Annotated in this window: 55 protein-coding genes, 1 other RNA gene and 2 pseudogenes (1 of these 58 cut by a window edge); 15 read left to right on the top strand and 43 right to left on the bottom strand. The window is 67.9% G+C overall.

The window, feature by feature from the left end; translation table 11 throughout:
- Both AC07R7_RS09165 and AC07R7_RS09160 read right to left on the bottom strand, forming a co-directional pair.
- On the bottom strand, positions 1-652 hold the 5' portion of the coding sequence (locus AC07R7_RS09165) for a DUF2793 domain-containing protein (RefSeq protein WP_494634932.1). 101 nt of this gene lie to the left of the window's left edge; 652 of the gene's 753 nt are visible here — the first part of the coding sequence; its start codon is at positions 650-652; the stop codon falls past the left edge of the window.
- Positions 653-746: 94 nt separating this feature from the next.
- Positions 747-1,754, bottom strand: coding sequence for an NAD(P)H-dependent flavin oxidoreductase (locus AC07R7_RS09160; protein ID WP_492837931.1), 1,008 nt, complete (start codon positions 1,752-1,754; stop codon positions 747-749).
- Positions 1,755-2,009: 255 nt separating this feature from the next.
- Between AC07R7_RS09160 and AC07R7_RS09155 the strand changes: the two genes are divergently transcribed.
- From AC07R7_RS09155 to AC07R7_RS09145, 3 genes are read left to right on the top strand one after another with little or no spacing between them, the layout of a single operon-like run.
- Positions 2,010-3,401 carry a methylmalonyl-CoA mutase family protein gene (locus AC07R7_RS09155; RefSeq protein WP_494635225.1) on the top strand — a complete coding sequence of 464 codons (1,392 nt, stop codon included), beginning with the start codon at positions 2,010-2,012 and terminating at the stop codon, positions 3,399-3,401.
- 3 nt (positions 3,402-3,404) lie between these two features.
- The gene (scpA, locus tag AC07R7_RS09150; RefSeq protein ID WP_494634931.1) at positions 3,405-5,555 is read left to right on the top strand and encodes a methylmalonyl-CoA mutase; all 2,151 of its coding nucleotides are present in this window, start codon (positions 3,405-3,407) and stop codon (positions 5,553-5,555) included.
- A 44-nt stretch (positions 5,556-5,599) separates the two neighbouring features.
- Positions 5,600-6,175, top strand: coding sequence for a Uma2 family endonuclease (locus AC07R7_RS09145; protein WP_494634930.1), 576 nt, complete (start codon positions 5,600-5,602; stop codon positions 6,173-6,175).
- Here the strand turns inward: AC07R7_RS09145 and AC07R7_RS09140 are convergent.
- Positions 6,172-6,633: a DUF4112 domain-containing protein gene (locus AC07R7_RS09140; protein ID WP_494634929.1), complete on the bottom strand. Its 462-nt coding sequence runs from the start codon at positions 6,631-6,633 to the stop codon at positions 6,172-6,174. The genes AC07R7_RS09145 and AC07R7_RS09140 overlap by 4 nt on opposite strands.
- A 43-nt stretch (positions 6,634-6,676) precedes the next feature.
- Positions 6,677-7,141 carry a DUF4112 domain-containing protein gene (locus AC07R7_RS09135; protein WP_492838075.1) on the bottom strand — a complete coding sequence of 155 codons (465 nt, stop codon included), beginning with the start codon at positions 7,139-7,141 and terminating at the stop codon, positions 6,677-6,679.
- 182 nt (positions 7,142-7,323) lie between these two features.
- Between AC07R7_RS09135 and AC07R7_RS09130 the strand changes: the two genes are divergently transcribed.
- On the top strand, positions 7,324-7,641 hold the full coding sequence (locus AC07R7_RS09130) for a heavy metal-binding domain-containing protein (RefSeq protein ID WP_492103672.1): 318 nt from the start codon (positions 7,324-7,326) through the stop codon (positions 7,639-7,641).
- 9 nt (positions 7,642-7,650) lie between these two features.
- Entirely contained in the window at positions 7,651-8,631 is a 981-nt protein-coding gene (gene meaB, locus AC07R7_RS09125) for a methylmalonyl Co-A mutase-associated GTPase MeaB (RefSeq protein WP_494634928.1), read from the top strand.
- On the opposite strand, the gene phaH is transcribed toward meaB, so the two are convergent.
- From phaH to AC07R7_RS09105, 4 genes are all read right to left on the bottom strand, one after another.
- Positions 8,628-9,335 (bottom strand): phasin PhaH, encoded by a 708-nt coding sequence (gene phaH, locus AC07R7_RS09120; RefSeq protein WP_494634927.1) that lies wholly within the window; start codon positions 9,333-9,335, stop codon positions 8,628-8,630. The two genes, meaB and phaH, sit on opposite strands and share 4 nt — an antisense overlap.
- A 91-nt stretch (positions 9,336-9,426) precedes the next feature.
- Positions 9,427-10,710 carry a chromate efflux transporter gene (gene chrA, locus AC07R7_RS09115; RefSeq protein ID WP_494634926.1) on the bottom strand — a complete coding sequence of 428 codons (1,284 nt, stop codon included), beginning with the start codon at positions 10,708-10,710 and terminating at the stop codon, positions 9,427-9,429.
- A complete protein-coding gene (gene rlmJ, locus AC07R7_RS09110) occupies positions 10,707-11,528 on the bottom strand; it encodes a 23S rRNA (adenine(2030)-N(6))-methyltransferase RlmJ (RefSeq protein ID WP_494634925.1) in 822 nt (273 codons plus the stop codon). The genes chrA and rlmJ overlap by 4 nt, the downstream gene beginning before the upstream one ends.
- Positions 11,529-11,538: 10 nt before the next feature.
- Positions 11,539-12,522, bottom strand: coding sequence for a helix-turn-helix transcriptional regulator (locus tag AC07R7_RS09105; RefSeq protein ID WP_492837923.1), 984 nt, complete (start codon positions 12,520-12,522; stop codon positions 11,539-11,541).
- An 84-nt stretch (positions 12,523-12,606) separates the two neighbouring features.
- On the opposite strand from AC07R7_RS09105, the gene AC07R7_RS09100 reads away from it, so the two are divergent.
- Positions 12,607-12,957, top strand: a complete 351-nt coding sequence (locus AC07R7_RS09100) for a hypothetical protein (RefSeq protein WP_494634924.1) — start codon at positions 12,607-12,609, stop codon at positions 12,955-12,957.
- Positions 12,958-13,310: 353 nt separating this feature from the next.
- Complete coding sequence (locus AC07R7_RS09095; protein ID WP_494634923.1) at positions 13,311-15,779, top strand: TonB-dependent receptor plug domain-containing protein; 2,469 nt, start codon at positions 13,311-13,313, stop codon at positions 15,777-15,779.
- Positions 15,780-15,857: 78 nt separating this feature from the next.
- Here AC07R7_RS09095 and AC07R7_RS09090 read toward each other — a convergent pair whose 3' ends face one another.
- Positions 15,858-16,403, bottom strand: a complete 546-nt coding sequence (locus AC07R7_RS09090) for a GNAT family N-acetyltransferase (protein WP_494634922.1) — start codon at positions 16,401-16,403, stop codon at positions 15,858-15,860.
- A 272-nt stretch (positions 16,404-16,675) separates the two neighbouring features.
- On the opposite strand from AC07R7_RS09090, the gene AC07R7_RS09085 reads away from it, so the two are divergent.
- From AC07R7_RS09085 to AC07R7_RS09075, 3 genes are all read left to right on the top strand, one after another.
- A complete protein-coding gene (locus AC07R7_RS09085; RefSeq protein WP_492837919.1) occupies positions 16,676-18,277 on the top strand; it encodes a flavin monoamine oxidase family protein in 1,602 nt (533 codons plus the stop codon).
- Positions 18,278-18,291: 14 nt separating this feature from the next.
- A complete protein-coding gene (locus AC07R7_RS09080; protein WP_494634921.1) occupies positions 18,292-18,687 on the top strand; it encodes a c-type cytochrome in 396 nt (131 codons plus the stop codon).
- A gap of 81 nt (positions 18,688-18,768) precedes the next feature.
- A complete protein-coding gene (locus AC07R7_RS09075) occupies positions 18,769-19,251 on the top strand; it encodes a RidA family protein (RefSeq protein WP_125159424.1) in 483 nt (160 codons plus the stop codon).
- Between the two features lie 171 nt (positions 19,252-19,422).
- Here AC07R7_RS09075 and AC07R7_RS09070 read toward each other — a convergent pair whose 3' ends face one another.
- From AC07R7_RS09070 to murC, 18 genes and pseudogenes are all read right to left on the bottom strand, one after another.
- A complete protein-coding gene (locus AC07R7_RS09070; protein WP_494634920.1) occupies positions 19,423-19,617 on the bottom strand; it encodes a hypothetical protein in 195 nt (64 codons plus the stop codon).
- A 74-nt stretch (positions 19,618-19,691) separates the two neighbouring features.
- A complete protein-coding gene (locus AC07R7_RS09065; protein WP_494634919.1) occupies positions 19,692-20,072 on the bottom strand; it encodes a Rieske (2Fe-2S) protein in 381 nt (126 codons plus the stop codon).
- On the bottom strand, positions 20,069-21,076 hold the full coding sequence (locus AC07R7_RS09060) for a fumarylacetoacetate hydrolase family protein (RefSeq protein ID WP_494634918.1): 1,008 nt from the start codon (positions 21,074-21,076) through the stop codon (positions 20,069-20,071). Before AC07R7_RS09060 ends, AC07R7_RS09065 begins: the two co-directional genes overlap by 4 nt.
- 41 nt (positions 21,077-21,117) lie before the next feature.
- Positions 21,118-22,395 (bottom strand): homogentisate 1,2-dioxygenase, encoded by a 1,278-nt coding sequence (gene hmgA / locus AC07R7_RS09055; RefSeq protein WP_494635224.1) that lies wholly within the window; start codon positions 22,393-22,395, stop codon positions 21,118-21,120.
- 24 nt (positions 22,396-22,419) lie between these two features.
- Positions 22,420-22,551 (bottom strand): annotated as a pseudogene (locus AC07R7_RS09050) (hypothetical protein); the annotation flags it as partial.
- Positions 22,548-23,612 (bottom strand): 4-hydroxyphenylpyruvate dioxygenase, encoded by a 1,065-nt coding sequence (gene hppD, locus AC07R7_RS09045; protein ID WP_494634917.1) that lies wholly within the window; start codon positions 23,610-23,612, stop codon positions 22,548-22,550. The gene hppD and the pseudogene AC07R7_RS09050, both read right to left, overlap by 4 nt.
- Positions 23,609-24,796, bottom strand: coding sequence for an amino acid aminotransferase (locus AC07R7_RS09040; RefSeq protein WP_494634916.1), 1,188 nt, complete (start codon positions 24,794-24,796; stop codon positions 23,609-23,611). Before AC07R7_RS09040 ends, hppD begins: the two co-directional genes overlap by 4 nt.
- Before the next feature lie 130 nt (positions 24,797-24,926).
- Positions 24,927-25,394, bottom strand: a complete 468-nt coding sequence (locus AC07R7_RS09035) for an Lrp/AsnC family transcriptional regulator (RefSeq protein WP_492837907.1) — start codon at positions 25,392-25,394, stop codon at positions 24,927-24,929.
- Between the two features lie 76 nt (positions 25,395-25,470).
- The gene (locus AC07R7_RS09030) at positions 25,471-26,067 is read right to left on the bottom strand and encodes a hypothetical protein (protein ID WP_492887707.1); all 597 of its coding nucleotides are present in this window, start codon (positions 26,065-26,067) and stop codon (positions 25,471-25,473) included.
- Positions 26,068-26,187: 120 nt separating this feature from the next.
- Complete coding sequence (ftsZ, locus tag AC07R7_RS09025) at positions 26,188-27,726, bottom strand: cell division protein FtsZ (RefSeq protein WP_492887706.1); 1,539 nt, start codon at positions 27,724-27,726, stop codon at positions 26,188-26,190.
- A gap of 35 nt (positions 27,727-27,761) precedes the next feature.
- A pseudogene (locus tag AC07R7_RS09020) lies at positions 27,762-27,828 on the bottom strand (hypothetical protein).
- A 275-nt stretch (positions 27,829-28,103) separates the two neighbouring features.
- Entirely contained in the window at positions 28,104-29,429 is a 1,326-nt protein-coding gene (gene ftsA / locus AC07R7_RS09015) for a cell division protein FtsA (protein WP_492837903.1), read from the bottom strand.
- A gap of 27 nt (positions 29,430-29,456) precedes the next feature.
- On the bottom strand, positions 29,457-30,365 hold the full coding sequence (gene ftsQ / locus AC07R7_RS09010) for a cell division protein FtsQ (RefSeq protein WP_492837901.1): 909 nt from the start codon (positions 30,363-30,365) through the stop codon (positions 29,457-29,459).
- Positions 30,334-31,290, bottom strand: a complete 957-nt coding sequence (locus AC07R7_RS09005; protein WP_492887705.1) for a D-alanine--D-alanine ligase — start codon at positions 31,288-31,290, stop codon at positions 30,334-30,336. Before AC07R7_RS09005 ends, ftsQ begins: the two co-directional genes overlap by 32 nt.
- A gap of 194 nt (positions 31,291-31,484) precedes the next feature.
- Entirely contained in the window at positions 31,485-32,933 is a 1,449-nt protein-coding gene (locus AC07R7_RS09000; protein WP_494634914.1) for a M28 family peptidase, read from the bottom strand.
- A 92-nt stretch (positions 32,934-33,025) separates the two neighbouring features.
- Positions 33,026-33,931 (bottom strand): UDP-N-acetylmuramate dehydrogenase, encoded by a 906-nt coding sequence (gene murB, locus AC07R7_RS08995; protein WP_494634913.1) that lies wholly within the window; start codon positions 33,929-33,931, stop codon positions 33,026-33,028.
- 9 nt (positions 33,932-33,940) lie between these two features.
- Positions 33,941-34,216, bottom strand: a complete 276-nt coding sequence (locus AC07R7_RS08990; protein WP_492887701.1) for a hypothetical protein — start codon at positions 34,214-34,216, stop codon at positions 33,941-33,943.
- Entirely contained in the window at positions 34,213-35,631 is a 1,419-nt protein-coding gene (gene murC / locus AC07R7_RS08985; RefSeq protein WP_492887700.1) for a UDP-N-acetylmuramate--L-alanine ligase, read from the bottom strand. The genes AC07R7_RS08990 and murC overlap by 4 nt, the downstream gene beginning before the upstream one ends.
- Here murC and AC07R7_RS08980 point away from each other — a divergent pair.
- A complete protein-coding gene (locus tag AC07R7_RS08980; protein ID WP_494634912.1) occupies positions 35,630-36,139 on the top strand; it encodes a hypothetical protein in 510 nt (169 codons plus the stop codon). The genes murC and AC07R7_RS08980 overlap by 2 nt on opposite strands.
- Before the next feature lie 13 nt (positions 36,140-36,152).
- Here AC07R7_RS08980 and AC07R7_RS08975 read toward each other — a convergent pair whose 3' ends face one another.
- The 4 genes from AC07R7_RS08975 to AC07R7_RS08960 form a co-directional block, all read right to left on the bottom strand.
- Positions 36,153-36,596: a pseudoazurin gene (locus AC07R7_RS08975; RefSeq protein ID WP_492837894.1), complete on the bottom strand. Its 444-nt coding sequence runs from the start codon at positions 36,594-36,596 to the stop codon at positions 36,153-36,155.
- An 87-nt stretch (positions 36,597-36,683) separates the two neighbouring features.
- Complete coding sequence (gene murG / locus AC07R7_RS08970) at positions 36,684-37,772, bottom strand: undecaprenyldiphospho-muramoylpentapeptide beta-N-acetylglucosaminyltransferase (RefSeq protein WP_492837893.1); 1,089 nt, start codon at positions 37,770-37,772, stop codon at positions 36,684-36,686.
- Between the two features lies 1 nt (position 37,773).
- Positions 37,774-38,946: a putative lipid II flippase FtsW gene (gene ftsW, locus AC07R7_RS08965; RefSeq protein ID WP_494634911.1), complete on the bottom strand. Its 1,173-nt coding sequence runs from the start codon at positions 38,944-38,946 to the stop codon at positions 37,774-37,776.
- A 97-nt stretch (positions 38,947-39,043) separates the two neighbouring features.
- Entirely contained in the window at positions 39,044-39,319 is a 276-nt protein-coding gene (locus AC07R7_RS08960) for a hypothetical protein (protein ID WP_494634910.1), read from the bottom strand.
- Positions 39,320-39,577: 258 nt separating this feature from the next.
- Between AC07R7_RS08960 and AC07R7_RS08955 the strand changes: the two genes are divergently transcribed.
- From AC07R7_RS08955 to AC07R7_RS08945, 3 genes are all read left to right on the top strand, one after another.
- Positions 39,578-39,787 (top strand): cold-shock protein, encoded by a 210-nt coding sequence (locus tag AC07R7_RS08955; protein WP_125159448.1) that lies wholly within the window; start codon positions 39,578-39,580, stop codon positions 39,785-39,787.
- A 92-nt stretch (positions 39,788-39,879) separates the two neighbouring features.
- The gene (locus AC07R7_RS08950; protein ID WP_492837890.1) at positions 39,880-40,236 is read left to right on the top strand and encodes a DUF6481 family protein; all 357 of its coding nucleotides are present in this window, start codon (positions 39,880-39,882) and stop codon (positions 40,234-40,236) included.
- 5 nt (positions 40,237-40,241) lie between these two features.
- Entirely contained in the window at positions 40,242-40,370 is a 129-nt protein-coding gene (locus AC07R7_RS08945) for a hypothetical protein (RefSeq protein WP_492837889.1), read from the top strand.
- On the opposite strand, the gene AC07R7_RS08940 is transcribed toward AC07R7_RS08945, so the two are convergent.
- On the bottom strand, positions 40,367-40,798 hold the full coding sequence (locus tag AC07R7_RS08940; protein WP_492887695.1) for a thioredoxin domain-containing protein: 432 nt from the start codon (positions 40,796-40,798) through the stop codon (positions 40,367-40,369). The two genes, AC07R7_RS08945 and AC07R7_RS08940, sit on opposite strands and share 4 nt — an antisense overlap.
- Before the next feature lie 192 nt (positions 40,799-40,990).
- Between AC07R7_RS08940 and AC07R7_RS08935 the strand changes: the two genes are divergently transcribed.
- Positions 40,991-42,007 (top strand): sensor histidine kinase, encoded by a 1,017-nt coding sequence (locus AC07R7_RS08935; RefSeq protein ID WP_492887694.1) that lies wholly within the window; start codon positions 40,991-40,993, stop codon positions 42,005-42,007.
- Positions 42,008-42,020: 13 nt separating this feature from the next.
- Here AC07R7_RS08935 and AC07R7_RS08930 read toward each other — a convergent pair whose 3' ends face one another.
- The 11 genes from AC07R7_RS08930 to rnpB form a co-directional block, all read right to left on the bottom strand.
- Positions 42,021-44,060, bottom strand: coding sequence for a hybrid sensor histidine kinase/response regulator (locus tag AC07R7_RS08930; protein ID WP_492887693.1), 2,040 nt, complete (start codon positions 44,058-44,060; stop codon positions 42,021-42,023).
- A complete protein-coding gene (locus AC07R7_RS08925; protein WP_492887692.1) occupies positions 44,053-45,564 on the bottom strand; it encodes an ATPase domain-containing protein in 1,512 nt (503 codons plus the stop codon). The genes AC07R7_RS08930 and AC07R7_RS08925 overlap by 8 nt, the downstream gene beginning before the upstream one ends.
- Before the next feature lie 196 nt (positions 45,565-45,760).
- Entirely contained in the window at positions 45,761-47,176 is a 1,416-nt protein-coding gene (gene murD, locus AC07R7_RS08920) for a UDP-N-acetylmuramoyl-L-alanine--D-glutamate ligase (protein WP_492887691.1), read from the bottom strand.
- A gap of 11 nt (positions 47,177-47,187) precedes the next feature.
- Entirely contained in the window at positions 47,188-48,300 is a 1,113-nt protein-coding gene (mraY, locus tag AC07R7_RS08915; RefSeq protein WP_494634909.1) for a phospho-N-acetylmuramoyl-pentapeptide-transferase, read from the bottom strand.
- A complete protein-coding gene (locus AC07R7_RS08910) occupies positions 48,300-49,760 on the bottom strand; it encodes a UDP-N-acetylmuramoyl-tripeptide--D-alanyl-D-alanine ligase (RefSeq protein ID WP_494634908.1) in 1,461 nt (486 codons plus the stop codon). The genes mraY and AC07R7_RS08910 overlap by 1 nt, the downstream gene beginning before the upstream one ends.
- Positions 49,753-51,213, bottom strand: a complete 1,461-nt coding sequence (locus tag AC07R7_RS08905; RefSeq protein ID WP_494634907.1) for a UDP-N-acetylmuramoyl-L-alanyl-D-glutamate--2,6-diaminopimelate ligase — start codon at positions 51,211-51,213, stop codon at positions 49,753-49,755. Before AC07R7_RS08905 ends, AC07R7_RS08910 begins: the two co-directional genes overlap by 8 nt.
- Positions 51,210-52,979, bottom strand: coding sequence for a peptidoglycan D,D-transpeptidase FtsI family protein (locus AC07R7_RS08900; RefSeq protein WP_492887686.1), 1,770 nt, complete (start codon positions 52,977-52,979; stop codon positions 51,210-51,212). Before AC07R7_RS08900 ends, AC07R7_RS08905 begins: the two co-directional genes overlap by 4 nt.
- Complete coding sequence (gene ftsL / locus AC07R7_RS08895) at positions 52,976-53,416, bottom strand: cell division protein FtsL (protein ID WP_492837880.1); 441 nt, start codon at positions 53,414-53,416, stop codon at positions 52,976-52,978. Before ftsL ends, AC07R7_RS08900 begins: the two co-directional genes overlap by 4 nt.
- Positions 53,413-54,348 (bottom strand): 16S rRNA (cytosine(1402)-N(4))-methyltransferase RsmH, encoded by a 936-nt coding sequence (gene rsmH, locus AC07R7_RS08890; RefSeq protein ID WP_492887683.1) that lies wholly within the window; start codon positions 54,346-54,348, stop codon positions 53,413-53,415. Before rsmH ends, ftsL begins: the two co-directional genes overlap by 4 nt.
- Positions 54,345-54,812 carry a division/cell wall cluster transcriptional repressor MraZ gene (locus tag AC07R7_RS08885; RefSeq protein WP_492887682.1) on the bottom strand — a complete coding sequence of 156 codons (468 nt, stop codon included), beginning with the start codon at positions 54,810-54,812 and terminating at the stop codon, positions 54,345-54,347. The genes rsmH and AC07R7_RS08885 overlap by 4 nt, the downstream gene beginning before the upstream one ends.
- 330 nt (positions 54,813-55,142) lie before the next feature.
- Positions 55,143-55,525, bottom strand: an RNA gene (rnpB, locus tag AC07R7_RS08880) — RNase P RNA component class A.
- Positions 55,526-55,544 lie beyond the last annotated feature (19 nt).

Here is a 55,544-nt window from a genome sequence, read left to right as displayed (position 1 = left end):
TGTCGGCGTAGTAGGCGGTCGGCCCGACCACGCCGATGTTGCTGGAATTCTTGGCCACGCCCAGCGAGCCGCCGAACTTGCTCGCATCGCCCGAGACGCCGCAGTTGTACGAGGCCGCCCCAGTCACCGCGACCGTGGTGCGGGTCGATACAGCCAGCACGATGGCGCGGTTGGGGATGGCGATGCCCGTCGCGGTCGAAGCGCCCGACAAGGTCACTTCCTGCTCCAGGATCTCCAGGCGGGTGTTGGCGAGGTTAGGCGTCTGGGCGGCGGTCGTGCCGCGGAACGTCGCCGACAGCGGCGTCCAGGCCGCGCCGTCGAAGGCGACCATCTGGTTCTCGTCCTTGACCCAGGCCAGTACGCCCTCGGCGGGCGCGAGGGGTTCCCAGGCACCGGCCTCGAAGCGCATCAGAACGCCGGAGGGCTGGCTCGCCCAGGCCGCGCCCGTGGCGCTGGCCGGCAGGATCCAGACGCCGCCAGCGACCGGACTGGCTGGCTCGGCCGAAACCGATCGGCTCTCGACGGCCAACTGCACAAGGCCATCCAGCCGGGCCAGGCTCTCATTGATCGGGATGTGTTTCTGAGCCTGGGCGGCCACCACATAGGGCAGGCCCAGGCGAGGCGTGACGTCGCTGAAAACAGGATCGGGCATGAGGCGGCTCCGAGAGCGAGTTGAAGTCGCTCCCAGCATCACCTCGCCGCGAAGGCCGGGGACAGAAGCGGCTCCGTCCCCGTGCCTCGCCCGCCTATTCGGCGGCGAAAGCCAAGTGAATTCCGGACGTCAGCGCCGTCTTGGCCGCCAGTTCGGCCTTGGCCTGCTCGTACTCTTCGGCGAAGCGCGCGATGAGTTCGGCGGCCGGCAGCACCTTGTCGATCGCGCCGATGCCCTGGCCCGAGCCCCAGATGTCGCGCCAGGCCTTGGCTTCCTGGTTGCCGCCCGAGCCGAAGCTCATCTTGGACGGATCGCTGACCGGCAGGTTGTCGGGATCCAGGCCCGCGGCGACGATCGACGCCCGCAGGTAGTTGCCATGCACGCCGGTGAACAGGTTCGAATAGACGATGCCGTCGGCGCGGCCCTCGACGATGCCCTGCTTGTAGCCTTCGATGGCGTTGGCCTCTTCGGTCGCGATGAAGGCCGAGCCGATATAGGCCAGGTCCGCGCCCATGGCCTGAGCAGCCAGGATCGAGCGACCGCAGGCGATGGAGCCCGACAGCGCCACCGGCCCGTCGAACCACTGGCGGATTTCTTGGATCAGGGCGAAGGGCGACAGCGTGCCGGCATGGCCGCCCGCGCCGGCCGCGACCGGGATCAGACCGTCGGCGCCCTTTTCGATGGCCTTGCGGGCGAAGCGATCGGTGATGACGTCGTGCAGAGTGATACCGCCGTACGAGTGGATCGCCGCGTTGAGATCCTCCCGCGCGCCCAGCGAGGTGATGACCACCGGGACCTTGTGCTTCACGCACAGCTCGATGTCCTCCTCGAGCCGGTTGTTGGTCTTGTGAACGATCTGGTTCACCGCGAACGGCGCGCTGGGCGCTTCAGGATGGGCCTTGTCGTGGGCGGCCAGCTCCTCGGTGATGCGGTGCAGCCACTCGTCCAGCTGCGAGATCGGACGGGCGTTCAGCGACGGAAACGAGCCCACGATGCCGGCCTTGCACTGGGCGATCACCAGGTCCGGATTGCTGATGATGAACAGCGGCGAGGCGATGACCGGCAGGCGCAGACGGTCACGCAGGATAGGCGGCAAGGCCATGAAAGGCTCCCCTTTGGAGTTCGGCTTGAGACGCCGAATATGTGATCACCGATCAGATTAAACGCGCGTTTGGCTCGGATGCAAGGCGAAGAGAAGACTTGGCGCATGGCTTGACGGCCCTAAGGGCAGGAGCGCATCACCGTTCAAAAGACAAGAAATGCTGCACCGCAGGAGACAGACGCTTTGACCGTCGCGACGACGCCCCTGGCCGAGGAATTTGGCGCCCAAGGCGACGCGGCGACCCGCGCTCGCTGGATGGCCCTGGTCGAAAAGACCTTGAAAGGTCAGAGTTTCGACGACGCCCTGACCGTCAAGACGCCCGACGGCCTGACGATCCAGCCGCTGTACACCGCCGAGGACGGCGTCGCCGTGGCCCGCGACCTGCGCGCGCGTGATCCCGAGCGCCCCTGGGACCTGCGCACCCGCGCCGCTCACCCCGACCCGGCCCGCGCGGCCAAGGACATCATGGTCGACCTCGAGGGCGGCGCGGCCTCGGTGCTGCTGCGGCTCGATCCCGCGGGCGTGGACGGCGTCGCCGTCGGCTCGGCGGACGACCTGGCCAGGGCGCTGTCGGGCGTGCTGCTGGACCTGGCCCCCGTCGCCCTGGACGCCGGCTTCCTGGGCCCGAAAGCGGCCGACTGGCTGGGCGCTCTGGCCAAGGCGGCGCCCAACGCGCCGCTGGCCTTTCACCTGGATCCCCTGACCGCCTTCGCGGTCGCCGGCGTCAGCCCCGGCCCGATCGAGAGCCACGTCTTCAACGCCGCCACGGTCGCCTCGCGCCTGGCCGGGACCTACGCCAAGGCCAGCCTGTTCCTGGCCACCGGCCGCGCCGCGCATGAGGCTGGCGGCTCGAACACCGAGGAACTGGCCGTGATGATCGCCGCGGCCCTGGCCTACGCCAAGGCCCTGGTGCGCTCGGGTCTGACCCTGGAGGACGCCTTCGGTCGCATCGTGCTGGGCGTCAGCCTCGACGGGGAATATTTCACCGGCGTCGCCAAGGTCCGCGCCGCCAAGGCGATGTGGGCGCGCCTGACCCAGGCCTGCGGCGTCAGCGTCGCGCCAAGGATCGAGGCCCGCTCCTCGCGCCGGATGCTGGCCAAGGCCGACGCCTGGACCAACCTGCTGCGCCTGACCTCGGCCGGTTTCGCGGGAGCCGTCGGCGGGGCCGACGCGATCCTGCTGGACGCCTTCACCGACGCCATTGGCCTGCCGACCGCCTTCGCCCGCCGCCAGGCCCGCAACACCCAGCTGGTGCTGATGGAAGAGAGCAATCTGGGCCGCGTCGCCGATCCGGCCGGCGGAGCGTGGTACCTGGACAGCCTGACCGACCAGTTGGCCCGCGCCGCCTGGGATTATTTCCAGGCCATCGAAGGCGCTGGCGGAGTCATCAAGGCGCTGGAAAACGGCCTCGTCGCCGACGCGGTGGCCAAGACCCGCGCGGCGCAGCAAGCCGCCTTCGCCGACAAGTCCCGCAAGATCCTCGGCGTCACGGTCTTCCCCAACGCCGACGACAAGGTCCCGGAGGTCGAGACGCCCGATCCGGCCGCCTTCGCCGTCGCCGGCCCCGACGTCCGCCTGCCCGGCCCTGACAGCCACTGCCCGGCCCTGACGCCGGTGCGCTTCGCCGCCGCGTTCGAGGGAGCGTAAGTCATGAGCAAGTTCCCGGACTTCACCACGATCGACTTCACCGAGGTCGCTTCGGCGCCCGCACCGGAAGGCGCGGCCTGGAACACGCCCGAGGGCGTCGCGGTCGCCCCGGCGTTCGACGCCGACGACGTGGCGGGCCTCGACTTCCTGGGCGGCTATCCGGGCGTCGCGCCCTATGTGCGCGGCCCCTACCCGACCATGTACGTGACCAACCCCTGGACGGTGCGACAGTACGCGGGCTTCTCGACCGCCGAGGACAGCAACGCCTTCTACCGCCGCAATCTGGCGGCCGGTCAGATGGGCCTGTCGGTGGCTTTCGACCTGGCCACCCACCGCGGCTATGACAGCGACCACGAGCGGGTGAAGGGCGATGTCGGCATGGCCGGGGTGGCCATCGACTCGATCCTGGACATGCGCACGCTGTTTTCCGGCATCCCGCTCGACAAGATGAGCGTGTCGATGACCATGAACGGCGCGGTGCTGCCGATCCTGGCGCTCTACATCGTCGCGGCCGAGGAGCAGGGCGTCACGCCCGACAAGCTGTCGGGGACGATCCAGAACGACATCCTCAAAGAGTTCATGGTGCGGAACACCTACATCTATCCGCCCGCGCCCTCGATGCGGATCATCTCGGACATCTTCGCCTACACCTCGGCGAACATGCCCAAGTTCAACTCGATCTCGATCAGCGGCTATCACATGCAGGAGGCCGGCGCGACGGCCGACCTGGAGTTGGCCTACACCCTGGCCGACGGCGTCGAATACGCCCGGGCCGGCGTCGCCGCGGGCATGAGCATCGACACCTTCGCGCCGCGCCTGTCGTTCTTCTGGGCCATCGGCATGAACTACTTCATGGAGGTCGCCAAGATGCGGGCCGCGCGCCTGCTCTGGGCCCGCCTGATGAAGCGCGAGTTCGAGCCGAAGGACGACCGCTCGCTCAGCTTGCGCACCCACAGCCAGACCTCCGGCTGGTCGCTGGCGGCGCAGGACGTGTTCAACAACGTCTCGCGCACCTGCGTCGAGGCCATGGCCGCCGTGAACGGCCAGACCCAGAGCCTGCACACCAACGCCCTGGACGAGGCCCTGGCCCTGCCGACCGACTTCTCGGCCCGCATCGCCCGCAACACCCAGCTCTTTTTGCAGATGGAAAGCGGCACGACCCGCGTCGCCGACCCGTGGGGCGGCAGCTATTACGTCGAACGCCTGACCTACGAACTGGCCCAGAAGGCCCTGGCCCATATCGAGGAGGTCGAGGCGGCCGGCGGCATGGCCAAGGCCATCGAGCAAGGCATTCCCAAGCTGCGCATCGAGGAAGCCGCCGCCAAGACTCAGGCCCGCATCGACGCCAATCGCCAGAGCGTGGTCGGCGTCAACCGCTACAAGCCCGAGGTCGCCGACGACATCCCGATGCTGAAGGTCGACAACGGCTCGGTTCGCGCCCAGCAGCTGGAGAAGCTGGCCCGCCTGAAGGCCGAGCGCGATCCGGCCGAGACCGAACGGGCCCTGAAGGCGCTGGAGGACGGCGCGCGCGGGACCGGCAACCTGCTGGCGCTGGCCGTCGACGCCGCGCGCGCCAAGGCCACGGTCGGCGAGATCAGCCTGGCGATGGAGAAGGTGTTCGGCCGCCATCGCGCCGAGATCAAGTCGATCCAGGGAGTCTATATGAAGGAGGCCGGAAACGATCCGACGACGGCCCGCGCCAAGGCCATGGTCGAGGCGTTCGAGCAGGCCGATGGCCGCCGCCCGCGCATCCTGATCGCCAAGATGGGCCAGGATGGCCACGACCGCGGCCAGAAGGTCATCGCCACCGCCTTCGCCGATCTCGGCTTCGACGTCGACATCGGCCCGCTGTTCCAGACCCCCGCCGAGGCCGCCCGCCAAGCGGTGGAGAACGACGTCCACGTCGTGGGCGCCAGCTCCCTCGCCGCAGGTCACCTGACCCTCGCGCCAGAGCTGAAGGCGGAGCTGGCCAAGCAGGGCCGCGACGACATCCTGATGGTCGTGGGCGGCGTCATCCCGCCCCAGGACTTCCAGGCCCTCCGCGACGCGGGGGCGGCGGCGATCTTCCCGCCCGGCACCGTCATCGCCGAGGCGGCGATCGAGCTGCTGGACAAGTTGAACCGGCAGCTGGGGTACACGCAGGAAGCGGCTTAGCGAAGTGCTGTGCGGGTAGTCGCCCGCATGGTACGCTAACTCTCATGAACGCCCTCGTCCGAGCGTTGGAGACCTCGCAACAGCACCGCTTCACGCTGGACGATGTGCTGCGCATGCAGGAGGCCGGCATCCTCGATGAGAGCGCTCGCGTCGAGTTGATCGATGGAGCTCTGGTCGAGATGGCTTCTGAAGGTGACCTGCATTCACGCGTAAAAATGCAGATCGCCAGGCGCTTCATTCTGTCGGCCGGAGAGGCCGTGCAGGTGATGGTGGAATCAACGCTGCGGCTTTCGCCAACCAATGCACCGGATCCCGACCTTTATCTCTACGACGCTGATCTTCCGCTACGGGCCGTGGATGGAACGAATGTCGGCCTCGTCATCGAGGTTGCTCAGTCGTCGATCCGAAGCGATCTCGCGTTCAAGGCCGAACTCTATGCTGAACACGGTGTGCGGGACTATTGGGTCGTGGACGTGAACACCGACACGATCACCATCCATCGCGATCCGATCGACGGCGCCTATCGTGACGTCGCGCGTCATGTCGCCGAGGATACGGTGACCTCCCTGGTCCTGCCCAGCGTCTCTCTGCGCCTGGCCGACCTGCCGCCTATCCGCTAGCCCTTCTTGCGGCCGAACAATCCGCGCCGCTTCTGCGAGCGCTCGAAGGCGATCTCCTCGGGCAGGCCGTGGCGGCCCTCGATGTCTTTCTGGAGCGCCTTGGCGGCCATCAGGTGGCCGGGAAACAGGGTGTCGATCGCCCAGCCCAGACCCGGCACGGTGTCCGAGACGTTGTCGATCGCCAGATAGGCGCCCATGCGTAGCAAGGTCCCCGCCGACGCGCCGCCCTGGACGGCGTGGAACATCAACAGGCCGCCCGCCCCCAGGCCGTAGACCAGGCCCGCGCCCGGCACCCAGGCCAACACGCCGTCCAGGCCCAGGCCGATGGGGCCGATGCCGATCAGCCGGTCGGAGATGCGCTTGATGCTCTCCGCCGATCGCCAGGCGCGATGGGCCTTGGCGCGGCGGCCCGCGTGGCTGTCCGCATAGGCGGACGAGACGGAGATGTCGTCGGTCATGCTTCCCTGAACGCTCCGTCCCGCCAATGGTTGTGTTGAGTTTCTAACCCAGGAAAACGACCCGGCGCTTTTCCTTGCCCGCCTGGATGCGGGCCAGCAGGTCCCGGTACTCCTGAGTGCCCTGCACGTCCTTGCGCGAGCCCTCGAAATAGATCGTGTCGTCCATATGTTTGGTCAGCATGTCGGCCGACCACTTGTGGCCGGTGAACAGCACGTCGATCGCCTTGCCCGCCACCGGGATCGAGCCGGCGACCGTGTCGATCAGGATGATGGCGCAGATCTGGATGACGATCATCGGCGCGGCGCGAGCCCGCACGGCGTCGAAGACGATCAGGCCGCCGGCGCCCAGGCTGTACAGCTCGCCCGCCCCCGGGATCCAGGTCAGCAGGCCGTCCAGGCCGATCCCCAGGGGTCCGACGCCCACGACGTTGTCGGACAGCTTCCTCACCCGCTCCACGTTGTTGCGGATGTTGTGCAGTTCGACATGCGATTTCGCGAAGATCACCAGGCGGCTCCGGACGCGGTAAACGCGGGCAATCTGCCCGAAGCCCGGCCGCACAGGAAGGGCTGACCCGCCAGATTCCCCCACCGGGCGAACAGCGTGATGGAAAGCACCGCTTTTCGGGGGAGCCCCTCGCGAACGGCGGCGTTTGCGCCTAAGTTAACCCTACGATGCGCCAGGATTCCCGGATGCTGATCACGACCACGCCGTTCATCGAGGGCCACCCTGTCCAGGAGTACAAGGGCGCGATCTACGCCCAGTCGATCCTGGGCGCGAACGTCGTGCTCGACCTGATGGCGGCCATCCGCGACTTCATCGGCGGCCACTCCAAGTCGTACGAACGCGTGCTCGCCCGCGCCCGCGAGGACGCCATGAAGGCCCTCGTCAAGGAAGCCGAAAAGGTGGGCGCCAACGCCATCCTGGCGGTGGACCTCGACTACAATACCGTCGGCCCCAACGCCCAGATGATGATGGTTTCGGTTTCCGGGACGGCCGTCGTCCTCTAATTCGGGGACGTGACCTCCAAGCTCGACATCGACACGCTGGAACAGCGCCTGGTCGCCGGTGACCGCGCCGCCCTGGCGCGCGCCATCACACTGATGGAGAGCCGCCGGACCGACCACCAGACCGCCGCGCGCGCCCTGCTCTCGCGCCTGATGCCCCTGACCGGCCGCGCCCAGCGGATCGGCGTCACGGGCGTGCCGGGCGCGGGCAAGTCGACGACCATCGAGCGCTTCGGCTGCGACCTCGTCGAGGCCGGACATAAGGTGGCGGTGCTGGCGGTCGATCCGTCGTCCGGGCGCCATGGCGGCTCGATCCTCGGCGACAAGACCCGGATGGAACGGCTCAGCGTCCAGCCCAACGCCTATATCCGCCCCTCACCGTCCGGCGGCGCCCTGGGCGGCGTGGCGCGCAAGACCCGCGAGGCGATGCTGCTGTGCGAGGCGGCCGGCTTCGATATCGTCATTGTCGAGACCGTCGGCGTCGGACAATCCGAGACGGTGGTGGCCGACATGGTCGACATCTTCCTGGCCGTGCTGATCCCCGGCGGCGGCGACGAACTGCAGGGCATCAAGAAGGGCCTGATCGAGTTGGCCGACCTGCTGCTGATCAACAAGGCCGACACCGATCCGGAACGGGCCGAGCGCTCGGCGCGCGACTATCGCAACGCCCTGCACATTCTTACGCCCGCCCACCAGGACTGGACGCCGCCCGTGCTGACGGCCTCCGGCCTGACGGGCCTGGGGCTCGACGTGCTCTGGCGGCAGATCCAGCGTCATCGCGACATCATGACCGCGAACGGCGCGCGGGCCGCTCGCCGGGCCGACCAGGACGCCCGCTGGATGTGGGCCATGGTCCGCGACCGGCTGGAAGACGCCTTCAAGACCGACCCGGCCGTCGCGGCCCTGGCCCCCGAACTCGAGGCAGCCGTACGCGCCGGCGAGGTTCCGGCCTCGGCCGCGGCGGACCGGCTGCTGGCCGCGTTCGGGCTCTAGGCGTCCGTCGAGAAGCGCTTGGCCTGGGCGATCCAGGCCTCGCGCTCGGCGCGGCCCTTCAGGTTCAGCAGTTGGTCGTACGAGGCCAGTTCGTCCGGCGTCCAGGCCGCGATCTGGCTGAACTTGGTCACCCCCAGGTCGGCCAGGGAGGCCGCCAGCTTGGGCCCTACACCGACAAGCTTGGTCAGGTCGTCGAGAGGGGCCACGACGGCGTCGGGCGCCGCCTCCACGGCTTCGGCGACGGCGTCCGCGGCTTTGGCCACGAGCGGTTCGACCGCGGCGACCGGCTCAGATACCGCCTCGGCGGTGTCCTCGTTGGCGGCGACCGTGGCCTCGACGATCGGCTCGACGGCGGCCTCGACGATTTCCTGTGTGGCGTCGAGGGCGGTCTCGACGGTCTCGGCGACCAGGGCGACGGCCTCGATGACGGGTTCGGCGATAGCTTCCAGCACCGGTTCAGGCGGCGCGTCAGGCGCGGCCTCAAGCGGCAGGGCGACGGGCTCGGGCGCCAGGGCCATCAGCGACTCGAGATTGACCGCCTCGCGCCAGCGATTGGCCCACCACCAATAGGTGGCGCCGGCCGCGGCCGCGCCGCCGAACATCAGCCAGAGCGGCGAGGCCGCGCCGACCATCAGGCGAGGCGCTGTCTCGGGCGCGGCCTTGTCGGTCGTGTAGTCGGGAAGGAAATTGAAGATCGAAACCATGGCGCGCTCCGCTGGGCTGGCAATCACGATCTATTGCAATGCAGCATAACACGGAAAATTCGTTCGCAAGCGCAAAAATGCTAACCTTAGGTCAACTTGCTCCAACCATCTTCAAGAGCACGCCCGCCGCGATCATGACCGCGATCATGGCCAGCATCGGCAGGCGCGTGACGAAGGTCAGCGCCAGGGCCAGGACGGTCAGACCCACGGCCGCGACGTTCAAGCTCCCAAGATCAGGCAGCATCACGCTGAGCAGGCCCGCGACCTCCATGGTCTGGCCGCCGCGGAACAGCAGATGGATGGCGAACCACAGGGCCAGCTGGCCGATCACGCCGACGGCGGCGGCCGAGATCATGGCGAGCGCGCGGGCGGGCCTGGGCCGCCGGCCCCAGCGCTCGAACAGGGGCCCGCCGGCGAAGATCCAAAGGAACGACGGCGCGAAGGTGGTCCAGGCGGCCATCAGTCCGCCCAGCACGGCCAGGACCCAGGCCCACTCGACCGGCGCGGTCTGGAAGGCGCCGACGAAGCCGACGAATACGAAGACCAGGATCAGCGGTCCCGGCGTGGTCTCGGCCAGGCCCAGGCCGTCCAGCATCTGCGGCGCCGACAGCCAGCCCAGCGCCGAGGCCGTCTGACCAATATAGGCCAAGGCCGCATAGGCGCCGCCGAAGCTGATCGCCGCCAGGCCGCCAAAGGTCAGCCCCATCCAGGCCAGCACGGAGCCCGGCGCGATCAACCAAGCCAGGGCGATCGGGGCCAGCCATAGCGCCAGGCACGCCAGCGCCGTCCTCGCCGGGCCCTTCGGCGGCGCGGCGGGCGGCGGAACCGCCCCCTCCCCGTCCTTGGCCGTCAGCCAGCCCAGGGCGCCGGCGCAGATGATCACCAGCGGAAACGGCAGGGTCGTGAAGGCCATCATCGCGAAGGCCGCGACGGCGACGGCGGCGACGGCGCGGTCCTTGATCGTGCGCCGGCCGATCTTCAGCAGGGCCTGCAGAACGAGGGCGACCACCGCCGCCTTCAGGCCCAGCAGCACCGGCCCGGCCCAGTCCGAGCGGCCATGGACGACATAGAGCGCCGAAAGACCCAGCATGACCGCCAGGCCGGGCAGCACGAACAGCAGGCCCGCCGCCACGCCGCCGCGAACGCCGTGAATTCGCCAGCCCAGCCATGTGGCCAGTTGCTGGGCCTCGGGGCCGGGCAGCAGCATGCAGAAGCTCAAGGCGCGCGCGAACTCGTCATCGTCGATCCAGTCGCGGGTTTCGACGACTTCCCGATGCAGCAGAGCGATCTGGCCGGCGGGACCGCCGAAGCCCAGCAGCCCGACCTTCAGCCAGACACGGACGGCCTCGGCGAAGCTGGGTTGGCTACGCGTCACGTCCGCCAGACGCGCGAACGGCCGCCGGCCTCGCCCAGCCGCACGGCGATCCAGTCGCCGGCCTCGCCGGCCGCGCCCTCGACACTGACTGGCGCGCCGACCATCACCATCGCGCAGCCGTTCATCTTCATGGGATCCGTCAGCGGCCGTAGGCGGAGTTCCGCCACTAGCAGATCGTTGGTGACAGTTTCCATCCCGCGCAGGAAAGCGTCAAAAGTCTCCAAATCCTTGATCGGCAGCCAGATGGCCAGGGCCGCGTCGGGGGCGCGAGCCAGGACGTCGCGAGTCGTCGCCACGATCCGCTGGTAATCGTCCGGCCGCTCGAACGGCGGATCGATGACCACGAAGGCGCGCCCGCCCCTGCCGGTCTGGTTCACGGCGGCGGCGTAGCCATCGGCCTCCAGGGCCTGGGCGTTGGCATAGGGCGCCAAGCTCTCGCGCAGTAGCGCCACGTCGTCGGGCCGCAGCTCGCAGCCGACATAGCGGTCGGCCTTGCGCAGGGCGCGGGCCATCAGCAGCGGCGAGCCGGGATAGAGATCGCCATCGCCTCCGCCGTTCATGTGCGCGACCGCTTTCAGCAGGGAGCCGAACACCGCCGGGGCGTCGCTCGCCGCCTTCAGCCGGAAGATCCCCGCCTGGGCCTCGCCCGAGCGGCGCGCCATCTCGCCGCCGAGGTCGTAGCCCCCCGCCCCGGCGTGGGTGTCGATCACCGTCAGCGCCTCGCTCTGGTCCTGCAGGGCCGAGAGCATGGCCAGCAGGATCGCGTGCTTGTGCAGGTCGGCGAAGTTGCCGGCGTGGAAGGCGTGGCGGTAGTTCATGGCCCCGTCCCTACCACGCCCCGTGGGCGCGACCAGCCTCGCGAAGCTCTTCGAGCATCTTATCCTTCAGCACCTGCGGCGCGACGATCTCCACGGTGTCGCCCCAGGTAAAGAGGTGCCAGGCCAGCTCGCGCATGCCGCCGGCGCGGAAGGTGACCGTCACCGAGCCGTCCGCTTCCTGGCTCACCTTCTGCGTTGGGTGAAAGCGCCAGCGCAGGGCGTCCTCGGCGCCCTTTGGCGTGATGCGCAGGACCACGTCCTGGATCTCGTCGTGATAGATGCCGAAGCTCTCGTCGGCGAAGGCCTGCAGGGAGAAGCCCTCGGGCGGCGGGGCGGGCTTGTCCAGCGCCTTCAGGTCGCTCATCCGGTCCAGACGCCACGAGCGCGGCTTGCCGCCCTTGCCCTCAAGCGCCACCAAGTAGTTGCTGCGACCGAACAGGACGCCCAGCGGCGTCACCTCCCGGGTCCGCCCCGGCGTGCTGCCGCCCTCGTAGCGGAACGACAGGGCCGACAGACCCTTGATCGCCGTGCGGATGGTCGCCAGCACCGACCCTTCCTCGAAAGGACGCGGGCCGGCGTGGACCGCGATCATCTCGGCCTGGACCAGAGCCTCGACATCGGGGGCCACCCGCCGACGGGCCGAGCCGCGCAGGGCCGACAGCAGCTTGGCCTCCAAGGCGTAGAGCGAGGCCGCGCGGCTGTCGGCGCCCGAGGCGCGCAACGAGTCCGCCGCCGTGCGCAGAGCCGCCAACTCCTCGGCGGTCGGCGTCTGGAACAGACTGTCCAGGCCCGAGGGGATGCGAAAACGCTTGGTCGGCGGATCGTCGATCGCCTCCATCTGCGGGAAGGCGGCCCAGACGGCGTCGCGCATCCGCTCGGCGGTTCGGCGCCCGACATCCAGCGCCTGGGCCATCTCATCCAGGGTCAGGCCTTCGGCCGAGCCCGCCAACATGCGGGCCAAGTCCAGCAGGCGCGTCGCTTTTTCGTGTCTCATGCGTTCCTCGAACAGACGCACAGCTTACGACCGTTTCTGTCGCAACGCCCGCACATTCTGCGGATGTCGAGACTGGAGAAGCTAATGTCGCGCTTTACTTGCTCCCCTTGGACCGTCGCGCCCGTGAGCCAGGCCATGATCTCGGCCGTGCTCGACTTCGCCGACATCCATCGCGACCTGGGCGGCGGCCGCACCCTGCGCCGGATCAGCCATGAGCGCGCGGCGCGGGCCGACATCTTCCTGCTGCTGGGCCGCGACGCCGAGCGGGTCACTGACATCGCCCTGGTGTGGAACGATCGCGAGGATCAGATCGTCCGTATTACCGACGACGCGGAGCTGCGCGATTCTCGGATGTCCGCCTGGGAAGAGGCTTTCGACCTGTTCGAGACCGAAGAGACCGACGAAATGGCCGAGCCGATGCGCCTCGTCGCCTGAACCAGACCGCGCCGTCCGCCCCCTCCACCGCCTCCGCGTGCGGAAAAGCGGCGCCTATCTGCTCAAAATCCGTGATCCGCCGCCGCGCAAAACGGCGCCCACAGGGCGCCGGCCTTCGTGTTGCCGATTTATTTCGGCGCGCCATTGCCGAAATCGTCAACTTGGATCCCCATGAATAGATCGGATAGTACCCGATATATTTTTAGTACCCGCGTCAAAAATCATAAAAACGGGGAGAAAAACGTCGTGGAGAAGGGATTCATCACGCGTCCATAAAGACAAAGAGGGGGCTATTAATGACTCGGCGTTTCAAACCTGCCTTGTTGGCGGGTATTTCTGCGCTATCGGTTACTTTGGGATACTCTTTAACGGCATATGCCGCTGACGCCGCCGACAAGGCGCCGGACCAGACTGAAGTCGACACCATCATCGTCACCGGCACGCGCCAGACGGGCCTGCGCGTCATCGACAGTCCCGCCCCCGTCCAGGTGGTCGACACCAGCACGCTGGAGCGCACCGGCGCGGTCGACCTGCGCCTTGGCCTCGCCAATCTGGTTCCGTCGTTCAACGCCCAGGCGTTCGGCGGCGACACCGCCAACCTGACCCTCTCGGCCCGTCTGCGTGGCCTTTCGCCTAACCAGGCCCTGGTGCTGGTCAACGGCAAGCGCCGCCACACCACCGGCAACCTCGCCGTTCTGTCGGGCGTCTATCAAGGCGCCGCCGCGGCGGACCTGGGCTTCATCCCAATGGCCGGCATCGGCCGCATCGAGGTGCTGACGGACGGCGCCGCCGCCCAGTACGGCACCGACGCCATCGCCGGCGTCGTCAACATCATCCTGAAGAAGAACCCGTCGGGCGGCTCGATCTCGGCCACGGGCGGCGAATACTTCGACGGCGGCGGCAAGACTGCCGGCGGCTCGATCAATATCGGCATGGCGCCGACCGAAAACAGCTATCTGAACCTGACGGTCGAGAGCAAATACCACGGCTTCTCCAACCGCGGCCTGCCCGATCAGCGCGCCTTCAACCCGGCCAGCCCCAGCTATTCGGCCGCCAACAACGCCGTCGAAAGCAAGATCCCGGGCTATCCGAACCTGAACCTGATCTCGGGCGACGCCGAGTACCGCCTGAACAACCTGGTCTTCAACGCCGGCGTCGAACTGCCGGCCGACTTCGAGGTCTATTCGTTCGGCACCTTGGGCCACAAGGACGCCTCGGCCTACGAGAACTATCGCCGCTACAACCGCATCCAGGGCAAGATGGGCGCGGCCGACCGGCCCTTCCCGCTGGGCTTCAGCCCACGCGAGCGCATCATCGAAGACGACTACGCCATGACCCTGGGCGTCTCGGGCAAACTGGTGGGCTGGGATCTCGACATCTCGTCGACCTACGGCAAGGACGACATCGAGGTTCGCGTCGAGGACTCGGCCAACGCCAGCCTCTATGCCGACACCTCGACCCTGACGACCAAGGGTTTCACCCCGACCTCGTTCCACGCCGGCAGCTGGCGCACCACCCAGTGGACCAACAATATCGACCTGCGCCGCGGCTTCGATGTCGGCTTCTCGGCCCCACTGGACGTCGCCGTCGGCTACGAGCAGCGCCGCGACACCTACCGCATCGGCCAAGGCGACGCCGCCTCGACCTACAAGGAAGGCTCGCAGTCCTATCCGGGCTTCCAGAGCACCGACGCCGGCGGCCACGCCCGCACCAGTTGGGCGCTGTACGGCGACGTCGCCGCCACGCCGGTTCCGGAGTGGAAGATTGACGCGGCCGTCCGCTACGAGAAGTTCAGCGACTTCGGCGACACCACCGTCGTCAAGCTGACCAGCCGCTATGACTTCAACGAAATGTTCGCCCTGCGCGGCACGGCCTCGACCGGTTTCCGCGCCCCGACCCTGGCGGAATCCTACTACTCGGCCACCAACGTCTCGCCGACCAGCGCCTTCGTGCAACTGGCGCCGAACTCGGCGGCCGCGCGCCTGCTGGGTATCGACGCGCTGAAGCCCGAGAAGTCGAAGAACTACAGCCTCGGCATCGTGGCCCATCCGATCCCGAAGATGACGGCGACGATCGACGCCTACCAGATCAACCTGAAGAACCGCATCTTCGGTTCCAGCTCGGTCTACGGCCTGCGCAACGGCGTCGTGGTCAACGCCAACGTCAACGCCGCGATCGCCGCCAACGGCAACGTGCTGGACAGCACGGTGGCCAGCACCGGCATCAACATCTTCTCGAACGGTCTGGACACCCGCACCCGGGGCCTGGACTTCGTGGTCGCCTATCCGACCGACCTGGGCGGCATGGGCCGCATCGACTGGACGCTGTCGGGCAACTTCAACAAGACCAAGATCACCAAGGTCAAGGCCGCGCCGACCGCCCTGGCGACCCCCAGCACCGCCTTCCCGTCGGGTCAGGTCCTGTTCGCCGGCAACGCCGCCTCGCTGCTCGAAAAGGCCGCGCCGAAGTACAAGATCGGCCTCAACGGCCTCTACACCTTCGGCAAGCTGTCGCTGTCGCTGACCGAGACCTTCTATGGCAAGGCCTCGGCCCTGTCCGACCCGGGCACCGGTCCGCTGCTGAACACCGTGGCCAGCAGCGCGGCGATCACCGACGCCGAGCTCTCGTACAAGTTCCCGGTCGGCGTCACCGCCGCGATCGGGGCCAACAACCTGTTCAACAAGTATCCGGACAAGCTCACGGCCGCGTTCCAGACCGCCTGCGTCGCCTCGGGCGGCGGCTGCGTGACCCAGTACCCCGGCTTCTCGCCGTACGGCATCAACGGCGGCTACTACTACGGCCGACTGACCTACGCCTTCTAAGGCTGGGGCTGAGACTGAAACGTGAGGGGGCGGGCCGAAAGGTCCGCCCCTTTTGCTTGCGGCGAGCCTAGCGCCGCCTCACAGCGCCTTGCCCATCCGGATCAGCGGCACGCGATAGCCCGTCGAGGTCACGGCCTCGAATGGCTCGATGTCGTGGTAGCCGCAGGCGCGATACAGCGGCGCGCCGCCCAGAGTCGCGGCCATCTCGACGCGCGAGAAGCCTGCGGCGCGGGCGGCGGCCTCGCAGGCGTCAAGGATCAGGCGACCGACGCCTTTGCGCGTATGGTCAGGGTGGGTGTACATCGCCCGCACCCGCGCCGCGTCGGTCTTCGGATCTAGAAAGGCCGCGTCGCGCCCCGCCGAGTGGTCGCCGCCGAACAGGGTGGAGCGCCGGCTCCAGCCGCCGCAACCGGCGATCGCGTCGCCATCCTCCACGACAAAATATGTGCCGTCGGCGATCAGCTGGGTGTCCAGGCCCATGATCTCGAACGAGGCTTTCACACCCTCTGGCGGCAGGAACGCCCCTAACAGTTCGCCGATCGCGCGGTCCATCAGGGCGGACATCACCGGCATGTCCTCGGGACGCGCCAGACGCAGGCGAAGGCTAGGTTTGGACGAATTCATCACGTCTCCATCACGGCGCGGCCGGGGTCTCGGAAAACAGGGATTCGGCATGACGTCGGACAATGTTGTTCCCTCGCCCACCGATCGCTCATCGACCGCCTCAGGCGCCCAATGGCGAGGCGACTAACATGTCAGTCTCCGTCTCGACTGAAAACGGATTGCGCCAGCGAGGCCGTAATTTCGAGATGGCGGCGTTCCGGCGCGGCAAGGCCCGCCGGCCTCGAGTTCGACGCCCCAGGGCGCCGACCGACAACGAACGGGCGGGGTTGGTTATGAGTGGATTGGACGCGTCTTCGTCGGGTGGCGTGCTTACACGTCGTCGGTTCTTCGAAAGCCTGGCCGCGGTCGGCGGCATGTCGCTGGTTTTATCGGGCATGGAGGCGCTGGGCTACGGCATGGCCTCGGCCACCGAGCTGCCGCCCGAACTGACCGGCGGGGCCAAGAACACCAAGATCGTCATCCTGGGCGCGGGCCTGGCGGGCATGACCGCCGCCTACGAACTGAGCAAGGCCGGCTACCAGGTGCAGGTGCTTGAGGCCCGCTCCTTCGCCGGCGGCCGCTGCCAGACCGCCCGTAAGGGCTTCAAGCACACCGACCTGATCGGCCATGAGCAGACCTGCGAGTTCGACGAGGGCCAGTACATCAACCACGGCCCGTGGCGGATCCCGTACCACCACCGCTCGACCCTGCACTACACTAAGAAGTTCGGCGTGCCGCTGGAAAGCTTCGTCAACGACAACGACGCCTCCTATGTCTATTTCGAGAAGGCGTCGGGGCCTCTGGCCGGCAAGCCGGTGCGCAAGGGTGAGATCGCCGCCGACATCCGCGGCTACACCGCCGAACTGGTCGCCAAGGCCGCAAGCCAGGGCCAGCTCGACGCGCCGCTGACCGGCATCGATCGCGAGAAGTTCGTCTCCTACCTCGTCACCGAAGGCCGGCTGTCCAAGGACCTCGCCTACAAGGGCACCGAAGGGCGCGGCTTCTCCGTCCATCCCGGCGCCGGCGTCGATCCCGGCCCCGGCAAGGAATTGCCGCCCTTCGCCTTCAAGGATGTGCTCGACAGCAACGCCTGGCGGGTGCTGAGCTCGGTCACCGGCTACGAGCAGCAGCGCACCATGCTGCAGCCGATCGGCGGCATGGACCAGATCGCCAAGGCCTTCGAAAAGCAGGTCGGGTCGATGATCCGATACGGGGCGGTGGTCGAGAAGATCAAGCAGTCACCCACCGGCGTCACGGTCTCGTACAAGGGCGCCGACGGCAAGAAGGCCGAGGTCACCGCCGACTACTGCCTCTGCACCATCCCGCTCAGCGTGCTGAAGCAGATCGACCTGGACGCCTCGGCCCCGTTCAAGGCGGCGATGGAGGGCGTGGCCTATGCGCCGGTCAACAAGATCGGCCTGCAGATGAAGAGCCGCTTCTGGGAGGACAACCACCACATCTACGGCGGTCACATCTACAACGACATCGCCGGGATCAACTCGATCACCCTGCCCTCCTACGGCTGGCAGGGGCAGAAGGGCGTGCTGCTGGGCTACTACGCGTTCGGCGGCGAGGCGGCGAGGATCAGCGCCAAGACGCCGGCCGAGCGCGCCGCCTTCGCCGTGGCGGCCGGCCAGAAGATCTTCCCGGAATACGCCGAGAACTTCGACAACGCCTTCTCCTTCAGCTGGCACCTGGCCGAGTACAATCTGGGTGGCTGGGCCGAATGGGGCGAAGGCGGCCGCAAGAACAGCTATCCGACGCTGTGCGAGCCGGACGGACGCCTGTACCTGGCCGGCGAGCACCTCAGCTATCTGGGCGGCTGGCAGGCCGGGGCCATCGAATCCGCCTGGCAGCAGATCGGCAAGATCCACGCCCGCGTGTCGCAAGCCTGAGACCAGAAAAGATGATGATCAAAGCTCTCCGTTTCGCCGCCCCGGCGCTGGTCGCGGCGATCGCCGCGCCGGCGCTCGCCTCGGCCGCCACGCCGCAATCGCAGTTCATGGACAACTGCTCGGCCTGTCACCAGGCCACCGGCAAGGGCGTCAAGGGCGCCTTTCCGCCCCTGGCCGGCTCGCCGCTTGTCCAGGGCGATCCGAAGATCGTCATGACCACGGTGCTAAATGGCCGCGCGGGCATGCCGGCCTTCAAGGACGACCTGACCGACGCCGACCTGGCGGCTATCCTGACCTATGTCCGCTCGTCGTGGGGCAACAAGGCCTCGGCCATCAAGCCCGTCGACGTCGCGGCCGCCCGCAACGCCGCCAAGGCCGCCGCCAAGGCGCGCGGCCTGCAGGCTCACTAACCGAAGCGTGACAGCCGAAAGTGGATACCGGTTTCGGCGCCCGTCACGCGCCAATGTTTCAATTCCACAGGGAGAGACCTCATGAAACGCCTCATCGCCCTCGCCGCCGGCATCGCCGCGCTCGCCGGAGCCGCCCACGCCCAGGAGATCGTCCGTGGCGGCGATCCCAAATCGGCCATCGCCAGCGTCGTCACCGTTCCGGCCGGCTATGACACCATCTATGTCAGCGGCATGACCCCGCCGGTCATCGACGAGAAGGCCACGGGCGTGGCCAAGTTCGGCGACACCAAGACCCAGACCCTGGGCGTGCTGGGCCGCATCGAGGCCGCCCTGAAGACGCAGGGCGCGACCATGGCCGACGTCGTGATGATGCGGGTCCTGCTGGTCGGCGATCCGGCCAAGGGCGGCAAGATGGACTTCGCCGGCATGATGGAGGGCTACAAGACTTACTTCGGCACCGCGACCCAGCCCAACAAGCCCTCGCGCATCACCAGCCAGATCACCTCGCTGGTCGCCGACGGCATGCTCGTCGAGATCGAGGTTCAGGCGGCCAAGAAGAAGTAGGGCGAGCCCGGGCGCTTCAATTTCATCGTTACGCGAAATTAATTTCGTGACAACGTTGTCAAGCGCAATTCAAACAGCTATATGGAAATCAGCCCTTTCGGGCGTTTCCTCCCAATGACTCGGCCGCCTTCTTCTCCTGGAGGGCGGCCGTTCTTTTGTCTGGAGCTCGGTTCAGGCCGAGATACTGACCAGCACGCCCGTCAGTTCGCCGGTGGCCTGGCTGAGAGCCGCGCCGGCCGCGGCGGTCGCCTTGGCGTTGGTCTGGGCCACCGCCAGCTGGGTCAGGTCGACGATCGCCGCGGCGGCTTCGCTCGAAGCCGCCGGACGTGGCGTATATTGGGCGGCGTTGGCGGCGGAAACCTGCACGTCGAGTTCCTCTCGGGATCGAAGGCAATCTGGTCGGCAAGCCTTAAGCGGACCTGACCAAACAGGGTTAACCCTCAGGCCGTGACGATCCGTCCCTCGCGCGCTTCGACCGGCCAGGGCGATAGCTTGGCCCCCACGCAGGGACCGCCGACGCAAGCCCCCTCCTCCACCGTGAACATCGCCCCGTGCCAGGAGCACATAATCAGGTCTCCGCCGGGCGTCAGGTAGCGGTCCAACGCCTGAGCCAACGGCAGGCCGGCGTGCGGGCAGCGGTCGACATAGCCGAACACCGCCTCGCCCCGGCGCACCACGAAGCCGTGGAAGCGCTTGTCGCCAATTTGCAGCACATAGTTTCGCGCCGCCCCATCGGCGATCAGGTCCAGCGGACCGAGATTGATCCCGGCCCGCGTTTCCCAGATGCGGCCTACGGGCGCGGCGGCCGTCTCTTCGTTCAAACCCGCTCGACCGTCTGCTCGATGGCGCCGAAGATCGAGTGGCCCTTGGCGTCCTTCATCTCGATGCGGATGGTGTCGTCGCCCAGCAGGAATGGCGTCTTGGCCGCGCCGGTCAGGATGGTCTCGACCGTGCGCAGTTCGGCGAGACACGAATAGCCCAGGCCGCCCTCGCTGATCGGCTTGCCGGGACCGCCGTCCTCGCCACGGTTCGACACGGTGCCCGAGCCGACGATAGTGCCGGCGCTCAACGACCGGGTCTTGGCGGCGTGGGCGACCAGGGTCCCGAAGTCGAAGGTCATGTCGACGCCGGCGTCGGCGCGGCCAAAGTCCTTGCCGTCCAACTCGACCAGCAGGGCGCCATGCAGCTTGCCGTCCTTCCAGGCCTCGCCCAGCGCGTCAGGCGACACCGCCACCGGCGAGAAGGCGCTGGCGGGCTTGGACTGGACGAAGCCGAAACCCTTGGCCAGTTCGGCCGGGATCAGGTTGCGCAGCGAGACGTCGTTGCAGAGCATGACCAGGCGGATGGCGGCCAGGGCCTCCTCGCGGGTCGCGCCCAGCGGCACGTCATCGACGATCACCGCGATCTCGCCTTCCAGGTCGCAGCCCCAGCTGGCGTCGGCCAGGGGGATAGTGTCGCGCGGGGCCAGGAAACCGTCCGACGCGCCCTGGTACATCAGCGGATCGGTCCAGAAGCTCTCGGGCATCTCCGCGCCGCGCGCCTGCCGCACCAGCTGCACGTGGTTCACATAGGCCGAGCCGTCGACCCACTGGAACGCGCGCGGCAGCGGGCTCAGGGCGTCGTGCTCGTGGAAGCGCTCCTTCGGCACCGAACCGTGCTCGAGGCTGTCGGCCAGCCCTTGCAGCATCGGCCCGCAACGCGCCCAGTCGTCCAGCGCGGCCTGCAGCGTCGGCGCGATGGTCCCGGCGTCAGTGAACCAGGCCAGGTCGTTGGAGACCACCACAAGCCGGCCGTCACGGCCGCCCTTGAGAGACGCGAGCTTCATGGGCGCTTCCTTGTTTCTTCTAGTTACGACAGGCATCGTTCCTAAGGCAGCTTGGCCTTGGGGAAGCCCGTCCAGCAGGCGTCATAGTCACCCTGAAGCGCGGAAGTCTCCAGAGCGAACTTCGTCGGCCGGATCACCCAGCGGCTTTCGAACATGAAGGCCATGGTTCCGTCGATCTTGTGGGGCCCCAGCTCGGCCTCGGTCGCCTTGCTGTGGCTGGCGACGTCGGGCCCGTGATCGCTCATGCAGTTGTGCAGGCTCGACCCGCCCGGCGAGAAGCCGCCCTCCTTGGCGTCATAGGCGCCGTGGACCAGGCCCATGAACTCGCTCATCACGTTGCGGTGGAACCAGGGCGGGCGGAACGTGTGCTCGGCCACCATCCAGCGCGGCGGGAAGATCACGAAGTCGCAATTGGCCGTCCCCGCCGTGTCGCTGGGCGAGGTGAGGACCGTGAAGATCGACGGATCGGGATGGTCGAAGCTGACGGTGTTGATCGTGTTGAAGCGCGACAGGTCGTAGCGGTACGGCGCGAGATTGCCGTGCCAGGCCACGACGTCCAGCGGGCTGTGGCCCCACTCGGCGGCCCACAGCGATCCCTGGAACTTCTGGATCACCAAAGTCGGTTCGTCGACGTCCTCGAACGCCGCCACGGGCGTCTCGAAGTCGCGTGGATTGGCCAGGCCGTTGGAGCCGATCGGCCCCAGGTCCGGCAGCTTGAAGGCCGCGCCGTAGTTCTCGCAGACATAGCCGCGCGAGGGGCCGTCGACCTCGACACGGAACCGCACGCCGCGCGGGATCACCGCGATCTGGCCGGGACCTGCCGTCAGCACGCCCATCTCGGTGACCAGGGTCAGCACGCCCTGCTGCGGCACGATCAAGAGCTCAGCGTCGGCGTCGTAGAACACGCGGTTCTTCATCGACGTATTGACCAGATAGAGGTGCACGCCGATGCCGTTCAGCGTCGCCGCGTCGGCGTTGCCGGCCAGGGTGACCAGGCCATCGACGAAGTCGGTCGGCGCGGCTGGGATCTCCAACGGACTCCAGCGCAGGCGGTTCGGCGTCACCGGGCCATGGAAGGCCGAGACCAGCTTTTCCTGAGCGTAGGGCGCGTACGAGCCATGCCCGGCGCTGGGCCGCAGGCGGTAGAGCCAGCTACGGAGGTTCTGGTGACGCGGCGCGGTGAAGGCCGTGCCGGACAGCTGCTCGGCATAGAGACCGAACGGCACGCGCTGCGGCGAGTTCTGGCCCACCGGCAGAGCGCCGGCCACGGCCTCGGTCGCGAAGTGGGCGCCGAAGCCGGTTTGGTAGCGGAGGTCCATGTGCGTTCCGAACCCAATTTTCTTGTCATCCCGGACGCCCTGAAAGGGCGATCCGGGACCCAGGGGCCGGCGCACCGCGGTCGCCCCTGGGTCCCGGCTCTACGCTACGCTTCGGCCGGGATGACAACGAAGGGTAATTTCGAGCCCTAGGCTCAAGCGTCGACCGTGATCACCCCACGACGGATCTGGTCCAGCTCGATGCTCTCGAACAGGGCCTGGAAGTTGCCGTTGCCGAAGCCCTGGTTGCCCTTGCGCTGGATGATCTCGAAGAAGATCGGGCCAAACAGGTTCTCGGTGAAGATCTGCAGCAGCAGGCCTTCCTCGCCGACATTGCCGTCCAGCAGAATGCGGTTCTTCTTCAGGCGCTCCAGATCCTCGCCGTGGCCGGGCACGCGCTTGTCGACCAGTTCGTAATAGGTCTCGATGGTGTCCTGCAGCTTCACGCCCCGGGCGCGCAGCTTCTCGACGGTGTCGTAGATATTGTCCGTGGTCAGGGCCAGGTGCTGGATGCCCTCGCCGTTGTACTGGCGAATGAACTCCTCGATCTGGCTCTTGTCGTCCTGGCTTTCGTTCAGCGGGATGCGGATGGCCTTGTCGGGCGCGATCATCGCCTGGCTGAACAGGCCCGTGGCCTGGCCCTTGATGTCGAAATACTTCTGCTCCTCGAAGCCGAAGACGTCGCGATAGAAGGTCGACCAGGTGCGCATCTGGCCGCGCTTGACGTTGTGGGTCAGGTGGTCGAGCAGATCCAGGCCGACATTGTTGGCCGCTTCGGCCTCCGCCGCGCCAGCCACCGGGGTCCAGTCGGCGAACACCGCGTCCGCGCCTTCAACCAGATAGAGCATCGAGCCGCCGATGCCTTCCAGCACCCGCGCGCCCTCGCCCAGCACCGTGGCCGAGGCGTCGGCCGCCACGGCGCCGCGCTTCAGGGCCTCGGCATAGGCCTGCTCCACGTCGGCGACGCCGAACGCCATGCCGTTGGCCGACGGGCCGTGGGCGGCGCGGAACGCGGCCACCTGGCCGGTCGCCTCGTCATTGACCAGCAGGTTGACGCGGCCCTGCTTGTAGCGGGTCACGGCCTTGGTCGGGTGGGTCGAGGCGGCGACGAAGCCCATCTGCTCGAACAGCGCCTTCATGGCGGCCGGTTCGGGGCTGGTGAACTCGACGAAGACGAAGCCGTCGAGGCCGAGGGGGTTCTCTTGAGTGACTTGAGTCATGCGGGCTCTCCCTGCAGGCAGGCGTTCAGCGCCCGCGCGAATGTGTCGATGGTCTCAACGGTCAGGCCGGCCAGATTGATGCGGCCGGATCCCGCCATGTAGATCGCGTGATCTTCACGCAGCTTCGCCACCTGGACCGGCGACAGCGGCAGCAGGGCGAACAGGCCGTGCTGTCCGGCCAGCGGCGCCAGCAGCGGAACCGCCGTCGCCAGACGCTGGCGCAGGTCGGCCACGCGGGCGCGCATGGCGTCCAGTTCGGACCTCCACAGCGTGGTCAAGGCTTCGGATTCCAGGATGATACGCACCGTGGCGGCGCCATGATCCGGCGGCATCGACCAGTTGGTGCGCGCCAGGGCCCGGATGTTGCTGGCGGCCAGGTCCAAGGTCGCCGCATCGCGGGTGAGCGTGTAGAGCGCGCCGACCCGCTCGCGATAGAGGCCGAAATTCTTGTCGCAGGAATAGGCCAGAAGGCCATCCTCGGCCGCCGCCAGCACGAGGCGCATGCCCGCCGCGTCCTCTTCGAGGCCGAGGCCCAGGCCCTGATAGGCCAGGTCGATCAGCGGCACGATCCCCTTGCGCGCCACCAGCGCGGCGATCGCCGCCCACTGCTCCAGGCTGTAGTCGGCGCCCGACGGGTTGTGACAGCAGGCGTGCAGCAGCACCGCGTCGCCGGCCCTCGCCGTCTCCAGCGCCGCCATCATGTCGTCGAAGCCGATGCGCTGGGCGCGCTGGTCGTAGTGGCGGAAGGTGACGGTCTCGATGCCCAACTGGTCCAGAATCTGGGTGTGGTTGGGCCAGGTCGCCGCGCCGATGAACATGCGGATGTCCGGCTTGGCGGCCTTCAGCAGCTCGCAGGCCAGGCGCACCGCGCCGGTGCCGCCGGGCGTCTGCACGCCGAACACCTCGTGGTCGACCGCATCACCGAAGATGATCGGCTTCAGCAGGTCCAGGAAACCGATGTCGCCCTCCGGACCAAGGTAGGACTTGGTGGTTTGCGTGTTCAGCAGGATCCGCTCGGCGGCCTTCACCGCCTCCAGCACCGGCGTCGCGCCGTGGTCGTCGCGGAATACGCCGACGCCCAGATCGATCTTCCCGGGGCGCGGGTCGCGGCGATACAGGCCGATCAGCGACAGCAGGGAGTCCGGGGCCTGGGGCGTCAGGCCGGTGAATACGGAGGAGGTCATGGCGCTTTCCGGATGGACGACGGAAAGCAGCTTATCGCGGGGCAGAAGTCAGAACGTGGCGATGATGACCTTGATGAACATCAATTCGGTCACATCATGCCAACCAATCGCCCTACTGGGCCCGATGTGATCAGCCCAGATAGTCCAGCGGCAGGGCCGTGGAATCCTTGACCGTGTCCAGAACGAACGCCGAGCGCACGTCCTTCACCGCCGGCATCTTCAGCAGGCGTTGCATCATGAGATCGCCATAGGCGTCGAGGTTCGGCGCCACCACCCGCAGCAGGTAGTCGTAGCTACCGGTCATCACGTAGCAGCCGACGACCTCGGGCTCGCGCAACACCGCCTGCTTGAACGCTTCGGCCGCGCCTTCGGTGTGGTCGACCTGCACCTCGACATAGGCCAGCACGCCCAGCTGGGCCTTGCGCCGGTCCAGCAGCGCGACATAGCCGCTGATCAGGCCCGAGGCTTCCAGCTGCTTGACCCGCCGCAGGCATGGGCTGGGCGACAGCCCCACCCGTTCAGCCAGATCGACGTTCGAGATCTTGCCGTCTTCCTGCAGAATCTGCAGGATCTTCCGATCGGCGCGGGTGAGCTTCATCGTGACCTGATCGAGCTTCAGACTGGCAGATGGCGCCAATATAGCTGAATTTCACGGCGCGGAGCAGCCCTCGACGCTAGGTGGTCGGAGGGTCCGAGCGCAGTCGCGCGCGGAATTCGTCCAGTCGAGCGCGATAGCCTTCGGCGTCGCCGAATTCCAGGAACTCGTAGTAGCGCCGGTGCGGGTCGGAGACCTTCACGGCGTGTTTGATCGGGCACCAGTATTGCTCGGTTCTGCTGGAGACCTCGCGCACATAGGCGACCAGCCCGTTGGCGTAGCCGCAAAAGGCGCAGTTGAGACGTTCGATGACATTGAGATAGCCCAGCCGACCGCGGTCGAACGCGATGTAGTCGCGACGCTGGACCCGCGGAATGCCGTAAGCCCGGAAGCAGATCGCCTGATAGGCGCTCACCCAGGCGTCGACGATCACCAGCGGGATGATCAGCGAATAGATCACCGGCGCGGTCAGGATGACAGCCGGCGACGTGCGACCGAAGAACTTGACCAGGTTCAATCGCAGCCGACGATGCTCGGCCGCAACGCCCATTTCAAACTCGCCGATCTTACTGGTGAGCGTCCAGCCCAGCGCCTTGCGACGTCGCTCGATCTCCCGGTCGAGTTCCGCCTGGAGGCCGACGATCTGATCGGCGATTTCCTTCATACGCTGGGTCATTGACGGCCTTCTGGAATGGCGTGCGGGCGCTGTGGGCCAATATTCCTAAAGCAAAACGCCCCGGGGGCGACCCGGGGCGTCTCTTGATCACGTCTTGCGTCCCCCTGTTGGGGCCGTCTTTCAGTTCGCCAGTCGGCGCAGGAAGGACGGGATTTCCAGGTCCTCGCCGTCGTCAACCTGCGGCGCCTCGATCGGCTGCAGCTGCGGGCGGGCGCTCTGGGCCGAACGGGCCTGCGGCTGCGGAGCCGACGAAGCCTGCTGCTCATAGCGCTGACGGCCACCGCCGAACATCGAGAAGAACCCGCCGCCCTGCTTCTGGGGGCGACGCTCTTCGTAGTAGTTGTTCTCCGGGAACAGCGGCTCCTCGGCGGCGACGTCATCGACCATGGGGTCGACGATGCGGGTCACCGTCCGGGCCGCGGGCGCGGCGATACGCGGTTCTTCAGCTACACGGGGTTCGTCATAGTAGAGCTCGGCTTCCGGCTCCTGAGGCGAGGACATCACGACCTCAGGCTCCTGAGCGGGCTCGGGCGCGAAGGCCGACGACGGACGCTCGACCGGGCGGGCGGCTTCGTAGCGGGCGGTCGGACGAGCCGGTTCCGGTTGCGGCGCCGGGGCGCGCGCGGTGTCGGCGATCAGCGGCTGGGTCGTGGTGTTGCGCGAGACCGGCTTGGGCTCGATCTGGGCGATCGAGGCGCCGTCCATGCCGGTGGCGACCACCGACACGCGGATCACGCCTTCCAGCGACGGGTCGAAGGCCGCGCCGAAGATGATATTGGCTTCAGGATCGACCTGGTCCGAGATCGCGTTGGCGGCCTCGTCGACTTCCAGCAGGGTCATGTCCATGCCGCCGGTCACGTTGACCAGAACGGCCTTGGCGCCCTTCAGCGAGACTTCGTCCAGCAGCGGGTTGGCGATGGCGTTCTGAGCGGCCATCAGGGCGCGGTCTTCGCCGGCGCCTTCGCCGGTGCCCATCATCGCCTTGCCCATCTCGGTCATGACCGTGCGGACGTCGGCGAAGTCGAGGTTGATCAGGCCCGGCAGAACCATCAGGTCGGTGATCGAGCGCACGCCCGAATGCAGCACCTGGTCGGCCATGCCGAAGGCTTCGGCGAAGGTCGTGCGTTCGTTGGCGACGCGGAACAGGTTCTGGTTCGGAATGACGATCAGGGTGTCGACGTAGCGTTGCAGCTCCTGGATGCCGCTGTCGGCCAGGCGCATGCGGTGACGACCTTCGAAGTGGAAGGGCTTGGTCACGACGCCGACGGTCAGAATGCCGCGCTCACGGGCGCACTTGGCGATGATCGGCGCCGCGCCGGTGCCGGTGCCGCCGCCCATGCCGGCGGTGATGAAGACCATGTGGGCGCCGTCGAGGTGCTCGCCGATTTCCGGGAAGCTCTCTTCGGCGGCGCTCATGCCGACTTCTGGATGCGCGCCGGCGCCCAGGCCCTGGGTGATCTGCACGCCCAGCTGGATGCGACGGTCCGTCTTGGCGAACTGCAGCTGCTGCGCGTCGGTGTTGGCCACCACGAACTCGACACCTTCGAGGCCCGCCTCGATCATGTTGTTCACAGCGTTGCCGCCAGCGCCGCCGACACCAAACACCACGATACGCGGCTTCAGCTCAGTCGTACGCGGCGCGGAAAGAGAAATAGCCATGGGACCCTCGCGTCCTTAACGCCGAAATCGTCGAACTAGACCTCGGCGACACCCGATCGCCCAGGATTGCCTCGACGATCGTGTTAACAGAACAACCACCATCGTTAATCGGCAGTTAACTGCATAATCTGAGTCGTGATCTGGTCGAGCGCGACCGTGGGATAAATTGTGGTCTATCAACAGAATCTCTTGGCGAACCAAGGGTTCCGCCGGGGATCCACAGGCGCGTGCGACCGAACGACGCTGAACGCCAATTCTGGCGAATATAGGCGCGGCCGGGAAGCAAAAGGCCCGGTCGAGACATTCGACCGGGCCCAAAGAGTTAAACTGTAGAGTTACTCACGCTTTAAACTTCGAGCGCCGGAACAGCGGCGCCGTTAGAGGTTGTCCCTCAGCCAGGCGGCCGCCTTGGCCATCGGGCTGGCGTTGGGGTCCAGGGGTCGCTTGCGCGACACGTTGCCGGCCAGGGCCTTGCTGGACACCGCTTCGCGCGGGCCGAAGGCGGTGCGGTGCAGCGTGCCGGCCGCGGCGCAGAAGGCCGGGCCGGAAGCGGCGTCGGCCAGGTGCGGCACCCGGCGCGGACGACCCAGGCGGACCGGACGGTCGAACACACGCACGGCGACTTCACGAACGCCCGCCAGCTGGCTGGCGCCGCCTGTCAGGACGATGCCCGCGCCCGGCTCGACCGGCGCTCCCGAGGCCTTCAGGCGCTCGCGCAGCAGCTCCAGGGTCTCTTCGACGCGCGGCTGGATGATGCCCTTGAGCAGGCTGCGCGGGGCGATCACCGGACCCGCGCCCGGATCGTCGCCGCGCGGCGGGGCCTCGATCATCTCGCGGTCCTCGTTGGCCGAGGCGATCGCCGAACCGTGCAGGGTCTTGATGCGCTCGGCGCCGACCACCGAGGTCTGCAGGCCGCGGGCGATGTCCTGCGTCACGTGCCCGCCGCCAACGGCCAGGCTGTCGACGTGGCACAGGGCGCCGTTGTTGAACACGGCCACCGAGGTCGAGCCGCCGCCCATGTCGATGCAGACCGCGCCCAGGTCCATCTCGTCCTCTTCCAGGGCCGCCAGGGCCGAGGCGAACGGCGCGGCGACCACGCCCTCGAAGGACAGGTGAGCGCGTTCGACGCAGTGGGCCAGGGTGTGGAAGATGTTCTCGTTGACCGAGACCACCAGCAGCTCCAGGCCAAGCGAGCGGCCGAACATGGCGCGCGGATCGCGGATGCCGCGCTGACCGTCGACCGACCAGGCGATCGGCAGAAGGTGGATCGGCTTGCGGCCGGGAATACGGACCTGAGCCAGGGCCGCGGCGATGGCGCGCGACAGGTCGGCGTCGCCGATCGGACGGGCGCCCAGCGAAACCTGTGTGTGGACGCGGTTGCTGCCCAGCTGGCCGCCGGCCGTGCAGACAGACACGCCCTGGACGTTGACGCCGGCCACGGTCTCGGCGCGCTCCACGGCCTGGGCGATCGCCTGGGCGGCCTCGTCCAGATTGACGATCGCGCCGCCGCGCACGCCGCGCGACTGGACGTAGCCCACGCCCGCGGTCGTCAGGGTGCGGTTGTCGCGGTGAACGCCGTCGGCCTTCATGATGAAGCAGGTGACCTTGGAGGCGCCCAGGTCGACGGCCGCGATGGCGGGCTGGCGCACGAGCGTGGCCTTCAGGCCCTCACGCGCCTGCTTCCGTTCCTCCAATCGCGACATCGCTATCGTCACCTCAGTCATCACTCGTTACGCCCCGCCGGCCACGGGCTGCCCAGGCAGCGCCGCGTCGCGAGGTCTCACAGCCACCATTTCGGGGTCGCGCAGATCGATCCGCGCAAAACCCATGTCGAGGATTCGCTGTCGTTGGTCGAGCTGATCCAATTGAATCAGCGCGGATTCTTCGTCAATGGCCGGCAGCTGGATCAGCGAACCGTCCTTCAGTCTCAGGTCCCAGCGGCGATCGTCGACGCGCACCAGCGCTTCGAGACGATCCCGCAGGCGCGGTCGCGAGGCCACCGCCGGCAGGATCAGGCCGGCCGCCTGGTCGGCGCCCTGCCCCACCACCAGCGGCAGCGCGGGGAAGCGGGCCGGATCGGCCTCGCTGATCACCCGGCCCTCGCCGTCGATCACCTTCATGCGGCCCTGGTTCTGCCAGACGGCGAGGGCCGGCCGCTCTTCCACCGCGATCAGCACGGTGTCGGGCAGCATGCGCACGACCTTCGCGTCCTTGACCCAGCCGACGCCCTGCACTCGGGCGCGGACATCGTTCAGATCCATGCCCAGCGTCGGCTGGTTCAGGTAGAGGCCCGAGGCCGCCAGAATATCGCCTTGCGCGGTCGCCGAGGCGCCGCGGATGTGAACCGTCTTCAGCTTGAAGCCCGCCGAGGCGAAGCTGTTGTCGACGCCATGAACCATGGACGCGCCGATGCGCTCGGCCCGATGGCCGGTCGCCAGCATGATTACAAGACCGAGACCCAAGGCCGCGCCCGCCACGCTCAGGGCCACCGTGGGCGACAAACCCACGCCCTTGGCGGCGTGCAACTTCGCGGCCGGCTGCGCCCCCCGGGGCGCCGGCTTGCCTTTGCTCGGACTTGCGGGCGCTTCGGCCCGGGGTCGCCTAGGCTTAGGCGGTCCCCCCCGCACTACAGCGGGCATAAGCGTCCTCCACGATCCATAGAACTAACTGATCAAACGGGATCCCGACGTGGGCGGCCTGCTCGGGAGCGAGCGAGGTCGGCGTCATGCCGGGCTGCGTGTTGACCTCTAGAAGGACCAGAATGTCGTTAATGTCGTCATAACGGAAGTCGGACCGGGTCACCCCTTGGCAACCAAGAGCGGTATGGGCCAGCTCGGCCATCCGCATCGCGCGATCCCTTACGCCATCAGGGATTGGGGCCGGTAGAACGTGAATTGAACCGCCTTCGGAGTACTTGGCCTCATAGTCGTAGAAACCTGTGGATGCACGGATATCCGTCACCGCCAGCGCCCTGGGACCTTTTGACTCACCGAGCACCGCGACGGCCAATTCCAACCCCTGGATGTAGGGTTCGACCATGACTTCCTCGCCGAAAGTCCACGCAGGAGAGGCAAGTTCTTCCGGCGGACGGTTCGCGCCTTCGAACACCAGGAACACCCCGACCGATGAACCCTCGGCATTGGGCTTAACGACATAGGGGGGCTGCAACACATGGTCGCGCGCGACATCGTGTCGGTTGTAGAGGCCGCCACCCGGAACGATCACCCCGGCGGCCGCCAGCACGGCCTTGGCCTTGGCCTTGTCCATGGCCAGCGCGGAGGCCAGAACACCCGAGTGGGTGTAGGGCAGCTTCAGGGTTTCCAGCACGCCCTGGACGCAGCCGTCCTCGCCCCATTCGCCGTGCAGGGCGTTGAAGACCATGTCGGGCTTTGTGGCTGTCAGCACCTGGGCGATGTCGACGCCCGGGTCAATGCGCGAGACCTTGGCCCCCAGCCGCTCCAGCGCGTCGGCGCATTCGCGGCCCGACACCAGGCTGACCTCGCGTTCCGACGAAGGGCCGCCGAGCAGGACGGCGATATGGCGGCCGGAGAGGGGCTGGGTCATGGCAGGCTGAGACTCTTAGGAAGGCTGGATGGTCAGCCAGTCCTAGTCAGCGCCGATGACGCTGCCAACTCTCCAGCCCAACAAAGCTTGTCATCCCGGCCGTAGCGCAGCGGAGAGCCGGGACCCAGGGACCGGCGCAATGCGGTCGCCCCTGGGTCCCGGACAGCCTCTGCGAGGCTTCCGGGATGAAGCCGCTACTTCGCGGCCGGCGCGGCGGCCTTCAGGGCGCGGAAATCCACGTCCGTCTCGGCCACCAGGTAGATGAGGCTGACCCAGGCGGCGACGTTCTGCGCCAGCTCGTTCGGACGCACCTTGTTCAGGGTGTCGTCGGCCGTGTGGTGGTAGTCGAAGTAGCGACTGGCGTCCTGGCGCATCTCGACCGACGGCACGCCGGCGGACTCCAGGCCAGAGATGTCGGCGCCGCCGCCGCGGGCGGGCTCGCGCGCGACGATGATCTTCAGCGGCATCAGCACGTTGGCGACCGTGGTCGCGAACGTCGTGGCTTGAGCGCCGGCCGGCAGCTTCAGCGAGAAGATGTTGTCCGCGCCCTCGTCGCTCTCGCCGGCCAGGACGATCTTGCCGACCTCGTCCTTGTGCGCGGCCAGGTAGGCTTCCGACGAACCGCCGCTCTCTTCCGAGCCCCACATCACGACGCGGATGGTGCGCTTGGGATGCTTGGGCAGGTCGCCGATCAGCTTGCCGACGGCCGTGGTGATGCCGATGCCCGTGGCGTCGTCGAGAGCGCCGGTGCCGACGTCCCAGCTGTCCAGGTGGCCGCCGATGACGATGACTTCGTCCGGCTTCTCCGAGCCCTTGATCTCGCCCGAGATGTTCCAGGCCACGGCGTTCGGGTTGGTGGTCGAGGCCAGCTTCAGCTTGATGCGCAGCGGGCCCTTCTTGGCCAGGCGCTCCAGTTGCTCGGCTTCCGGCACGCCCAGGGCCGCCGACGGGACGGTCGAGACGCCGTCGCCAAAGGCGGTGACGCCGGTGTGCGGCACGGTCGAGTCCGAGGTCGAGATCGAGCGGATCAGCACGGCCACGGCGCCGCGCTTGGCGGCTTCGGTCGGGCCCGCGCGGCGCGAGACGCCCGCCACGCCATAGCCCGAGGCGTCCTGGGTGCGGACCATCGGCTGGGTGATGACGACGATCTTGCCCTTCACGGCGCTTTCCGGCGCGGCCATCAGCTCGGCGAAGGTGCGGAACAGGGCGACATCGGCCTCGATGCCCTCGGGCGGGGTCGGGACCGTGCGGCCCAGGCCGACGATCGACAGCTTCATCGGATACGGGCCGACCAGCTCGGCGCTTTCCTCGCCGCGCGTCCACGACGGCTTGGCGAACGGCTCGACCTTCACGTCGGTGAAGCCCAGCGCCTTCAGCTTGGCCACGCCCCAGTCCTTGGCGCGCTCCATGGCCGGCGAGCCGACGAGGCGCGGGCCGATGGTGGTGGTCAGGTCTTCGGTGACGTCCCAGGCGGTGCGGTCCAGCAGCGCCTTGTCGCGCAGGGCCTCGGCCGTGGCGACGGGATCGGCGGGCTTCGGCGCGACGGCGGCGGCCTTGGCCGACTTGGAAGATTCAGCTTGGGCGGCGCCCGAAAGCAGGGCGAGCGCCGCGGTGGCGGCCAGTAAGCGACGATACATGAGCAAGGATTCTCCCCAAAGGCGCGGGAGTCATAGCACCGCTCCACGCCGGGGGAAGTCAGCATTGCGCTGAACTGTCACGCAGCCGGGGGGCGCCGCTAAGCCGGGCGCCCGATCCGCTTGATCTCCCAGTCCAGCTGCACGCCGGTCTTTTCCCTGACGTCGGCGCGAACGGCCTCGCCCAGGCCTTCCAGGTCGGCGGCGGTCGCCTCGCCGGTGTTGATCAGGAAGTTGCTGTGCAGCGGCGAGAACATCGCCCCGCCGAACGGCTTGCCGCGCCAGCCGGCCTCGTCGACCAGCTTCCACGACGAGTGGCCCGGCGGGTTCTTGAAGGTAGAGCCGCCGGTCTTCTCGCGGATCGGCTGGGTGGTCTCGCGGCGGCTGGTGATCTCGGCCATGCGGGCCTTGATCGCCTCCGGTTCGTCGGCGGTCCCTTCGAACACGGCGTCCAGCACGATCACGGTCTCGCCATCCTGCAGGGCGCTATGGCGATAGGTGTAGCGCAAGTCCTCGACGGCCAGCTCCCGCGCCACGCCCGCGCGATCCATCACCCGGACGGACTTGACGACATTGACGGTCTCGGAGCCATAGCAGCCGGCGTTCATGATCACCGCGCCGCCGATCGTGCCGGGGATGCCGGCATAGAACTCCAGCCCAGCGATCCCCGCCTCGGCCGCCTTGCGGGCCAGGATGGCGTCCGGCACGGCCGAGCCGGCCCTGATGCGGTTGCCGCCCAGCGGCTCGACGCCGTTGAAGCCCTTGCCCAGCCGGATGATCACGCCCTCGACGCCGCCGTCGCGGACCAGGAGGTTCGAGCCCACGCCAATCGCCAGCACGGGCGCGGCCGGGTCCAGGGCCTTGAGGAAATCGGACAGGTCCTGCTCATCGGCCGGCAGGAACACCACGTCGGCCGGACCGCCGACCCGGAACCAGGTGAACGGCGCCAGGGGCTCATTGATCAGCAGCTTGCCGCGGACGGTCGGGAGATTGGTTTTCCAGCTCATGCGGGGGCTCTAGCGCGTCCTGGACCGTTTCTCAAAGTGCTCGACCGTCCACCAGGCCAGGACCAGCAGGATGCCGACGACGATCAGGCCGATGTGCGCCCCGTGCTCGAACGGCGTGACATAGGTGACGCCGCCGGGCTGCTTCAGCGCAACGACGAATGGACCGTCGGGCGCCTTGGGGCGCTGGGTCGTCAACAGCCTGGTGAACCACCAGCTTCCAGCCAGGTACGCGATCACCGCGACGACGATCGCGGCCTTGGTCGCGATCCAGCGGTTCAGTTTCATTTGGCGAGGGCTTCCAGCTGCCCCGGAAGAGCGTAGGACCAGCTGGTGATGTCGCCCGCGCCCAGCAGGACGACAAGGTCGCCGCTGGTCGCCTCGGCCGCGATCAGGGCCGGCAGGGCCGCGGGGCTCTCCAGCGGCAGGGCGCGGCGATGGCCGAACTTCTTGAGCCCCTCGACCAGATGGTCGCGGTCGACGCCCTCGATCGGCTGCTCGCCGGCCGAGTAGACGTCGGCGACGATCACCGTATCGGCGTCGTTGAAACAGCTGCTGAACTCGGTCATCAGGTCGCGCAGGCGAGTGTAGCGGTGCGGCTGGACCACGGCGATGACCTTGCCCGTCGAGACCGCGCGGGCGGCCTTCAGCACGGCGGCGATCTCGACCGGATGGTGGCCGTAGTCGTCGACGACGCGGACGCCGTTGGCGACGCCCGTGGTCGTGAAGCGGCGCTTGACCCCGCCGAAGCCGGCCAGACCCTTGCGGATCGACTCGGCGTCGACGCTGAGCTCGCGGGCCACGGCCACGGCGGCGGTGGCGTTCAGCACGTTGTGGTGGCCGGCCATCGGCATCTTCAGGCCGTCATAGCGGACGACCTCGCCGTCGCGCGGCGAGACGATGATGTCGAAGGTCGCGCCTTCCGGCCCCATCTCGATGTTGGAGACCCGCACCTCGGCCTGGGGATTGGTCCCATAGGTGACGAGCCGGCGGTTCTCGATCCGCGAGGTCAGGGCCTGGACTTCCGGATGGTCGGTGCAGACGGCGGCGAAGCCGTAGAACGGGATATTCTGGATGAAGTCCTGGAAACCCTTCTTCACCGCCTCGAAGTCGCCCCAGTGGTCCAGGTGCTCGGCGTCGATATTGGTGACGATGGCCACGGTGGACTTCAGGCGCAGGAACGAGCCGTCGCTCTCGTCGGCCTCGACGACGATCCAGTCGCCCTCGCCGACCTTGGCGTTGGTGCCATAGGCGTTGATGATGCCGCCGTTGACCACGGTCGGGTCCAGACCGCCGGCGTCCAGCAGGGCCGCGACCATGGAGGTCGTCGTGGTCTTGCCGTGCGTGCCGCCGACGGCGACCGAGAACTGCAGACGCATCAGCTCGGCCAGCATCTCGGCGCGGCGAACCAGCGGCAGGCGCTTGTCGCGGCCGGCGACCATCTCGGGATTGTCGGCCTTCACGGCCGTGGAATAGACGATGGCCGAGGCGCCTTCGACGTGGCTGGCCTCGTGGCCGATGAAGATGCGCGCGCCCAGCTTTTCCAGCCGCTCGGTATTGGCGCTGGCCTTGGCGTCGCTGCCCTGAACGGTGTAGCCGATACGCAGCATGATTTCGGCGATGCCGGACATGCCAATGCCGCCGATGCCGATGAAGTGCACGGGGCCGAGTTCGAAGGGGACGGGGCGTCGACGCTGGATCATGAAAAGCCGATTAGACCAATTCCGCGCGCCGCGAAACGCCCTCCTGATCCTCTTAGTGTGGATAGCGCCCGCGCTCGCTCAGCCGCCCTCGCCCGCTCCGCTTGAACTGCGCCTGGCCGATGTCGGTCGGTTCGCGAGCTTCGTCGACATGGGCGGCGTCCAGTGGAGCGGCCGCACGGCGAAGCTGCGCGTGCTGCAGGTCACCGAGGGCGGCTTCAAGGCCGGCGCGGAAGAGTTCTGGGGCGGCTGGCGTCACGAGGTCATCGACTGCACGGCGCGGACCATCGCCCACGCCGGGTTCGGCAGCATCCGGGCGGGCGGCCGCGAGGGTCCGGTGACCGGCGATCTGCGCTCCGCCGCCCCCCTGCCCGCGGGCAGCACGGACGAGGCCGTGGCCAAGGTGGTCTGCGACGGCTGGAAACCCTTCGCTAAGGTTCCGGTGGCGAGCAGCGTCGAGGCGGCCGTCGCGATCGGCCGCCCCCTGATCGAGACGGGGGCCGAGCCCTAAGGCCGCGCGGCCTCTACCGGATCGCGTTGAACGCCGCGGTGAGACGGCGCTTGGTCAGCGGCGGCGCGGAGGCCAGAACCTTGTTCGATGTCGCCGGATCGAGCTTGGCGTCGCCCACCTTGGCGACGAACACCATGCCCATGCTCCAGTGCGGCAGGCATTTAACGCCGTAAACGCCCGGCTTGGTGAGCTTCAGCACCACTTCCTTGCCCATCACGCCCCTCACCGGCGCGACGCCGGCCGGCAACAGCTCCGGGATCGACTCGGCGTTGTGGCCCGGATCGGTGGGAATGAAGCGGATGGTGTCGCCCACCTTCAGCCTGGCGGTCGAGGGTTCGAACACCATCGGCCCCTCGGCGCCCTGGTTGCGCATCTTGACCGTGAGCTCGGCGGCCGAGGCGAAGCCAGCATGCGCGACGACCGCGACGGCGCCGGCGAAAATCAACGTCCTGAACATGGGCGAACCTTCTCTGCGCGAGCGGTCACAGCCGCTGCGCGTTCGCCTTAGTCCGGTCCGCGCGGGACAGCTTTGCGCAAGCTCAAGTCAGCGCCGCGCCGTGCGCTCCACAAGATCCGCCAGTTCCTCAGCCGCGTTCGGCTTGGCCACCGACCGTGCGCCCTCGGCCATCCGCGCCAGACGCTCCGGGTTCTTCAGTAGGGCGTTGAGGGCCCCGGCCATGGCGTCGACCGTCAGCTCGTCCTCCAGGCACACAGCCGCGCCGCCCGCCTCTTCCAGGAGCTTGGCGTTGAAGCGCTGATGGTCGTCGGCGGCGATCTTCAGCGGGATCAGGATCGACGGCCGGCCAGCGACCGCCAGCTCGGTGCAGGTCGAGGCGCCCGAGCGGCCGATCACCAGGTGCGCCTGGCGCAGATAGCCGGCCATGTCGCGGAAGAACGGCGCGACCTCGCAGTCCACCATGGCGTTGCGATAGATCTTGCGGGCGTTTTCCATGCTCTCGGCGCGGGCCTGCTGGAAGACCTTGAGGCGCGAGCGCATGTCCTCGGGCAGCTTGGCCACCGCCTCGGGGATCAGTTCGGACAGCAGGCGCGCGCCCTGGCTGCCGCCGGTCACCAGGATCCGCAGCTGCACCTCGGGAGGGATGTAGGGCACGTCGTAGAGCGCGCGCACCGGCGGGCGCACGGGATTGCCGACGACGTGGGCCCTGGCCTTCACGGCCGGCTTGGCCATCTGCAGCGTCGGGAAGGCGCAGGCGACCTCGTCGACGCGCGGGGCCAGGAAGCGGTTCACGCGGCCCAGGACCGCGTTCTGTTCGTGGATCACCGTCGGGCGCTTCTGGCTCAGCGCGCCCAGCAGGGCCGGCAGGGCGGGATAGCCGCCAAAGCCGACGACCACGGCCGGGTCCAGGCGCTTGAAAGCCGCGCGGGCCTGCAGCACGCCCTGCATGACCGTAAAGCCGGCCTTGATCATGCCCAGCGGGTCGTTGGACTTGGCCGTGGCGGCCGACAGCGCCAGCCGCTCTTCGGCCGGAAACTTGTCGGCGTACAGCGCGCCGCGATCGTCCGTGGCCAGCACGACACGCCAGCCGCGCGCGGTCAGGGCCTCGGCGAGCGCCTGGGCGGGGAACATGTGGCCGCCGGTTCCTCCGGCGGCGACGACAGCCAGCTTGCTCATCTCAGGCGAAAGCGCCGTCGTGGCCAAACTCGCCGCTCGCCCCATAGGCGCCGGGGCGCTTGCGCACCAAGGCCAGGGCCATGCCCAGAGTCAAACCCATCGCGAGCATCGAGGAGCCCCCGTAACTGATGAACGGAAGCGTCATGCCCTTGGTCGGGATCATGTTCAAGTTCACGGCGATATTGATGATGGCCTGTTGCCCCACCAGCACGAACAAACCGGCGGCCGCGACCTGCTCGAACGGGTCGTTCAGCTTCATGGCCTTGTACAGCCCGCGCACCACCAGGAAGGCGAAGATGGCGATCAGCGCCCAGGAGAAGATCAGCCCGTACTCCTCGGCGGCCACCGAATAGATGAAGTCGGTGTGCAGGTCGGGCACATGGCGCTTCATGACGCCCTCGCCCGGGCCGCGCCCGAAGAAGCCGCCGGCGCGAATGGCCTCGGCGGCGCGGGTGATCTGGTGGGTGTCGGCCTGATCGGGACTGAGGAACTTTTGCACCCGGGCGTGCACGTGGTCGAACAGGAAGTAGGTCGAGGCAAGGCCCGCCAAGGCGACCACGCCCAGGCCCATGATCCACGAGATCGGCACCCCGGCCATCCAGAAGGCGGCTCCGAAGGCGATGGTGATCAGCACCGTCTGGCCGACGTCCGGCTGGATCAGCAACAGGGCCACGGCGATGAAGTAGAGCAAGAAGGCGATCGAAACGCCCGGCACCCCTTCGCCCTTCTGGCCCTCGGCGAACATCCACGAGACCAGCACGATGAGGGCCGGTTTCATGAACTCGGAGGGCTGGAGCGTGAAACCGCCGAACTGCAGCCAGCGCGTGGCGCCCTTGGCGTTGTGGCCGATAAACGGCAGGGCGATCATGATCGCGATGGCGCCGATATAGATGAAGAAGGCCGCCCGCCGGATCCCCTTGGGCGACAGCATCGATACGGCCAGCATCAGCACCGACGAGGCGCTGGCGAAGAAGCACATGCGGATGGCGAAATGGAACTGGTCGTCGATGCCGATCCGCTGGGCCGCGGCCGGGCTGGACGCGAACGACAGCAGCATGCCGAGCGTGGCCAGCAGGGCCGTCGCGCCCAACAGCCAGCGGTCGGTCGTCCACCACCAGATGCCGATCGCGGTGCGGTCGGTGCGGGCGAAGGCATGTGTCGCGTTGGAGGCCATGGCCGGAGAGTCGGACCGCAGGGTTAATCAAATCTTGCCGCGCCGTTCTACGCCGGTGGACATGCGTCGAAAAGCGCGTGCGAACCGCTGGTCGCGATCAGCGCAGTTCGAAGTACGCCACCTCGCCGCCCTCGGTATGGGCGACGACGGCGATGTTCAGCGCCTCGCCGTCGTCGAGGGTCAGGCGGCACTCGCCAGCCCGGAAAGCCTGCCGCAGGATGTCAGGCTCGCCCGTGAGGCTGCCCTTGCCGCTCTTGCGCCCGGCAGGCCCGCTGGCGACGAGCAGGGAGAAGGCCACGGCGCTGTCCTGGCGGGCGACCGTCAGCACGCCGTTGCCGGTGCGAGGAAGCTTCTGGAGCTTGGTTACTGGCATCGAATACGAAGCATGAGACTGAAAAACATGCCCTATTATTACAGAATGAAACCGGCTGATGTAGAATAATATTCAGAAACCGCTTGCGGAATTTCGCCTGTCGGCGCATGGTATATTTCATCGAATATCGAACTGGTTCGGCCGCTCTCCATGCTTGCTCTTCGGATCGAGCCCCGAGCCTCTCCAAATCCTCTCCGAAAATTTGATCGCATGGCTCGTCTCGAGTCGCGCGCGACCTATCATGCAAGGAATACATCCATGACCACCGGCACCGTGAAGTGGTTCAACTCCACCAAGGGCTTTGGCTTCATTCAACCCAACGACGGCGGCGCTGACGTGTTCGTCCACATCTCGGCCGTCGAACGCTCGGGCCTCGGCTCGCTCGACGAAGGCCAGAAGGTCAACTTCGAACTCGAACGCGACCAGCGCAGCGGCAAGATGTCGGCTGGTCAGCTGACCGCCGCCTAAGGATTCAGACAGGCCCGGATGGATCATCCGGGCCTGTCGTCCGTTCATCTTCCCGCCGGCTCGCGACTTCGCGTCCGGATACGAAAGCGACCATGAATCCATTAGACATCCGCCATTCGGACCGCCTCAAGACGGCCGCCGACGCCAAGGCCGCGCTGCTGGCCAAGTTCAAGCCGCGCGCCGCCAGCATCGACCCGTTGTTCGCCCAGCGTGAAACGCTGCGCGCCCAGGAACTGACCCAGGTTCGCAAGCTGCGCGCCGACGCCAAGGCCGCCGTCAAGCAAGCCACCGCCGACGCCGAAGCCGCGCGGATCGAGGCGCAAGCCGCTCTGGACGCCGAGGCCCTGACCGCCAAACGCGGTGAGCGCAAGGAACGCAAGGCGCTGTCCGCCGCCGACGCCAAGGCCAAGCGCGACCAGCGCTACGCGGCCCGCAAGGCCCGGAACTAGACCCGGTGGCCCGCAAACCCAACTACGATTTCGAGCGCAAGGAACGCGAGCGCCAGAAGGCGGCCAAGGCCGCCGAGAAAGCCGCCGCCAAGCGCCCCGCTTCGGACGACCCGTCTCCGTCGAACGAAGTCTAGACCAAAGCGCGCCGCGTCCAGTCCACGATCTGCGGCGCGGTCATGGCTCCGGCCTGACGGGCGACGACCTGACCGTCCCTGTAGAGCACCAGGGTCGGGATGCTGTTGACGTTCAGCGCGCCCGCGGCGGCAGGTTCGGCTTCGGAATCGAGCTTCAGCAACCTTACGGCCGGCTCCAGCTGGCGCGCGGCGGCCGCGAAGGCCGGCGCCATGCTCCGGCACGGCCCGCACCAAGGCGCCCAGACATCCAGCAGCAGGGCCGTCCCTTTCGTCATGCGGCGATGACGATCCAGTTCCGCGCCGGTCACGGCCGTCGGACCGCCGGTGAACAACAACGACTTGCAGCGACCGCACTTGGCCGAGAGCGGATCGCGATCCTCCGGAAGGCGATTGCCGGCTCCGCAGGCGACGCAGACGACCTGAGACATCGAAACTCCTTCAAGCCCTGACGTCGGAACAGCCACGAAAAGCGGGCCGTTCCATCCGGGCGCACTCAAGTCAATTCAGATGGTTGGGCGCTCCGCTGTGCGCAAGACGCGCGAAGGTCCGCCGAGTCGCACAGGCTTTGCTTGAATTCGCCCGTCAGCCAGTGATCATGGACCGCATGGCAGGGGCGACGCGTGGCCGACGAAGGATCCGATAAGGCCGTTCTGGAAGGCGCCGGGGCTTATTTCCTCAGCGTGGTCGAGGCCAGCCCGGACTGCATCCGCGTGATCAGCGCCGACGGCCGTGTCGAGTACATGAACGCCCAGGGTCAGTCGCTGTTCGAGATTGACGATTTCGACGGTCGCAATCGCCAGCGCTACTGGCCCGACCTGTGGCCGCCGGAAAGCCGCGAAACCGTCGAGCAGTCTCTGCGCGCCGCCCTCGGCGGCCACGCCGTCGCCTTCCGCGCCTTCTGCCCCACGGCGCGGGGCGCGCCGCGCTGGTGGGACACCACCGTCTCGCCCATCCTTGAGCACGGCCGGGTGATCCGTGTGCTGGCCACCTCGCGCGACGTCACCAGCGAGCGGACGGCGGAGGCGCACCGCCAGCTGCTGGTCAACGAGCTTAACCACCGGGTCAAGAACACCCTCGCCACGATCCAATCGATCACCAACCAGTCGCTGCGCAACGCCGGCGTCGAGGCCACGGTGCGCGACGCCCTGGAAGGCCGGCTGATGGCCATCGCCGCCACCCACAACGTACTGACCGACCAGAACTGGTCGGCGGCCAATCTGCGCCAGATCGTCGACGGCTCGGTGACGCCCTACAGCGCCAGACCCGGCCAGCTGACCATCACCGGCCAGGACCTGAAGGTTTCGCCAAAACCGGCCGTGGTCATGGCCCTGGCCTTCCACGAATTGGCGATCAACGCGCTGAAATACGGCGCCCTCTCCACCCCCGACGGCCATGTGGACGTCCGGTGGTCGGTCGAGCCGGATGACCAGCTGATCATCGAATGGGCCGAACGCGGCGGCCCCACGGTGCGACCGCCGGAGCGGCGGGGTTTCGGCTCTCGCATCGTCGAAACGGCCTTGCCCAACGAACTGGGCGGCCTGGTGGCGCTGGACTACCGCGCCGACGGCCTGCGCTGCTCGATCCGCTCGCCACTGGCGGCGCTGGACAAGGTGGACGCCTTCATGCCGCTGGAGTGAGCGGCGACGCTCCCTATCCGACGGCCGCGGCGCGCTCGCCCAACGCCTTGCGGACGGCGACGGCCAGGTCGCTGACCTTGAACGGCTTGCGCAGGACGGCCTCGGAATTGACCAGTTCCCGGATCGCGCCAGCGTCGGCATAGCCAGTGATCAGCAACATGCCGAGGGTCGGGATGACTTGCCGCGCTCGCCTGGCGACCTGGGCGCCGTCCATGCCCGGCATGGCGAAGTCGACGACCATCAGGTCGGGGCGGTCCTCGGCCAGGCGCGACAGCCCTTCCTGCCCTCCCGACGCCTCGGTGACGCGGTAACCCAGCGAGCGCAGGCACTGGACCAGAAACCGGCGGACGCTGGGGTCGTCGTCGATCACCAGGACGCGTTCGCCCTCGCTGAGCGGAGTTTCGTTCGGCGGAATGTCGCTGGGCCGGATGCGATCGCCGGCCTCGGTGATCGGCAGCCAGATCTCGATCGTCGTCCCGACGCCGACGGTGCTGTCGATCCGCACCGTGCCGCCCGACTGGGTAGCGATGCCATAGACCTGACTGAGGCCCAGCCCCGTCCCCTTGCCCACGCTCTTGGTCGTGAAGAAGGGGTCGAACACCTTTTGCAGCAGATCCTTGGGAATCCCGTGGCCGGTATCGCTAACCGCGATCACGACGTGGTCGCCGGGCTGCAGGCCTTCATGCCACTCGTCGGAAATCCGGCTCGAGATGGTCACCACGCCGCCATCGCCCATGGCGTCGCGGGCGTTGATGGCCAGGTTCAGCATCGCCAGTTCCAACTGGTTGGCGTCGGCCTTGGCCCGCGCCGCGCCGGCGGCCAGCGCCATGCGGACCTCGACCGTGTGACCCAGGGTCCGGGTCAGCAGGTCGTCCATGCCGGTGATCAACGCGTCGACCTCCACGGGCTGCAGATCCAGCTGCTGGCTGCGCGAGAAGGCCAGAAGCTGAGCGGTCAGCTTGGTGGCGCGCTCGACGCCCTCGCGGGCGTTGGCGGCCATGCGCTTGACGCGCTCGTCGTCGCTGCGCCGCTCGATCATGTCGATATTGCCGACGATGGCGGTCAGCAGGTTGTTGAAGTCGTGAGCGATGCCGCCGGTCAGCTGGCCGATGGCGTCCATCTTCTGAGCCTGGACCAGGGCGGCCTGGGCCTGCTCGCGCTCGCTGATCTCGGCCAGCAGACGTTCGTTGGCGCGCTGCAGCTCGCGGACGCCGTCGGCGATGCGCTGTTCAAGCGTCTCGTTGAGCAGGCGCAGTTCCGCCTCGGCCGTCTTGCGCCCGGTGATGTCGAGGCTGATCCCCGACATCCTTCGCGGCTCGCCGGGCCGGATCCGGTTGAGCCGCCCGCGCACCTGCACCCAGTGCAGGGAGCCGTCCGGCCAGAAGATCCGGTACTCGACGTCGTAGTCCTCGGCGCACGCGATCGAGGCGTTCAGCGCGGCGGCGCGCAGCGCCTCGTCCTCCGGGTGGACGGCCGCCTCGACGCCGGCCAGCGTCAGCGGCTGGTCAGCGTCATGGCCGAAGTGCCCGCGCGTCGCGGCGGACGTGGTCAGCGCGCCGCTGTCCAGATTCAGGTCCCAGGCGCCCAGCTTGCCGGCCTCAAGGGCGAAGCGAAGCTGCTCCTCGGCCCTGGTCTGGGCGTGCAGATGATCGCGGGCGAGATACTGGCGATGGCGGGCGCGGATCGCCGAATGGGCCGCGCTGATCAGCGTCTCGGCGTTGATCGGCCGCTCCAGCAGCACGATGTTGCCAATGCCCTTGAGGCGCTCGGCGTCCACCTGCGTCCGTTTGCCCGGCTGTTTGGTGACCAGCACGATGAACGGAAAGTCCGACCAGGTCGGCTGATGGGCCAGCCAGTCCGTAAGGGCGTCCAAGCCCCCCTGGGCCAGCGCCTCCTCGGTCAGGATCGCCGCGCCAGCCTCGTCGCCCAGCGCCTGGCTCAGCTCGCCCAGGTCGCCACAGATCTGCGAGGCGTGACCGACATTGCGCAGGGTTTCGGCGATGACCGCCGCGTCCCGCCCTCGCGGCGCCAGGATGAGGATCGGTTTAGGCATCCGCCGACCGACTTTTCTCCTCGCCCAGCATCTCGATCTTGCCCTGGTACGAGGGAAGGCCCGACATCACGCCCTGGAAGTCGGTCAGCGCTTGGCCCACCTCGATGCCGCGCCCGGTCAGACGGATCTCGCGGATGGTTTTCTCGTGCGCGGCCGTGCGGCTCTTGACCGCCGAGACCGCCGTCAGCACCGAACCGGCGGCCTCGAAGAAACGGAACAGCAGGATGCCGTCGCTGAGGTAGCTGAGATCGATGTCGCTTCGGACCTCGCCGATGAAACCGTGCTGGCCCAGGATCAACAGTGTCACCACGCCTTGCTGGTTCAGATAGGTCAGCAGTTCGTGCATCTGCAGCAGCAGGAACTTCTGCCCCGGCATGGCCTGCAGATAGGCGTTCAGACTGTCGATGACGACGGTCCGCGCGCCCAGACGCTCCACTGCGTCACGGACGAGGAACGCGAACTCTCCGGGCGAAAGTTCAGCCGGGTCGATGGCGCGGACGAGCAGTTGGTTGTTGTCGATATAGGGCTTCAGATCCATGCCGAGCGCCTTTGAGCGCGTCAGCAGGGTCGGCAGGCCCTCGTCGAACAGGTAGTAGGCGACCGTCTCGCCCCGCTCGAGCGCGGTCAGGGCGCAGCGCACCGAAGTCGTGGTCTTACCCACGCCCGAGGGACCGCTGATCAGAGTGTTGGCGCCGCGCGTCAGCCCGCCGCCCATCAGCGCGTCGAGGCCCGGCGAGCCCGTGGACACCATCTCCTGGACGAAGGTGGCGGGATGGTCGGCGGCGACCAGGCGCTCGAAGACCCGGATGCCGCCGGTGTCGAGCGAGAAGTCGTGAAAGCCGCCTCGGAACTTGATGCCCCGCATCTTGACGACCTCGAGTTGTCGACGCTGCGCGCCGTATTCCTGGGTCATCCGCCGCAGGCTGATCACCCCGTGGGCGATGCTGTGCAGTTGCAGGTCGCCATCCTCGGCGGTCTGGTCGTCCAGCAGCAGGACCGTGCACCGACGGGTGGCGAAGAAGTGCTTCAGCGCCAGGATCTGGCGGCGATGGCGCAGCGGATTCTGGGCCAGCAGCCGCATCTCCGACAGGCTGTCGAAGACCACGCGGAGCGGCTTGGTCTGCTCGACCTGCCTCATCACCCCGCGCGTGGTCTCGCCAAGCTCGACATCGGACGGATGCAGCACCGACTGCTCGCTGTCGGGGTCCAGCCCCTCTTCGCTGACCAGCTCGAACAGGTCTATTCCGTCCAGAGACCAGCCATGGCTGGCGGCGGCCGCCTTGAGTTCCTGCTCGGTTTCCGAGAGCGTGATGTAGAGCCCGGTCTCCCCCAGTTCGCGCCCCTTCAGCAGGAACTGCAACGCCAGGGTGGTCTTGCCGGAACCAGGCGTGCCCTCGACCAGGTAGATGCGATCGCGCGTCAGACCGCCGCCCAGGATGTCGTCGAGCCCAGACACCCCCGTGCTGACACGGGCGCCTTCTCTCTCGACCCTGGCTTCAGACATGCTCGCTCCGTGGACGACGCGCCACCTCCCTTAGCGGCGCATGAACGGTTCAACGCCGAACGCACGGCTAAGTTCAGCCGCGCCGCGCCCGATACGCGGACGGCGGCGAGGGACGTTGGCAAGCAAGTCCGATGGAATTGGGAGCGGCTCTTGAAGATCGTGGAGCGTCAGTCGCGGCGTTGCGGCCAGATGGCCTTCACGCCACCGCCGACTTGCCGCCGCTGGCCGTCAGGCCGTTGACCGCGGCGCGGAACGCTTCGCCCCGAGCCTCGAAGTCGCTGAACTGGTCGAACGAGGCGCAGGCCGGCGAGAGCAGGACGACGGCGTCCTCCCCGCTCGCCGCAGCGTCGGCATAGGCTTGCTGAACCGCCTTCTCCAGCGTGCCGCTCATCTTCACGTCGGCCTTGCCGGCCAGGGTCACGGCGAAGACATTGGCCGCCTCGCCGATCAGATAGGCCTTGGCGATGCGCGGGAAGAGGTCCTTCAGGTCGTCGATGCCGCCGGCCTTCGCGACGCCGCCGGCGATCCAGTAGAACTTCGGATAGCTGGACATCGCCTGGCGGGCGGCGTCGGCGTTGGTGGCCTTGCTGTCGTTGACGAAGCGGACCTTGCCGATCTTGCCGACCGTCTCCATCCGGTGCGCCAGGCCCGGGAAGGTCATCAGGCCCTCGACCGCGTCGTGGGCCGGGATGCCGATGGCGCGGGCGGCGGCGTAGGCGGCGGCGGCGTTCTGCCAGTTGTGGCGGCCCGGCAGGCTGCGGGCGCGAAGCAGGTCGGCCATCTCGACGACCCGCTCGCCGGTGGCGTCGTAGAGCACGCCCTGCAGGGCATAGACGCCCCGGCCCATCGCCTTGCCGGCGCTGATCGGCCAGATGGTGCGGCGGTTGGCGGCGGTGATCTCGGTGCAGATCTGCTGGCACCAGGGATCGTCGACGCCGATGATCGCCGTGTCGCCCTTGCCCTGGTTCAGGAAGATCCGGCGCTTGGCGGCGATATAGCCGTCCATGCCGCCGTGGCGATCCAGGTGGTCGGGCGAGATGTTCAGCAGCACCACCGCGTCGGGCTTCAGGCTCGAGGTCAGGTCCAGCTGATAGGACGACAGCTCCAGCACGTAGACCGCGCCGCCGTGCATGTCTTCCAGGCCTAGGACCCCCAGGCCGATATTGCCGCCGACCCGCGTGTCGCGGCCGGCCGAGGCGCAGAGGTGGCCGATCAGGGCGGTCGTGGTCGACTTGCCGTTGGTGCCGGTGATGGCGATGATCTTCGGGCGCTTGTGCGCTGGCGCGGCGTTGACCGTTCGGGCGAACAGCTCGACGTCACCCAGGATCTCGACTCCGGCCGCCTTGGCCTTGCCGACGGTCCAGTGCGGCTTGGGATGGGTCAGCGGCACGCCCGGCGACAGCATCAGGGCGGCGAACTGGCTCCAGTCGGCCGCTTGCAGGTCGACGACGGGGAAGCCCTCGGCGGCCGCGGCTTCGCGGCTCTCCGGCTTCTCGTCCCAGAGGGCGACCTTCGCCCCCCCCGCGATCAAGGCGCGCGCGGCCGTCAGTCCGGTTCGGCCCAGGCCGAACACCGCGACGGTCTTGTCCTCGAATCCGCGGACGGGGATCATACTCGGGCTCCCTAACGCAGTTTCAGCGTGGCGAGGCCGACGAAGGACAGCATCATCGCCACGATCCAGAACCGGATCACGACGGTGGATTCAGCCCAGCCCAGCTTCTCGAAATGGTGGTGGATCGGCGCCATCAGGAAGACGCGCTTGCCGGTCTTCTTGAAGTAGGCGACCTGGATCATGACGCTCAGCGCCTCGGCCACGAACAGGCCGCCGACAATGCCCAGGACCAGTTCGTGCTTGGCGCAGACAGCGATCGCGCCCAGCGCGCCGCCCAGGGCCAGCGAGCCGGTGTCGCCCATGAAGATCTTGGCCGGCGGGGCGTTGTACCAGAGGAAGCCCATGCCCCCGCCGATGATCGCGCCACATAGCACCGCCAGCTCGCCGACGCCCGGCGCGAAGTGCAGGTTCAGATAGTCCGCGAACTTGTAGTTGCCGACGAGATAGGCGATCAGGCCGAAGGTCGAGGCGGCGAACATCACCGGCACGATGGCCAGGCCGTCCAGGCCATCGGTCAGGTTCACCGCGTTGGAGAAGCCGGCGATCGTGACCGCGGCGAACACCACGTAGAACCAGCCCAGATTGATCACCAGCGCCTTGAAGATCGGGAAGACCACGCTGGTCTCCATGCCCGGTGTCATCGGCGACTTGGGCGCCCACAGGATCAGGATCACGGCGGCGACGATGGCCACGGCGAACTGGGCGATCAGCTTCTGGACGCTGGAGAGGCCGGCGGTAGTCTGCTTGGTGACCTTGGCGTAGTCGTCCATGAAGCCCAGCAGGCCGTAGCTGCCGGTGATCAGCAGCACGACCCAGACGTGGATGTTGCGCAGGTCGGCCCACAGCAGGGCGCCGACGAACAGGCCGGCCAGGATCATGAAGCCGCCCATGGTGGGCGTGCCGGCCTTCTCGGTGACGTGACGGGCGATGCCATCGGTGCGGATCGGCTGGCCCTTGCCCTGCTTGGCCTTCATCCAGCGGATGAAGCGCGAGCCCATGGCCACGGCGACGATATAGGCGGTCAGCATCGCCATGCCGGACCGGAAGGTCAGGTACTTCAAGAGGTTCAGCGCCGGGACATGCTCTTGCGAGCGCGCCAGCCATTCGTACAGGAAGTACAGCATCAGCCCTGTTCCCCAAGGTCGAGCGCCGCCAGGGCCCGGGCGAGAACCCCGGCCTTGGAGCCGTTCGACCCCTTCACCATCACCACGTCGCCAGGCCGGATCGCCCCCGCCAGCTGCGTCGTTAACTTTTCAGTAACTTCCGCGTAGCCGCCTCGCCGAGTCGGCGGAAGCGCCTCCCACAGCGATTTCATGTGGACGCCTGCGACAAAAACGACGTCAACGTTTGCATGGTCGATCGGGCCTGCAAGCTCGGCGTGAAACCGGTCGCTGTCCTCGCCCAGTTCGAGCATGTCGGTCAGCGCCACGACCCGGCGACCGGCGACCTTGCGCGCGCCCAGGGTCTTCAGAGCGGCCTGCATCGAGACCGGATTGGCGTTGTAGCTCTCGTCGACCAGGGTGAAAGCCCCGCCGTCGATGCGGACGGTCTTCTCGGCCCCGCGACCTTCGATCGGGGCGAAAGCCGCCAGGGCGGCCAAGGCCGTCTCGCGCGGCACATCAAGGGCTTCCAGCATCAGCAGGACGCACAGGCTGTTGGGGCCCCAGTGGACGCCGGTCTGCAGCAGGGAAATCTCGATGGGTTCGCCACGCAAGACCGCCTTAACCACCGATCTTCCCGGCGAAAGCCGGGACCCAGATTCATCCGGAGCGTCCGTCGCCTTGTCATCTGGGCCCCGGCTTTCGCCGGGGAGATCGGACGAGAAAGAGACGAGCTGAGCTGTGCAGTCCGGTGAAGACCCGAAGCTCCAGACGGTCGCGCCGGCCTTCTCGGCCTCGGCCTTCAGGAAGTCGAACCAGCGGTTGTCGGCGTTCAGAACCGCGATCCCGCCCGGCCGCAGGCCGGCGAAGATCTCGGCCTTGGCGCGGGCAACGCCCTGCTCGCCGTCGGGGAAGTTCTCCAGATGGACCGGGCCGACCGTGGTGATCGCCACCGCGTGCGGCTGGACGAAGCCCGACAGCGGAATGATCTCGTCGGCGTGGTTCATGCCGATCTCGAACACGGCGCGCTCGCTGTCGCGCGGCATCCGGGCCAGGGTCAGCGGCACGCCGATGTGGTTGTTGTAGCTCTTCACCGACGCGTGGGCCTTGCCCGCCAGGCGCAGGCCCGCCTCGACCGCGCGGGTGACGCTGGTCTTGCCGACAGAGCCGGTCACCGCCCCGCGCTTGCATTGCGGCGCGCGCTCGCGAGCGGCGACGCCCAGCCGCTCCAGCGCCTTGAAAGTGTCTTCGACCATTACGGCCGGCGCGTCGACGGCCTTGGCGGCCAGGACGCCGGTCGCGCCGTTGGCGATCGCCTGCGCGACGAAGTCGTGGCCGTCGCGCGCGCCGATCAGCGGCACGAACAGGTCGCCCGCCTCGACGGTGCGGGTGTCGATCGAGACGCCGGTCACGGCGAAGTCGCCAGCGACCGTACCGCCAACGGCCCGTGCGATCTCGTCAGCCGTCCAGAGCGCTTCAGGCATCGACGCCCTCCATCGCTTCCAGGGCCTCGGCCACGTCGTCGAACGGGTGGACGACGCCAGCGACGATCTGGCCCTGCTCGTGCCCCTTGCCGGCGATGACCAGCACGTCGCCATCGCCCATCAGGTCGACGGCGGCGCGGATCGCGGCGCGTCGGTCGCCGATCTCGCGGGCGCCCGGCGCGGCTTCCAGGATAGCGGCGCGGATCGAGGCCGGGTCTTCCGAGCGCGGATTGTCGTCGGTGACGATGGCGATGTCGGCCAGCTTGGCGCCGATCGCCCCCATCAGCGGACGCTTGCCGCGATCGCGGTCGCCGCCCGCGCCGAACACGGCGATCAGCTTGCCGCGCGTGTGCGGGCGCAGGGCTTCCAGCACGGTCCGCAGACCGTCCGGCGTGTGAGCGTAGTCGACATAGGCCTCGCCGCCCTTGGGACCACGCCCGACACGCTGCAGGCGCCCGGCCGCGCCTTCCAGGCTCTCCAGGGCCTTCAGCACCTTGGCGACGTCCTCGCCCGCGGCGACGCACAGGCCGGCGGCGACCAGCACGTTCGAGGCCTGGAAGGCGCCGGCCAGCGGCAGCTTGATGTGGTGGACGATGTCGTCTGCCTCGATCACCAGGTCCTGGCCGGCCGGGGTCGGGGTGCGCGAGATCAGGCGCAGACCCTGGCCGTCCTCACCCACCGAGAACACGCTCTGGCCCGAGGTGACGGCGGCGGCGGCGAAGTTCGGGAACGCTTCGCTGTCGGCGTTCAGCACCGCCATGGCCCCGCCTGGGGTAAGCGTGTCGAACAGACGCAGCTTGGCGGCGCGATAGGCTTCCATCGAGCCGTGATAGTCGAGGTGGTCCTGGGTGAAGTTGGTGAAGCCGGCGGCCTTCAGCTTGACGCCGTCGACGCGGCGCTGGTCGACGCCGTGCGAGCTGGCCTCCAGGGCCAGGTGGGTGACGCCCATCTCGGCCAGACGCGCGACCATCTCGGCCACGTCGCCGGCGTCCGGCGTGGTCAGGCCCGGCGGGGTCAGTTGCTGATCCGGTTGGCCCGCTTCGCTCACCACGACGCCCAGGGTGCCCATGCTGGCGGCCTTGTGGCCCAGCTTGGCGAAGATCTGGCGACAGAAGCCGGCGACCGAGGTCTTGCCATTGGTGCCGGTGACGGCCACGCACATGGCCGGCTGCTTGCCCCAGAAGGCGGACGAGGCCAGGGCGTAGGCGCGCCGGGCGTCCTCCGAACGGACCACCGGCACGCCCACGCCTTCCAGCCCGTCTTCGGGCGCCAGGATGGCGGCGGCGCCCTTGGACACCGCGCCCGGCGCGAAGTCGCGGCCATCGACCTTGGTCCCCGGCAGGGCGGCGAACAGCCAGCCGGCCGTGACCTTGCGGCTGTCGGCGGTGACGCCGGCGATCACCGGGTCACTTGCGAACGGACGGTTGAACAGTTCCGACAGATGTCTGGTCATAGCCCCGCCTCCGGTGTGGCGCTCTTCTGGGGGCTGGCGATGGTCACCAGCTCGGTCTTGCGTTGCACGCCCAGGAACGGCGCGATGCGTTCGATCACCTTGCCGGCGGGCGGCGCCCCGACCCAGCCGCCGGTCGAGAAACCGAACGACTTAGCGGTGCCGTGCGGCTCGTCCATCAGGATCAGCACGAAGTAGCGGTCGGCTTCCAGCGGGCCGTCGGTCGGGAACACCGCCGCGAACGACGAGACCTGGCGCTGGTGGTTGTAGCCGCGGATCGAGGGGTCGTATTTCTCGCCGGTGCCGGTCTTGCCGCCGACCGACAGGCCCGGCACGTCGGCCTTGCCGCCGCTGCCGCCCTCGCCGGGGATGACGTTGGCCCGCATGATCTTCAGCATCTCGGCCGAGGTCGCCTCGGAGATCACCCGGGTTCCTTCCGGGCGCACGCCGTCGGGTATCTTCTTGATTGTCAGGGGCAGCATCTTGCCGCCGTTCAGCAAGGCGCCCATCGCCTGGGCCAAGGCCAGGGGACTCACGTTGATGCCGTGGCCGAATGAGGTGGAGGCCACCGCATCCATGTCCCACTTGCGCGGGGTCAGCGGCCGCGCCGACTCCATTAACTCGACCTTGGCCGGCTTGGTCAGGCCCAGGGCCGAGAAGTAGCGCGACAGCCGTTCGCCGCCGATCTTTTCGGCCAGCATGGCGGTGCCGATGTTCGATGAGTGCTGGAACACCTCAACGAGGTTCAGAATGGCCTTGGCCGCGTGATAGTCGTGGATCGTGCGATAGCCCAGCTTGAAGGGCTCGCGCGCGTCGAAGGTCGACTGCGGCGTCGCCACGCCGGTGTCGAGACCGATGGCCACCGTGAACGCCTTGAAGGTCGATCCCATCTCGTAGACCGAGGCGGCGGCGCGGTTCAGCTTCTGCTCGTCGGCGGCGTCGCCGGCCTTGTTGGCGTCGTAGTCTGGCCAGCTGGCCAGGCCCAGGATCTCACCGGTGTGGACGTTGGTGACCAGGCCCACCGCGCCTTTCGGCGTGAACTCGGCGACGCCCTTGCGCAGTTCGTCCTCCAGGGCCGCCTGCACGCGCACGTCGATCGACAGCTGGGTCGGGCCGCCCTGCCCGCCCGCGGCCTTGCGGATCGGATCGTCCAGGGCGCGCTCGGCCCCGGCCAGACCCTTGCCCCCGCTGTCGACGAAGCCGACCAGGTGCGCGGCCGTCGGCCCCAGAGGATACATCCGCCGCTCCTGCTCCTCGAACGAGATGCCGGGCAGGCCCAGATTGAAGATGGCGTCCTTTTCGTCGGGCGTCAGGCCGCCCAGCACGAAAGCGCGGTGGTCGCCGAACACGGCCTTGTCCAGGCGCTTGGCCGGAACCTGCGGCAGGGCCTTGCCCAGGGCGCGCCGCACTTCCTTGGCGTCCCAGACCTCGCGCGGATCGACATAAAGCGCGTAGTGGGCCAGGTCGACGGCCAGCAGCTTGCCGTTGCGGTCGACCACATCGCCGCGCGCACCGTCGGCGCCCTGGGCGTAACCGTTACCCTGCCCCGCGCGCGAGAACAGCGCCGCCCAGCCGGCGCCCAGGCCGACGCCGACGAAGCACAGGCTGAAGAAGCCCATGACCAGGAAGATGCGGATGCGCGTGTCATCCTCGGGCTTGGCCGCCGCGCGCGAGCGCTCGAAGGCGTGCTCCAGCCGCCAGACGCGCTCGATCAGCCACCGCCACAGCGGCGACTGGAAGCCGCCGGGACCAAGATTGGAGAGGCTCATCGCTGGACCCCTTCAGCTTGAGGGGGCGGCGGGATGTCGTCGGGCACGGCTTCCGGCGCGTCGGCGGCCAGGGCCTCGGGTGCGACCGGCGCGGCCGAGATCGGCGCGCGCGGCAGCTCGCGGCGGCGCGCGACGTCGATCAGGGCGTCCTCGGTGATCTCGTGGTCCGGCGCGATCGGCTTCAACTGCATCATCTGCGCCAGCTGCTCGATGCGACGGGGTTGCTCCAGATGGGCGACCTCGGCTTCCAGCAGACGCTTGCGGACGCCCTCGTCGACGATCTCCTGCTCGATGCGGCTGATCTCCTGGCGCTCGCGACCCGCGAAGGTCTTGGCCAGATAGACGCTGGTCACCAGGGTCAGCAGGACGCCCATGCCCGCGACCTCGACGATGCGGAAGCCCCGGATTCGGCGATCGAACAGGCCGACGCTGGTCACGCGGTGGCCTCCCAGACGGGAGCCGCCGTGCGCACGGCGGCGCGCAGCTTCGACGAGCGCGCGCGCGGATTGACGGCCAGCTCGGCCTCGCCCGGCGCGATGGCCTTGTTGGCGATCAGCTGGAAGCTGGCCGGCGCGCCGGTCGGCGCCTGCGGCAGGTGGCGCGAGCCGCCCGGCGTGCGCCCGGCCCGCTCGGCCAGGTAATTCTTGACGATGCGGTCTTCCAGCGAGTGGAAGGTCACCACCGCCAGCCGGCCGCCTGGCTTCAGGATCCGCTCGGCGGCCGCGAGCCCCGCCTCCAGCTCGGCCAGCTCCTCGTTGACCGCGATGCGCAGCCCCTGGAACGAGCGCGTGGCCGGGTGGACCTTGGCGCCCTTGCGGCCGCCCAGGGCGCGTTCGATGACGTGCGCCAGGTCCAGGGTGCGCTCGAACGGACGCTCCTCGCGGCGCTTGACGATGAAGCTGGCGATGCGGCGCGAGGCGTGCTCCTCGCCATAGACATAGAGGATCCGAGCCAGCTCGGTGTGGTCGAGCTCGTTGACGAGGTCCGCGGCCGTCGGACCCGTATCGCTCATCCGCATGTCCAGCGGGCCGTCGCGCATGAACGAAAAGCCGCGCTCGGCCTCGTCCAGCTGCATGGACGACACGCCGATATCCAGCACCACGCCGTCGACCGACTGGGGCTCGAAATGCTCGCCCATCTGGGAAAAGCGGTCCTGGATCAGGCGGAAGCGGTCCGCCGGCAGGCCTTCGGCGAACTTCCGCACGGTCGGGTCGCGGTCAAAGCCGACGACGGTCGCGCCCGTGGCCAGGATCGCGCGGGTATAGCCGCCGGCCCCGAAGGTGCCGTCGATGATGGTCTCGCCCGGACCCGCGCCCAGGGCCTCGACCACTTCGTTCAGCAGGACCGAAATGTGCGGCGCTTCGCTCACGACGCAGCCCCGAACTTGGCGACGCGCTGCTGGGCGCGCAGGGCCGCCAGACCTTCCTTGGCCAGGTCACGCTGCGTCGCGCGATGGGCCTGGAAGGCCTCGCGCGACCAGATCTGAAAACGCTCACCCATACCGACGACGGCTACCCAATCCGTGAGGCCGCACATTTCGCACAGCTGGTCGGGAAGCGTAATGCGACCAGCTGTATCAAAAGACAGTTTGGCCATGCCGCCCAGGACGCTGGTCTCCAGCGCGGTGCGGGTCGGATCTCCGAACGGCATCTCCTCGATCACCGCCAAGTAACGATCGAACAAGGCTTTTCCGCCAGCTTCCAGGCAATCGGCCTCGATCGAGGGGAAGCAGAAGATGCCGTCGAACGGGCCGGAGACGGCCGCGCGGAATTCCTGCGGCACAACGATGCGCCGCTTGCTGTCGAGCTGTTTCTCGAACGTCGAGAGAAACACTGAAGCCAACCCCGCCCAAGCCCAAGCCGGTCGGCGAGCTGCCACCACCTCGCCCCGACGCGAATTGGGTTAACATGGGATGAACTGGGAGACAATGACACCAACTGCCATTTCATCGACAATTCAAAGATGTCGCACGCCTTCTTCACGGAGCACGGAAGTTAATCCACAGAACATACACAGAACTCACCGCGCGAACGCCTTGGGCCGTCGCAGTTCGTCCCATTGGATGTGAACTTCAGGCGCCGTGGCCTTTCCCCGCGCGTAGGAAGACTCGGATGCGCCGCGCGTGAACGCGCTCTGTCGCCTCCCCGCCAGACGGGGAGGATGGGGACCAGATGATCTGTAAGCCGGGTTCTGTTCCGCCGCTCGAAAGCGACGGCGACGATCATTCCTCTAGGCCGGCCATTGCTGGACGGCTCTCGCGACCTACCCGGACCCTCTCGGCCAGTGACGGCCTATCCGACGCGAGGCCGGCGCGGGGTCCCTATTCGGTCTTGCTCCAGGCGGGGCTTGCCATGCCGTCCCTGTCGCCAGGTCCGCGGTGGGCTCTTACCCCACCCTTTCACCCTTCCCGCCCCGTAGGGAGGAGGTTTGCTTTCTGTGGCGCTATCCCTGGGATCGCTCCCGGTGGGCGTTACCCACCGCCTTGTCACCGTGGAGCCCGGACTTTCCTCGGCGTCCGAAGACGACGCGACCGCCCGATCATCTGGTCCGGGACGGTGTTTGACG

Source organism: Caulobacter sp. GW821-FHT05F04, assembly GCF_059419665.1.
This window is presented reverse-complemented; position numbering and strand designations above follow the sequence as displayed.

Coding starts and splice junctions, on each gene's coding strand:
- AC07R7_RS09090 (WP_494634922.1), bottom strand. CDS start 16,403: ATGAATTCGTCCAAACCTAGCCTTCGCCTGCGTCTGGCGCGTCCCGAG.
- murD (WP_492887691.1), bottom strand. CDS start 47,176: ATGATCCCCGTCCGCGGATTCGAGGACAAGACCGTCGCGGTGTTCGGC.
- ftsW (WP_494634911.1), bottom strand. CDS start 38,946: ATGGCCTCCAACGCGACACATGCCTTCGCCCGCACCGACCGCACCGCG.
- ftsZ (WP_492887706.1), bottom strand. CDS start 27,726: ATGGCTATTTCTCTTTCCGCGCCGCGTACGACTGAGCTGAAGCCGCGT.
- ftsA (WP_492837903.1), bottom strand. CDS start 29,429: ATGTCGCGATTGGAGGAACGGAAGCAGGCGCGTGAGGGCCTGAAGGCC.
- hmgA (WP_494635224.1), bottom strand. CDS start 22,395: ATGGACCTCCGCTACCAAACCGGCTTCGGCGCCCACTTCGCGACCGAG.
- AC07R7_RS09100 (WP_494634924.1), top strand. CDS start 12,607: ATGTCGCGCTTTACTTGCTCCCCTTGGACCGTCGCGCCCGTGAGCCAG.
- AC07R7_RS08905 (WP_494634907.1), bottom strand. CDS start 51,213: ATGACCAGACATCTGTCGGAACTGTTCAACCGTCCGTTCGCAAGTGAC.
- murG (WP_492837893.1), bottom strand. CDS start 37,772: ATGAGCAAGCTGGCTGTCGTCGCCGCCGGAGGAACCGGCGGCCACATG.
- AC07R7_RS09155 (WP_494635225.1), top strand. CDS start 2,010: ATGGCCCTGGTCGAAAAGACCTTGAAAGGTCAGAGTTTCGACGACGCC.
- AC07R7_RS08940 (WP_492887695.1), bottom strand. CDS start 40,798: ATGTCTCAGGTCGTCTGCGTCGCCTGCGGAGCCGGCAATCGCCTTCCG.
- AC07R7_RS08955 (WP_125159448.1), top strand. CDS start 39,578: ATGACCACCGGCACCGTGAAGTGGTTCAACTCCACCAAGGGCTTTGGC.
- AC07R7_RS08925 (WP_492887692.1), bottom strand. CDS start 45,564: ATGTCTGAAGCCAGGGTCGAGAGAGAAGGCGCCCGTGTCAGCACGGGG.
- AC07R7_RS08990 (WP_492887701.1), bottom strand. CDS start 34,216: ATGAAACTGAACCGCTGGATCGCGACCAAGGCCGCGATCGTCGTCGCG.
- AC07R7_RS08950 (WP_492837890.1), top strand. CDS start 39,880: ATGAATCCATTAGACATCCGCCATTCGGACCGCCTCAAGACGGCCGCC.
- AC07R7_RS08910 (WP_494634908.1), bottom strand. CDS start 49,760: ATGCCTGAAGCGCTCTGGACGGCTGACGAGATCGCACGGGCCGTTGGC.
- murC (WP_492887700.1), bottom strand. CDS start 35,631: ATGATCCAGCGTCGACGCCCCGTCCCCTTCGAACTCGGCCCCGTGCAC.
- AC07R7_RS09060 (WP_494634918.1), bottom strand. CDS start 21,076: ATGAAGCTCGCGTCTCTCAAGGGCGGCCGTGACGGCCGGCTTGTGGTG.
- AC07R7_RS09130 (WP_492103672.1), top strand. CDS start 7,324: ATGCTGATCACGACCACGCCGTTCATCGAGGGCCACCCTGTCCAGGAG.
- AC07R7_RS09030 (WP_492887707.1), bottom strand. CDS start 26,067: ATGACCCAGCGTATGAAGGAAATCGCCGATCAGATCGTCGGCCTCCAG.
- AC07R7_RS09040 (WP_494634916.1), bottom strand. CDS start 24,796: ATGACCTCCTCCGTATTCACCGGCCTGACGCCCCAGGCCCCGGACTCC.
- hppD (WP_494634917.1), bottom strand. CDS start 23,612: ATGACTCAAGTCACTCAAGAGAACCCCCTCGGCCTCGACGGCTTCGTC.
- AC07R7_RS09145 (WP_494634930.1), top strand. CDS start 5,600: ATGAACGCCCTCGTCCGAGCGTTGGAGACCTCGCAACAGCACCGCTTC.
- AC07R7_RS09035 (WP_492837907.1), bottom strand. CDS start 25,394: ATGAAGCTCACCCGCGCCGATCGGAAGATCCTGCAGATTCTGCAGGAA.
- AC07R7_RS09075 (WP_125159424.1), top strand. CDS start 18,769: ATGAAACGCCTCATCGCCCTCGCCGCCGGCATCGCCGCGCTCGCCGGA.
- murB (WP_494634913.1), bottom strand. CDS start 33,931: ATGAGCTGGAAAACCAATCTCCCGACCGTCCGCGGCAAGCTGCTGATC.
- AC07R7_RS08960 (WP_494634910.1), bottom strand. CDS start 39,319: ATGCCAGTAACCAAGCTCCAGAAGCTTCCTCGCACCGGCAACGGCGTG.
- rlmJ (WP_494634925.1), bottom strand. CDS start 11,528: ATGAACTACCGCCACGCCTTCCACGCCGGCAACTTCGCCGACCTGCAC.
- AC07R7_RS09085 (WP_492837919.1), top strand. CDS start 16,676: ATGAGTGGATTGGACGCGTCTTCGTCGGGTGGCGTGCTTACACGTCGT.
- AC07R7_RS09160 (WP_492837931.1), bottom strand. CDS start 1,754: ATGGCCTTGCCGCCTATCCTGCGTGACCGTCTGCGCCTGCCGGTCATC.
- AC07R7_RS09105 (WP_492837923.1), bottom strand. CDS start 12,522: ATGAGACACGAAAAAGCGACGCGCCTGCTGGACTTGGCCCGCATGTTG.
- AC07R7_RS08975 (WP_492837894.1), bottom strand. CDS start 36,596: ATGTTCAGGACGTTGATTTTCGCCGGCGCCGTCGCGGTCGTCGCGCAT.
- AC07R7_RS09005 (WP_492887705.1), bottom strand. CDS start 31,290: ATGACCCAGCCCCTCTCCGGCCGCCATATCGCCGTCCTGCTCGGCGGC.
- ftsQ (WP_492837901.1), bottom strand. CDS start 30,365: ATGCCCGCTGTAGTGCGGGGGGGACCGCCTAAGCCTAGGCGACCCCGG.
- scpA (WP_494634931.1), top strand. CDS start 3,405: ATGAGCAAGTTCCCGGACTTCACCACGATCGACTTCACCGAGGTCGCT.
- AC07R7_RS08930 (WP_492887693.1), bottom strand. CDS start 44,060: ATGCCTAAACCGATCCTCATCCTGGCGCCGCGAGGGCGGGACGCGGCG.
- AC07R7_RS09080 (WP_494634921.1), top strand. CDS start 18,292: ATGATCAAAGCTCTCCGTTTCGCCGCCCCGGCGCTGGTCGCGGCGATC.
- AC07R7_RS09140 (WP_494634929.1), bottom strand. CDS start 6,633: ATGACCGACGACATCTCCGTCTCGTCCGCCTATGCGGACAGCCACGCG.
- phaH (WP_494634927.1), bottom strand. CDS start 9,335: ATGGTTTCGATCTTCAATTTCCTTCCCGACTACACGACCGACAAGGCC.
- AC07R7_RS08900 (WP_492887686.1), bottom strand. CDS start 52,979: ATGAGCCTCTCCAATCTTGGTCCCGGCGGCTTCCAGTCGCCGCTGTGG.
- AC07R7_RS08980 (WP_494634912.1), top strand. CDS start 35,630: ATGAAAAGCCGATTAGACCAATTCCGCGCGCCGCGAAACGCCCTCCTG.
- mraY (WP_494634909.1), bottom strand. CDS start 48,300: ATGCTGTACTTCCTGTACGAATGGCTGGCGCGCTCGCAAGAGCATGTC.